This window comes from Stygiolobus sp. RP850M (assembly GCF_037389295.1).
In the GTDB taxonomy this organism is placed as follows: domain Archaea; phylum Thermoproteota; class Thermoprotei_A; order Sulfolobales; family Sulfolobaceae; genus Stygiolobus.
Genome location: NZ_JBBHKU010000023.1, coordinates 1 through 41,591 on the forward strand (window position 1 = coordinate 1; position 41,591 = coordinate 41,591).

A 41,591-nucleotide genomic window follows, 5' to 3' on the forward strand; every position below is an offset into this window, starting at 1 on the left:
TAAGACATCATATACGAACCGGGGCATAAGAACTGTTTGCCAACTACTATTGCATCTGGCTCAAGGCTTAGAATAGCGTCCATCGTCATCTCCTTGCTTCCAACACCAGGGTTCTCGTACTGTTCAACTTCCTTCTTTTCCTCGTTTATAATTCCTATTATTTCAGCTTCATCTAAGGGTTTTAAATTATAGTCTTTATCATATGTTACAGCTATTTTCATTTCACTTACTATCCAATTACGGGGATAATAAATTCGCATTAAATAAAGGTTTGCAATTATTCGTTATCAAATTATTTTAAGCAAGAAATAAGATAGTTCTCATGGAAGGCAAGACCCACGTTAAGATAGTGTATTGTAGACCATGTGGCTATCTGGATAGAGCATTAGATCTAGCAAGAGACGTTCTAAGCTATTTTGAAAATACAATCATTGAGCTAGAGCAAGGTAGTAACGGTATATTTGATATTTATTTGAACGGAAATTTGATCTTCTCCCGCTATAAGGAAAGGAGGTTCCCACAAAACGAGGAAATCCTTAAGGAGATAGGAAAGCTTAAGATGTCGATATGAATTAAGATAAAAAGTACAGATGAAGAGAAGAAATAGGGAGAAAAATTAAAAAAAGAGAAAAATTTAAAAAAAAAAATTAAAATTTTCTAGGAGGCTTGTCTCGATACTCTATGGGCAATACCTATCTTCTCTAGTTCGGTCTTAACTAGGTTAAATCCTTTAATTACGCCGTTAGATACTGGCTCTACAATTGCTGACATAGCAACTACTGTGTGGTTAGTAAATGTGGTGTTAACTTTAGTGAAAGGTAGGGTAAGTTATGGTGAGAGTGTAAGTTTGGGTGAGGTTACTAATTCGTTAGTCATGACGTTTAGTGGAGATTATGATATAGTCGTAGCTAATATCTGCCCGTCTATGAACGCTGGGGAAAGAGGATAAACTTCTTCTTTCCTTATTAGCCCTGATAATCCGAGTTCAGAGAATCCAACTATAAGCATTATTGTACCTATTAAGTAGCCCCAGAAGTGTGCCCACGCCATCTTGGCTGAATACCAAGACCTCTGTGTCATCATCGGTAACATTAAGTATAGAGCAGCAAATCCAGCAGGAACTATTGAGAACAATATCATCGCATGGAAATGAGATACTACGTAATAGCCCTCATGAGATATTGCGTCAAATGAAATAACTGAATTGGATATTCCCATAACACCTCCATATATTGAACCAGCGAAAGACAACACTGTCCAAGCTGCTAGCAGGTTCCACTTAATATTAGCTCCTTTTACAGTAGCAAACAAGTTAAAGAATGTCATCATTGAAGGCACTACAATACCCTCTGTCAACACCTCTACCAACACTTTTACTTCGGGAGGTAAATTAACCATGTATAGGTGGTGTATCCCTAGCGGACCGGTGGAGAATATTAAGTATAGTACTGCAGATACCCTTGCCAACTTTTCACTGTATAGTGGTTTACCCGCAAGGGTCGGTATCAGTAAGTACAAGGAAGCTACAGCTGGGAACCATGCAATATAGACTATTCCGTGCCATAATGTCACAAAGGATATCTGGTCAGCAATTACGTTGTAACCTACTAACTTGTAAAATGCTAGTAAGTCCCATAGTGTAGTCACTACTTCACCAGAATAGCTCTCTAACATTAATATTGCTACTACTAAACCGAACACCAGAAATATAGGTAATTTTTCATTCCTACCCTTTGAAGCAAGGTAGAAGTGATATACATACCAACCCGTCATTAAATATATTCCAGCGTCCATTAAAAGCCATGCTATGTACCAGAAGGGAGATACTACGTATAGGGAGTATCCAGGGATTCCTATTGGTGCAAGGTAGTACCAACCAGTAGCACTAAAATAGTTGTCAAAACCTTGTTGTTGAGTTATAATAATAGGGCCTTCGAAGAACATGAAAGAGATGTTGAATAATACGAAGCCTAGGTTAAACACCCACTTAGCTCTCGGCTGGATTAGCAACATCCTAAATGTGAAGTAAATGAATACTGCAAGAATTAGTTGTTGAGCAAACCCGAACAAGTCCCTGATTGCGTGAAGTGTTACAGACGCGTACCATTCCTGAGGAGTTAGAGGTAAGAACTGAGCTACCCCCCAAGCAAACTCTTGAACTCTAACCATAAAGGCGTCTATAATCCCTAGAATACCCCATATGACGCTTAGTACTATCATTCCCATTGTAACTCTCGTAACCCACTCCTTATCTAATTGGAATAATGCCTTTACTAAATCAGCCAGTTTTCCCATAACGAAGTTAAATCCCAAATATCCTCCAATTACAGCTCCTCTAATAAGCCCCCTCAAAAAGTCTCCTGCGCTCATTTTAATCTACCTCACATTTTTTATTTAATCTGATATAAACGTAGTTTTATAAAAGATATATATGTATTTCAAATCTTTTTAAAATAATACTTAAATATGGTGAAAAAATATCGATAAAATAAAGTAATTTTTCTAACAAAATAGATCAGAGAAAGTATTTATTTCTCTAGCATAGGTATAATCAGGGATGAATACCTTAACAACTGAGGTATTAAAAGATTATGCTAAAATAACCTTCAACACTGGCGGAAAATACAACGTAGTGAATAAGGAATTTATGTACGACGTGATCGATACATTAAGGAAGTTAGACAGTGATAAGGACGTAAGGTTTATAGTGCTAACTGGAGCAAACAAGAACTTTGGAGCTGGAGCTGATATAAAGGAGCTAAAGTTGGCAAATGAGAACAGAGAATATGCAACGAATTTTTTCTCTACAATGTTCGAAATGTATAGAACCATTATAAATCTCAACAAACCAGTAATCTCGATCGTAGAAGGAATAGCTTACGGTGCGTCAATGGAAATACTTCTCGTTTCGGACATCGTGATTGCCTCTTCTTATGCTAGATTTGCGGCACCTGGGGCTAAGATAGGAGTATTCCCACCAGTCCTTGTGACTATAGGTAAAGATGTTATAGGAATTAATAATGTGATCAGGATTGCCCTTTTGGGAGAAGAACTAAGTGCTGAGGAAGCAAAACAGATAGGGCTAGTCCACTTCGTAAGTGATAACTTGGAAGGTGAAATACAGAAAGTTATGGATAAACTCAGACTTATGGCTCCTTCGTCTCTAATGAGTATGAGAAGACTTATTTTCAAAAAGTATGAAAGTGAGTTAGAGTCAGCTTTCAAACTTCTCATAGATCAAGTTTTAACTAAAGACGCAACTAACGGGATCTTAGCGTTTTTGACAAAGACGAAGGCTCCTTGGGTTCCACAATAAGATTATAAAGTGTTTTTACTTTTTCCCCGTCAGTTTATCTTATACCTCTCTGAGCCTTAACAACCTAGAACCAATTCCCAAGAATACTACGGTAAGGATGAATATCACTCCTAAATACACCGGGTTAGGAAGTTCACCGAGGACTAATGTTGCTCTGACCACATCGTTTAGCAATGATACTGGCTGGTACTCGGCAAACACCTTCAGAAATGACGGAAATATAGAGGGAGAGAAGAAAGCGTTACTGATGAACATTAAAGGTAAAACTAGGAAATTGGCAACTATGTTAGACAAGAACACTTTCTCCTTGGGTGTTAAACCAAGAATCGCTGCACCTAAACCTGAAAACATAAGAGTCCCTAATACTAGACCTGCTAAAAACGGAAGTCCTAGATCTGGCAAAAAACCCATTAACGCACCTACTACTAAGGTAGCGATAGAAGAGAGAATTGTGATTACTACCTCGTAGATCATCAAAGCCAAGACCCATTCATAATCCTTTATTGGCGATGAGGCTAACCTCTCTACAAGCCTATCTCTATAATATCCACTACCAACACCGGTTACCCCAAACAGACCATTAGATAGGGTTATTACTCCGACTACACCTGAAATCTCATAAGCTACTGGAGTAGCTCTCGTAATAGTTTCTTGAGCTGTAAATGGTGTTTGCTCATGTAAGTAATACAAAGACAGATATGACTTCAATAAGGGAATATAGTTACTTGTCAGTTGGCTGTAATATATTACTTTAGAAGTAGAGTTAACAAAAATTGCGTTATACAACGTGACGTAATTGGGATTACCTCCAACATAAGCAATAAATAGTTTACTCTGATTGAGGTATGAAGCTATTTCCCCACTATTATTTCCGGCAACATAAACCATTATATGGAGTTGAAAAGCTTGACCGAGTAATGAGAAAATGAAGGCGAGTATTAATGGAAATACTATTACAAAGCCCAGGGTAACTCTACTTCTCAAATTGTCTTTAATGATCGCAACTGCAGTAGGGATAACGTTCCTCATTGATCAACACCCTCTAGTTGTCTCATAAGCTCTAAGTAAGCTTCCTCTAAACTTTCCTTTTTGAACTCATTTACGAGTTCGCTTGGAGTTGACAACTTAACGATCTCACCCTTATAGATTACAGCTACACGGTCTGAGAGCTTTTCCGCCTCGTCTAAGTAATGAGTTGCCAAAAAAACTGTGATCCCCTTGTCCTTCAAAGACTTCACAACCTCCCAAATGTTCCTCCTAGACTTGGGATCTAGACCAACTGTAGGTTCGTCTAAATAGACTATCTTTGGATTACCGACTATTCCACAAGCTATCGCTACCCTTCTCTTGAGTCCTCCAGATAACTCCCTAAACTTTTTATCCTGATGTTCTTTTAACCCCAACTCCTCAATCACGTCGTCCACAGTGTCAACTTTGTAAAGCTTTGCGAAATACTGGATATTCTCTCTTACAGTCAATTCGGAGAAACCCTGAAACTCCTGAGGTACTACACTTACGATCTCTCTTATCTTCTTACAGTCCTTCGGAACTTCATAACCTGCTACAGTAACTTTTCCCTTAGTTGGTTTAAGGATGCAGGACAAGATCTTTATGGTTGTTGTCTTCCCTGCACCGTTGGGTCCTAAAAAGGAGAAGACCTCGCCTTCTTTCACTCGTAGCGATATCCCTCTTAATGCCTCTACTCTGTTCTTGTAAACCTTCCATAAGTCCTCGATGACTATGATGTCCATAAATATCATTGTCGTTTATTTACTATTATGCGTTTCGGAAAAATTCCAATTAACTCATTTTTAAACAAAATTCCTCATGAGGACTGCGTAGTTTGTCCAAGTATAGGTGAAGACGACGCTTACGTAGATGTAGAAGGCAAATATTTGGTAATCCATTCGGACCCTATAACCGAGGCAGGAAAGAATGCCGGTTTTTTATCAGTAGTTGTTGCGTGTAACGATGTTAATATGAAGGGAGTACGTTGTAGGTGGGTAACCACGGTTCTATTGTTGAAAAGTGAGGACTCACTTGACAACGTAATTGAGGGGATAAACGAAGCTTGTAAACTACTCGGATGTAATGTAGTAGGCGGTCATACGGAAGTAACTCAAGGGGTGAAGAGAGATATTGTTGTAACTACTGCCTTCTCCTTCTCAGATAAGATAATGAAGTTATCCGACGCTAAAGAGGGAGATTACGTATTGGTTTTCGGAACGGCGGGAATAGAGGGGACTTGGATTCTCGCTAATGAATTCGAAGAGGAGCTTTTGAAAAAGGGGGTAAGAGCGGAGGTCATAAAAAGATCTAAAGGATACAAGTACAAGATCCCAGTACAAGACATTGCATTAAAGGTAAAGGACTACGCTATAGCGATGCATGATGCTACGGAAGGCGGTGTTTACCAAGCCTTGCTTGAGGTAGCCAAAGCCTCAAACCTAACTCTCGAGGTAAAGTCTGAAATTCCGGTGTCGGAAGAAACGGCAGAAATAGCGAGAGCGTTGAATATTAACCCGTATCAACTCATTTCTTCAGGTTGCTTCATTACGGTTGCTAAGAGTCCCGATGTTAAAAAACTGGAGAGTATTGGAGGTAAGGTAGTAGGTGTACTTAAAAAAGGAGAGCCGAAGCTAATTATTAACGGTAAAAGTTATACCGAAGACTTCGAAGAGGAGTTGGTTAGAATTGAAAGCTATTATAATGGCGGGAGGTAAAGGAACTAGGTTCACCCCTTTAAAACCACTAGTGGAGGTTTGTGGCTTACCCTCTTATTATCGCGTTTATCAAGTAGCTAGGATGTTTGCAGAAGAAGTCTTCTTAGCAATTACTAATTCTTCTCCTTTAATTTTCTCTGCATTGTCTAAAATAATAACAGAGGGACGAGGTTATGAAATGGATGTATATGAAGCTGTTAAGACGGTAGGTGTCCCGACTTTAGTCTTTCCAGCTGATACCCCTATTATACCTATTGACGCTGTTGAGATCCTCATCAGTTCATGCGAAGCGGATATTTGCTCCTTGAAGAACCACGGGGATTACGTAGGGATAAGCTTGTGGAGGGGGTTTAACACGAGTAATTATCAAGACGTAGAGTACTCCTCTTCAAAGATTTATAATGTGAACACGTATGAGGATTACGTTAGAGTGAATTATTTATGCAGGATAGGAGTATAATGTTCAATGAGTTACGAGAAACCACCTAGAATTTTAATTATATATCATGTAAGGGGGATACTCGCAATCGTCTACATTTTTTTCGCCTTTTTAATGCTGATAGTCACTATTGGTTATTTCACATTCCTCTTTAAGAGTATTGGTTTAAACGACGTGTATAGCTTTCTCTTAGCTTTCAGTTTCTCATTTCTCAGTTTTGCCTTCAGCCCGGTTAATATAGTCTTAAAGGAGATAGATAGGGAGGCATTGATGCCCAGTGTTGACGTAATTTATGTTTTCGGCATTCCTTTGTACGTACCAAGACTTTCATACGAAATAAGGAAAACTTTAGTTGCGATAAACGTTGGGGGAGCAATCGTACCCGTAATAATATCCTCTATCTTATTGATTTTCACTGCTGAACTTTCCTATTTTATCCCTCTTCTGATTATGGTTAACACGTTGATAGTAGTTCTAGTTTCTCATCACTTTTCGAAAGTAATGCCCGGTGTAGGAGTCGCAATGAACCCTTTGATTGCGCCAGTCACTTCATCATTCGTGAGCTTGATCTTCTTCTTTAGTACACCACTTTTCGTTCCTATTTCCGCCTACATAAGTAGTGTTTTAGGAACACTCATCGGAGCCGACTTACTTAACATGAATAAGATCATTAAGGCAAGTCCACAGATAGTGAGCATTGGAGGTATGGGGACGTTCGACGGCATTTTTTTGTCCGGTGTATTTTCGATAATGATCGGGGAATTTCTTCTGGCACTAGTCAGGTGACATTTTTTCCTTTCACGACTTTAATTTTATAAGGTGTTGTCACGTAAATATATCTCGATTAGGGATGAGTCTTTGACAAGTACTTGATAAGTAGACAAGAATTAAAGGTTCTAATTAGAGAATTAAAGAAATGGAGTGCACCAGCAACAGTCCTACTCTCCTTATACATACCTCCGGGCAGACCTGTACCAGATGTTCTTAACCTATTGAGACAAGAAGCGTCTATAGCACAGAACATTAAGTTAAAGCGAACGAGAGACGCTGTAACTTCAGCTATACAGTCCGCTATTGATAGGTTAACCCAAATCAATAAAGTCCCAGATAACGGTTTAGTATTGTTCTGCGGTGAAAACTTCGACACAAATGATTTCAAATGTTTCATGTTCTCGCCACCCGAAAAAGTACCCATATTCTTCTATCGTACTGATAAGTCTTTCCATACGGAATTCTTGGAGGACATGGTAGAGGAGTCAGACGTATATGGGTTAATAATAGTTGAGAGGGACTATGCGACGATAGGTATACTGAAAGGTACCAGAATTCAAGTCTTAGAGGAGTTTGAGGGTTTCGTTCCAGGGAAACACATGATGGGTGGTCAGTCACAGCGAAGAATTGACAGAATCATTGAGGAAATGTACGCTAACTTCCTTAAAGAGGTAGGAGAGAAAGTAAATGCGTTCTTCATACCGTTCGTCGAAAACAAAAAGATGAAAGGGATATTAATAGGAGGTCCCGGGTACGCTAAAAAGGACTTTTACGAAGGGGACTATATGGATTACAGGCTGAAGAAGCTAGTATTACAACCATTGTTTGATGTACCAGATCAAGGTGATGCAGGACTTAAGGAGTTAGTAATGAAAGCTCAGGATTTACTGAAGAACCAGAAGTACATTCAAGTGGAGAACTTACTTGAAGAGATAAAATACCACCTTGCTAAGGATGACGGACTTGTGATTTACGGAATTAGTGATATAAGAAAAGCGTTACAGATGGGTGCGATAGACTCACTAGTTGTGTATGATGAGCCTGGCTCGGAGCTGGAGAAACTGGCACAAGAAGCGGAGAACTACGGTGCGAAAGTGTACGTGATAGGAGATGAACTTCCTGACGGGGAATGGGTAAAGAAGACTTTCGGAGGAGCTATAGGTAAGCTAAGGTATAAGGTATACTAGGATAATAATTAACTCACTTTTTAGCAAATCACATTTTTATCGCATGCTAAGATAAGAGATCTCTTCTTTTCATTTCTTGAAGTATTTTCTGTAATGGAATAGGTGGTTTTACACCATAACTTTCTAAAAACTTCTTCTCTAGCTCCTCAGTTTTAACCCCCTCATTCATTAGTTTTCTTACAAGGTTTATTTCGTCCTCCCAGTAGTTCCAAGGATACATAAACCATGTCCAGTCCTCCACTATTGAAGCTACATAATCTGGCTTAACCTTAGCTACTGGCTTAATGTATTGCATTGTAGCTGTCTTGATCACTGCAGGAGAGAAATTCTCAGATACGTATTTCTTCGCTAACTCAACACTGTCACCGGTATCAGTTATATCGTCCACAATCAAAGTCTTCTTACCACTTAAGTCCAGCCTATACGCGTACTTAACCTTAGCCTGAGGAGTGTGTGAAGCGGTTTCCACCCAATGTTCTACCTTTATGGACAACACATCCATAACTCCTAATACATCGGCAACTATTCTTGCTGGTACCAAACCTCCCCTTGCTATTGCTATTATTACGTCGGGTTGATATTTATCCTCTTTAATTATTTCCGCGAGTCTTGTTGACCACTCTACAACTTCATCCCATGTTACTACCTTAACGGGTATCTTAGGCAATTCAACACTCCCATGACATCTATATCTAAACCTTTATCAAGTTTATGGTTTATACTTTTTATATCTGAACGTAAAAAACTCTTTGATGATTGAACTAAAAGATAAGACAACAATCGGGATAATAGGGGGTTCTGGAGTATACGATCCGAAAATACTCACAAACGTGAAGGAGATAAAGGTCTATACACCTTACGGTCAACCCAGCGACAACATAATTCTCGGTGAGTTAGAGGGGAAGAAAGTGGCCTTTTTACCCAGACACGGAAGAGGACATAAAATCCCTCCTCATAGGATAAATTACAGAGCTAACATATGGGCGTTAAAAGAGTTGGGGGTTAAGTGGGTAATTTCTGTCTCAGCTGTTGGGAGCTTAAGGCTCGATTATAAGCCTGGCGACTTCGTAATCCCTGACCAGTTCATAGACATGACAAGAGGTAGAGAATATACATTCTTTGACGGTCCCGTAGTCGCTCACGTATCGATGGCAGACCCATTTTGTAACCACCTCAGAAGGATAATAATAGAGTCAGCGAGGGATTTGGGAATAACTACTCACCCTTCCGGCACCTACATATGTATAGAGGGTCCTAGGTTCTCGACAAGAGCCGAAGGTAAGGTCTGGAAGGAAGTCTTCAAGGCTGATATAATAGGGATGACTTTGGTTCCAGAAGTTAACTTAGCTTGCGAGGCACAGATGTGTTACGCGACTATAGCAATGGTTACGGACTACGACGTTTTCGCGGATATACCAGTTACGGCTGAGGAGGTTACTAAAGTCATGTCCGAGAACACTGAAAAGGCCAGAAAGCTCCTATACGAAGTTATCAGGAGGTTACCAGAGAAACCTAATGACGGAGAGTGTAGTTGTTGCAATTCCCTAAAGACCGCTTTAGTCTGAACCTCTTCTCGATTCCTTTTTTATCCTCAATCGGCTCGGATTTCACTATAGTGTACAACAGAAAGAGTGAATTGGAAGCGTTCACTCTTTACAGAGCCCTTTCACAACTGTCGGAGAAAGTTGTGAGGCTCGTTAATTTATACGACTTCTTATTCTCGGAGAAGCCTTACGCGGACGTTAATAACGTAATTGCGTTTCTACACGACAAAAACGACGTCATCCCTTTTTTGGACTCCATGTGGTCTCTAGGAGGAAAAGGATATCTGATAACGTGTAACGTAGACATGAAGAAGGAGAAAAGTAAGGGTGATGTGGAAATCTTGAGTAAAGAAGGAGAGTTATGTGAAATGGAGACGTCTTTATCTCTCCTCAAGGAAATCTCGTCCATAAACAAAAACAAGAGGAGTGAGGAAATATTAAAGGAGCTTAACTCCCTTAACACATTAGAGGAATGGTTGAAAGAAAAAGTTAAGGAAGTAGATTTCAACGGTTTAATTGTTCTCTCCCCGCTTCTTTTACCCGCACGCAATTTAATGCAGAAATACCTTAATACTGAAATAAAGAGCCACGAGGATTTTCTTGATTCTAGCAATACATATACATTTATAACTACTGGAGCCGATGTTTTAACGGTCAGGCGTATGGAATTCGAACTTAGGGCTAAAGGAAAGAACGTGAGGGAGATTATCTTCGACGTTGACCCTTTACTTGCACCAGTTTATTTATCAATTTTAACATATTTATTTAAGCAACCCGCGAGAGTGTTATGAAGTGGATTTTCTAACTTATTGGCGACGTACTAAAGAGATCGTTGATAAGCTCATTGAAGATTACTTATCAGATATAAAGGACTGGGAGTTATTGGAAGTGAGTAAATACATTCTGAAGGACGGTAAGAGGTTCAGGGCAACGCTTACCATGTTCTTCACTGAAGCTTTAGGAGGGGAACAGTCGAATTCATATAAAGCTGCTTTAGCCTCTGAAATCCTTCACTCATCTTCCCTAGCCTTAGATGACATTGTTGATTACGACCTTACAAGGAGAGGAGTGGAGGCGGCTTGGGCAGTTTACACAAACAGAAGGGTAATATTCATTACCAACTTTCTTATTCCCTCCGCATTGAACATTATCTCGAGTTACGGGGAGAGGGCATTAAAGTTAAGTATTGACCTCTGGAGGGACACTGCTATAGGTGCATTAAAGGACATTTTCGGTACCCCTGTAGATTATATGAAGACTATAGAGTATAAGACTGCGAGTCTCTTTAAACTGTCTACAATGCTGTCTGCTTTTGCAGCGAAAAGAGAAGAGGTGGTGGATATTATGATAGAATTGGGAAAAGAACTGGGAATAGCTTACCAGCTCATAGACGATTACATAGACGTGTATAAATACGAAAAAGGAGAGTTGAAGGTATTGGTAGGGAGTGCAAAACAGCTTTATGACTTGAAAGGTGCAGATTACAAGGAATATGTTAAGGCCGAATATACTAGTGCTGTATCTAACTATTTATCGTTGGTGAGAAAAATAGACGTAAGACAAGAGTTTAGGGAAGCTGTAATATCTATTCCCGACTTCCTTACAGCGGGTTTACTTAACGAGGCGGGTATTAATAAACTATAAAAACGACTCATATGAGGAAAAGATTGGTGATAACTTATTAAAATTGCAGTAATCCACGAGTCTCAAAAGGTCACTGAGGCTTCTAAGCAACTACTTCTAGAAATAAAGAATAATGGTCATATTGCAATATATTTAAGGATTTCACAGATAAATCCGGTCATTACGACTAATGGTGTAGAATTTACATATGGAGGAAAGACATTAATGATAGACGGAGGAGTCGTAAGGAACTTAGGTTTCATATCCTCCACTGAACAACTTATCAAAAGATTCGACACTCTGAAAGCTATGGAAAACAACGGTGTAACGTTAATTAATAGGCCTGAATCCATGTTCATCGCTAGAGATAAGTTTAGCAGCTTAGTAAAGCTAAAAAGTGCAGGGATCCCCATACCTGAGACCGCATTAGTGGAGAGTCCCTTTGAAGCTATGAGACTTGCAGAGCGATGGAAAGAGGTGGTAATAAAACCCTTGGTGGGAAGCCTTGGTCTCGGAGCAGTAAGAGTTACAGACCCAGATATAGCGTTCAGGATAGCTAAATCAATTTTGTCTGTAAATCAACCCATGTACATACAGAAATACGTGAGAAAGCCGGAAAGAGACATAAGAGTCTTCGTGGTTGGAGATAGAATAATAGGCAGTATATACAGGATAAACAAAACCTCTTGGAAGACCAATGTTGCTCAAGGGGCTTTAACACAAGTTATCCTACCGGACAAATACCTTGAGGAGATAGCATTGAAGTCCACAACCGTCTTGGGACTTGATTACGCTGGTCTCGACATAGTCGAGGATTTAGATGGTGGTTATAAAGTGCTTGAGGTAAACGCGGCTCCGCTCTGGAAGGGATTTTATCAAGCGACTAACGTAAACCCTGCAAAATATATTATCCAGCACCTGATTCAGAAAATTAAGAAATGAGGACTAAAAAACCGGCTGAAAATGTGATGACGAGCTCTCGCACCGATCAGTCTAAAATTACACTTCTCAATTCCTTAATAGTCCGTAAGACGAACATTGTATATGTTGAAGTTACTCCGTCCATATTTCCTATCATATCGAGAACCTTTGCTAACTCCTCCCTTGTTTTAACTCTCACCTTTAATAACGCGTAAAATTCACCGGTTACATCATAAACCTCCAAAACCTCTTTGAACTCGGAGATCTTCTTCAAGATTCCCTCATATTTTTTGGGATCAGCTTTAATCATAACGAAAGCTACCACGTTATAACCTATCACTTCAGGGTCTATATCTACGTAAAACCCCTTTATGACACCGTTCTCTCTCAGTCTCTTCATCCTCATGTGTATTGTAGATTCACTTAAATTCAGCATTTTAGCTATCTTAGAAAACGGAGTCCTCGCATCTTCCTGAAGTATCTTTATTATCTTTTTATCTATATCATCGAGAATATAGGTCATAATAGTGACCTCCCAAACAACTTAATTAAATCGGACATGCCAAAGTCTCCTATAGCTATTCTATATACAAGGTCTGGGTCACTTTTAGTTATTAGCTTAGAAAGTAGACCAATACTTATGATTTTCTTCTTGACACTATCTATTATTTTAGCTTGGGCTTGAATCGTGAAGTATAGTTTTGAGGCTTTGAACTCCTTAACGAAATCCTTATCCCCTAAAAGCGTATCAGCGTAAATTTTGGAGCTCAGTATGGAAGGTCTTATACCCTCTCCAGTGAGAGGATATACAGTACCTAAAGCTTCTCCGACATAAGTCTTCTCGTTAAGCCTCAACTCATCTATACCATAATCCGAGACCCTAGCCCCGTGAAAAGTGAATACTCTACCCTTCACTAATTTAGATAATCTTTCCTTTAGAAAACTAACATCGGCATAACCTCCTATCCCTATCTTACTACCTTTATCATCGGGGAATATCCACGCATATCCTAACAAATCGCTGTAGAAGTAAAACTCAACTATCTCTGGGTCTATCTTGTAGTCCGTAATATATTGAATTGCCGGTACCGTATGATCCTTAGGTAGTTCATAATGACCGTTAGAAATTACTACCTTATCCGCGTTAATCTTCTCACCGTTAACCAAATAGTACTCCTCTTTACCCCCTTCTCTCTTCCTGATGACTTTTGAATTAAACTTAACGTTGAGCCTTTCGGCAAGATGTTTCAGAAACAAGGGTTTATTTATAATATAACCGAGAGTTTGTTTTCCCCTTATGTCGTGTATAAGCTTATCGTTCAAATAAATCCTGAAGCCTTTGATCTCGCTAATTATACTATCTTTCGTGATCGGGAGTAAGGACTCAACCCCGCTCATAAGACCCCAAGCACAAGGTTTTTTTCCGACATCGTCTAACGCTTCATAAACAGTAGCGTTATATTTTGTACCTTTCAAAAACCAGGCTAAAGATAGTCCAGCAGGCCCTGCACCTACTATCGCTACCTCCATTTCACCCACTTCTCCTAAAGTATAAAAATACCAGAATAGCTACCACTAAAGTTCCTGAATATAAAATTATTAGTGGGTAAAATGAACTCAAAAACCTTCCGATCACAGAACCTATTATCAGTACCAGAAGAAAAGGTACGTAACCGTTGCTGAAGTAAAGTAAGTCCTTACTAATCATAGAGGGTAATATGTCTTTCAGCAAAAGGAGGAATTGGACTATGAATGGTATTATGAATATTAGACCAGTCTCCGCAAAAAGTTTCGGTTTTGAATAGGCTGAGAAGAATATCCCTAACGTTACACCTACGGCGAATACACCGGAGAAGTACGTCCCTACTACCTTTCCCTTAAGTGTTTCCCAAGTACGGTTAGAGTACATAATATAAAGAACTATAATGAGACCTATTGCTGAAGCTACTAAGAACGCTGGATAATTTAAAGCATATGCTGGCACTGTGGGAAGTATAAGCAATATTACCGAAAGTAACACCGTAGTCCTCGTCTCCAATTTGGTTCAAAAAGAATAATGAATACGAGTTATAAAATTCTAATGCTAACCCTTTCTGAGAAAATAAAAAATAGTTAAAATACATAATAGTAATAACGGGTTTAGGATTGAAGATCCTAGTAATGGGTAACATAAGGTTTCCAGAACCGCACGTCGAAAGTACATTATCTTCGATAATCAAAAAAGAAGAACCAGAGACTATTGTGCTTGACGGGGATACTACTCAGTGTTACTGGGACTACGAGTGTCCAAGAGTTATTGACGTCCTATATGTTATAAGGAGTATAGCCCCTTGGGCTCAGATAGTCTATATTCAAGGAGATATGGATCCTCATGCATTGAAATGTATAATGGCAGAACCTAGATATAGGGAGGAAATTATAGGTACTACAATGTACATAGCGGAGGTCTCCTCGGTTAAATACTACATACTACACGGGCATCAAGGTGACGTAGATCAGCTCAGGAGGAACGTAGGAGCAGGTCCTTGGGATTGGATAATAATTGCACAACAGAAAAGGCTTGAGATAGATAAGCTGGCAAGAGTTATATACGTAGGTGGTATCACTAGGGAGTACCCGCCGGAAGCTAGAGGATACTTAGTCATTACTGATTCTTCTCACTTCCTACGCCAAATTAAGAGCTGACCCCGAACCTTGCTCTTCTTATCATTTCGTAAATCTTGACGTCGTAATAACCTTCCTCCACGTCATATTCATCTCCCTCACTCCAAACGTTGTAGGAATTAATCCAGACAGCGTCTTTTTCACCCTTAGTGAATACTATTTCAGCCCCTAACTTCCTTAATTTCCTAGTAATCTCCTCAATTTTCTCGTCGAATTTTCGGTATATTATTTGTGCTATCACAATATAATATTGTAGTGTTTACAATAAATGAGATATTAGAAAATACTCAGTATTTCCTCAAACCAGCGAAAAACACTAATACTTTACAACAAGAGCAAAAATAGATGAAAGCATTACTAGTCCTTGTAGCAATGAAAGATGAAAACTTAGAGAAAACCTTTAGAAAGATCTTTGCAGACGTGAGGTCAAGCGGGGCTAAAAAAGTGCTTATTAACGTAATATCACAACAACCTTTCCATAAGGTCGTGGATTACATAAGGGAGCCAATGTTAGACAATATAGACATAGGATACGAACTTTTCTTATGGAAAAGGGAAGATATGGCTAAAGTCGTAGAGGAAAATAGCAAAAAAGAGTTTGATGGAGTCCTCTTATACTGTGATAACGAAAACAGGAGTTTGATAGAGAAATTATTCTCTCAATTACCTAACAATATTCGCGCAAACTTACTTAAGGATAACTGCAGAAACCCTAGTGTATAGATAAGTAGAAAATAGTTTTAAAGCCTACTAATTGAGTAAGAGAAATAGCGTGAATAGTTTGAAGGAATTAAAATATGATGTGTTAATCATCGGAGGCGGTTTTGCAGGTGCAAGTACTGCTTACCACCTAGCAGGACACGGACTGAAAGTCCTTCTAATAGACAGTAAAACTTGGAACAGAATTGGAGATAAGCCCTGCGGAGATGCTGTAAGTAAAGCCCACTTCGATAGGCTCGGTATGCCTTATCCGAGAGGGGATGAGTTGGAGAACAAAATAAGCGGTATAAAATTGTACAGCCCCGATATGGAGACTGTTTGGACTGTTAAAGGGGAAGGATTCGAGCTTAACGCACCGGCTTATAACCAAAGGATACTCAGAGAAGCAGAAGCTAAAGGAGTAGAGATATGGGATCAGACGACCGCAGTAAAACCCATAATTGATCATGATACTGTCGTAGGTGCTGTATTGAACAATAGAAGAACTAATGAAGAAGTTACGGTTTACACTAAAGTGGTAGTTGAAGCTACCGGTTACTCCAGAAGTTTCAGAAGCAAACTACCTCCAGTCCTTCCAGTAGCTGAGGACTTAGACGAAAGGGATACAGATATCGCGTACAGAGAGGTCTTATTAACTAAAGACGATGTAGAAGATAGTGACTATTTGAGGATCTATGTGACTCAAAAAGCCTCCCCCGGAGGTTATTGGTGGTACTTCCCCAAGGGTAAGGACAAAGTAAATGTGGGACTGGGAATTCAAGGAGGTATGGGATACGGAAGTATCCACGAGTATTATAAGAAGTACTTGGACACTTACGCACCTGATGTGGACAAAAATAAGTTGTTAGTAAAAGGAGGAGCACTTGTTCCGACGAGAAGACCCCTCTATTCAATGGTCTGGAATGGAATTATAGTAGTCGGCGATTCAGCTTATACAGTTAACCCAGTTCACGGCGGTGGTAAGGGCTCAGCAATGATCTCAGGGTACTGTGCAGCAAGGACTATCTTATCAGCATATGAGACTGGTGACTTTACTACAAACGGTCTATGGAACATGAACTTATGCTACATAAACGAATACGGAGCTAAACAAGCCAGCTTAGATATATTCAGAAGGTTCCTACAAAAACTCACCGATGAGGACATAGATTACGGGATGAAGAGGAAAGTCATAAAGGAGGAAGACCTACTTGAGGCAAGCGAGAAAGGGGACTTGCACTTATCAGCTGCCGATAAAGCTATGAGAGTTATATCAGCTTTAGGTAGACCCTCTCTACTGTTCAAGTTAAAGACCGTTGCTGACTACATGAAGAGGATAAAACAACTATACCTCAACTATCCTCAATCTCCTACAATGTTAAACCAGTGGAAAGAAAGTGTAGATAGGACGATACTAGAGTTTAATAACGCCATTAGTAATTAGTATAAGCAACAAAGACAACATCAACGGGGAAACTAGTGGTATCCAAAAAGTCCTTATTGTGTAGTTTCCCACCTCTTCCAAAGCAGTTACAAAGTTCGAAAGCATTTTTCCTAAAACTTTTACACCTTTTACATCTATCTCCTTAACACTAACCTTTACCTCCTTCAATTCTGAGATTGCATCCCTCGTTAGGTTTTCGGCAAGATCTAATAATTCTTTGCAATATTGTGCTGGTAAATAAAGATCTCTTATTGAAGACGCAGTACACGTGTGATCATCGGGTGTAACTAAAAGAGGGAAGTCCACAAGCTTACCTATTCTTTCTCTAATCGCTTTAGTGAGAGAAGGATCGGAGTTATTGGCATATAGGTAAATTATCCCTACTTTCTTTTCCCCATCTGAAATTACTATCACCCTCACCACATTCTTACATAGTCCTTCACAATTCTTCACCATACCTTCCTTTATAGCTACAAGTAGTGGTTTTAACGTAGCTGATCTCCTGAACTTTTTCACGTTCTCTACGTTTTCTATTATACATTTATCCGAGTGACTTGGTAATTCCTCACTTAAATACTCGTTATGACAGTCAACAATATAGTCTGCACCCTTTGTCACATAATCCCACAGTTTCAAGGGCAGGTCATCTATCCCCTTGCCAGGTCTCTCAACGAATGTGAGGGATGAGTTTGAAAACAATAATGTAACACCCCTGAAATTACAACGAGAGCTCCAAGGGTATATCCCATAAAAGGTTTGATCCTTCCAGTTTGTCTCGTTAATCTCTTCGGAAAAGACTAACTTAGCTACCTCCTTTGTTTGCTTATTGCTTGTAATATCTATCTCATGACTACCAGGACCGTGAAAAACTATGTTGTTTGGATTCAACTCTTCTAAGTGGTAAAGGAACTTAGAACTACCTATTTCACCGCTTAGCCCGAAATGTATTTTCGGCAGGACAAAGAAGTGATCTGTAAACCTAAACATACCGATCCTTAAGTTAGTTTTAATCCCTAGCCCGTCAAGGAATTTCTCTAATGCCTCGTAGTCCTTTTTAACTATCCCTTCTATGAAAGGTCTTACAATCTGTAACGACTTGAGACCCGTAAGCTTTTCTCCCTTTCTGTTCAATAAATAAACGTAAATGTAGAAAATACCCGTAATTGTAATGGAATAAATTAATATGTCTAACCTAAAGCCAAAAGCTATAGACGGTACAAAAGTGGACAAAAACATAATTAAAGTAGCTTTTGCTTCCGACTTACTAGCTAAGCTTCCATATCCGACTAGAGGGGCAATAATGCCGAAGGACAAGAGGAAGTCTCTCGAAAAAAAGGGAAAAATAAGGTAAATAAATGCAGTTAAGTCTAAGAAAAACAATGTAACTTTTAGCTCTCTCAGGAGAATTAACATTACTGATAAGTATAAGATTAATGAGATGAAATATTCTATTCCTAGCGTTAAGCTTCGTAAGTAGACTAAAGCGCTCTCAAGAACCGATATGCCGGAAATCACCTTAATATTAGGTAAACTTTTAATCTTCGAGTAATATTTTCTCGTAATAGCTTCAGAATTCACATTTTTAACAGTGATATGGGGGTTAAAATGTTGTTGTCTAAGGACGACTTAGGAGTGGATAAATTGCTTAGGAAAAGTAGCGACGAATGTGAAATTTACATAGCCGAGAAGGGAGGAAAAGTGTTTCTAATAGGGGTTTACAGCGGACAATATAGCAAATACTACTTTAAAATCACCCCAGCTTTTACCGGAAAATGGAATTGTGAAAGATTATTATACTACCCCTTCGGGTATTTCGGCTTTAGTGATAATGAAAGTGAATTAAAAATTAAGGTCAGCGAAAAAGTTAGAGAGTTTGAGACAAATGTCCTTAAATGACTACGAGTTAATAATTAGTGACGTTGACGGAGTGTTGATGAGAGAAGAAGAACCAATATGGCCTAACATATATGCGATAAGAAATTTGATCGATTCCGGCCATAAAGTATTACTCCTAACGAATAATTCAGGTTTTAGTAGAGTTCTCCTTTCTAGACAACTCAATTCCTTAGGTCTGAAAATTTCTACCGACCATATTATAACTAGCGGTACTGCTGCTGCGATCTACATGAAAGAGAAAACCGACATAAAGACCGTATTTGTAGTAGGAGAGGAAGGGCTTGTAGAGGAACTTAAAAACCACGGCTTTAGGCTCCTAAACATGAGAGACTTAGAAGAGGAGACACCTGACGCTGTAGTTATAGGCTTAGACAGGCTTTGCACATACGAAAAACTCTCCGCCGCAATGAGGGCAGTATATAACGGAGCTAAATTCATTGTTACTAACATGGATAGACTATGGCCTTCTAGGGACGGTCTTAAACTGGGTGCTGGAGCGTTGGCCAATGCCATCTCCTATGCGTTGAAAAGAACACCAGACTTTGTCGCTGGTAAACCTAACCCTTGGATGATCGAGGTAGCTTTCATGATAACAAAATTAGACAGAGGGTTTAACAAGGCCGTCATGATAGGAGATCAACTCGAGACTGACATAAAAATGGGGATCAACGCTGGTATAGACACTGTTCTAGTTTTGACAGGTATTTCTACCGCTAAGGACGTGGAGAATAGTGATGTTAAACCTAAATTTGTTGTACGTACCTTGCAAGAATTGATATGAACAAGGTTTTTAAATGAATTTACGTCAATCATCTTATGGAGAAAGTTAATTATGACGTAGTGGTTATCGGGGCTGGTTTAGCTGGATTGATGGCTTCTCATGAAATAGCTTCTTCCGGATATAGTGTTGCCGTCATTTCAAAAGTTTTCCCCACACGATCCCACTCTTCATCTGCTGAAGGAGGAATAGCCGCGTACATAGATGGAAATTCTGACCCTAATGACAACCCCGATTACATGGCTTACGACACGATTAAAGGAGGAGACTATCTTGTAGACCAAGATGCGGCAGAACTTTTAGCTTACAAATCAGGTGAGATCGTCAAGATCCTAGAAAGTTGGGGTACATTATTCAATAGACAACCCGATGGTAGAATTGCCGTAAGGTATTTCGGAGGGCAGACGTATCCTAGAACCAGGTTTGTTGGTGATAAAACTGGAATGGCACTTCTCCATACTGTTTATGAGAGGACATCAGGTCTTGGAAAAGTTGACTTTTACTTCGAGTGGTTTGCGTGGGAGCTAGTTAGGGACGAGAGCAGGGTCAGGGGAGTAGTTGCCTTCGACATGAGGAACATGATTCCGGTATTCTTCAAAGCTAGGGCTGTAGTAATTGCTTCAGGAGGCATGGGGATGCTGTATAAACACACCACTAATAGTTACATCAACACTGGCGACGGATATGCAATGGCTCTGAGAGCCGGTGTAGCGTTAAAAGACCCTGAATTCGTTCAGTTTCATCCCACAGCTCTCTATCCGTCAGATATTCTCATAAGCGAGGCAGCGAGGGGCGAGGGAGGAATCCTCAGAAACAACAAAGGAGAGAGGTTCATGGCTAGATACGCCCCTAAGAAACTCGATCTAGCACCTAGGGATATAGCCTCTAGGGCTATCCTTACCGAAGTTAAGGAAGGTAGAGGGTTCCCTGGTGGATATGTAGGTCTTGACTTAACACACTTAGGTGAAGAGTACATTAAGGAAAGACTTGCCTTGGCTTATGAAGCTGCAAAAGCCTTCGCTGGAATTGACGCTACCAAAGAGATGATACCGGTAAGACCGGCTCAGCACTACTATATGGGAGGTATAGATGTAAACATTGAAGGCAGAAACCCCGACATAATAGGTCTATTTGCTGCTGGCGAAGCCGCATGTGTTTCTGTGCACGGTGCTAATAGGCTAGGTTCCAACTCCCTGCTGGAGACTTTGGTTTTCGGTAGGGAAACTGGAAGAGCCGTAGTTGAGTTCCTTAAGTCCTATACTGAGCCATCATCAGATATAGATAAAGAGGCTGAAAAAGCGGAACAGTCAGCTTACGACGTTGTCAAGAGAGAGAGTGGAGTTCACTTCGGAGAAGTAGTCAATAAATTAAGGGAGGTCATGTGGGAGGACGTAGGTGTGTTCAGGAATGAGGACGGGATGAAAAACGCGGTATCTGAAATACTAAAGCTGAGAGAAATGGCAAAAGACACTTACGTATTGGATAAGTCGAACATTTACAACACTGAGTTCTACAACGCGTTAGAGATGAAGAACATGCTGGACTTAGCGTTAGTTATAGCTTCAACCGCACTTAACAGAAAGGAATCTAGAGGTGCCCATTACAGATTAGATTATCCGAAGAGGGATGATGAGAACTGGCTAAAACACACAATTGCATATTTGAGGGGGAACACAGTAGAGATAACCTATAAGCCCGTTAAAATTACCAAGTGGAAACCTGAGGAAAGAGTATACTAAATAAAAGGTGATGGTCATGTCCTTACAGAACGAAGAAGCGGAAGTAATAATAAAAGTAAAGAGGTTTTCCCCAGAAAAAGGTAACTGGTGGCAGGAGTATAAGTTGAAAGTAGATAGGTTTACACAGTTTACTGAAGCCTTGAGAAGGATAAAAACTGAACAAGACCCGACCCTAGCTTACAGAGCGGCATGCCACATGGCTGTATGCGGTAGCTGCGGGATGAAAATAAACGGGGAGCCGAGGCTAGCGTGTAAGACCCTAGTCTTAGATATGGTAAAGAAGTATGAAAGTAACGTAATCACTATAGAGCCAATGGACTACTTCAGACCGATCAAGGATCTGATAGTAGATTTAGATGACTTTTACCAGAGAATGTATAAAGTAAAGCCGAGACTTTATCCAAACGAGCAAGTTTTAAAAGGAGAAGCTGAGCACAGGTTGAAGCCCGAAGACCAGAGGATGTTGTGGAAGTTTGCACAGTGCATATGGTGTGGGCTATGCGTATCTTCTTGCCCGAGTGTTAGAAACGACCCAGAATTCTTGGGCCCTGCAGCTCACGCAAAGGGATTCAGATTTTTGGCAGATCCGAGGGATACAATTACTGAAGAAAGGGAGAAAATATTACTAGATAGTGCATGGAGATGCACTTATTGTTACATGTGTTATAACGTGTGTCCGAGAGATGTTGAGCCTGTTACTGCGATAAAGAAGACTAGGGCTTATACGAAGATAGCTAAGGTGAAAACACCGATTATAGAGACCGGAGAAAAACACACAGAAGCAGTGTTCAATTCAATTTTCGAAAGCGGAAAAATTGAGGAAGCAAAAGTTTACCTAAGTACTTATGGCCTCATCGGATCCTTAAGGGATATGATATTCTTACTACAGAGCGGTAAACTAAAGTATGCTCTTATTAAAGAGAAACCCGTAGAGAATATAACTGAAGTGAGAAAGATATTAAGAGGTGAGTAAAATGTCCTACGCCTATTACCCTGGCTGTGCATCTCACGGACTTTCGAAAGATGTGGATATAGCTACTAGGAAGGTCTTTGAGACTCTTGGTCTCAAGTTAGAGGAAGTCAAAGACTGGAACTGCTGCGGGGGAGGCTTCTTAGACGAATATGACGAAATAGGTCACATTGCCTTAAATCTCAGGAACTTATCCATAGTCGAGAAGATGGGCCATACTAAAATGGTCACACCGTGTAGTGTATGCTTACACAGTCACAGATTAGCTACGTTCAAGTATAAAGAGAATAAGGAATTGAGAAAAGAAGCAGAAAAGAGAATGAAGGGAACCTCGATTAGTTATCAGGGTAAAGCAACTGCAGAACACATAGTGTGGGTATTAGTAAGAGACGTAGGAATTGAGAAAATCAAGGAAAGGGTAAAGAGACCTTTAACTGGATTGAAGGTAGCATCTTACTATGGTTGCCAAATGCTAAGACCAGAGGAAATCATGGGTTTTGAACCCGCATTTAAACCTCATAGTATGGAAGACCTGATAGCTGCTACTGGTGCTACCCCAGTTCCATTCCCTATGAACAAGGCTTGTTGTGGATTTCCTCTAATGGGTAGCAATCCTAAAGTTGGGATTAAGCTCGCTTTTAATGTACTCAAAAGTGCCAAGGATCAACAAGCGGACATATTGGTTCATCCTTGTAGCCTCTGCCACTTACAATTAGACTCGCTACAAACTAGAATAATGAGTGAATTTAACGTGAATTGGACAATGCCTGCGATTTATATCACGCAATTGCTGGGACTAGCTTTCGGATTTTCACCCGAAGAGTTAGGGATAGGTAAATACGCTACCGAAATATTAAAGAGTAAGGGTGTTATTTAATGGATGAGGAAGCTATTATTAACGTTTTCACTAAACTAGGAGGAAAGATTACGAAAGGCTGGTATACAGTAAGTGAGAGGCCTGGTAAACCACCGTTTGCTAAGGAATTTGAGTACTCTTTCGGTAATTTCTGGGGGAAAGTTCACTTAAGAAATGAAGGAGACTTATACGTTTATATTATTTCTAAGGATGTATTTAATTGGAAGGACAGAGTTAAAGATCTAAAGTTAAGAGGAGAAATCGTAGACGCTGCAGGCGGTCTGATGTGGATAAAAGAAGAAAATGAGAAAAACTTAGAAGAAGACTTGAAATATTTACAGTCATACCTTTCTTCAGTAAAAACTTCCTCATCACATTAGTCAGAGTTCGGGTCTCTCAACATTTTTATACTTTTTCTTAATTTATAATATAGGCGACGCCATGCTCAGTTGACGCCGCATTAGCGGTGAATGATACTGAGACCTCCGTCTTCATGCTTCTACAACTCTAAGTAAGTCATCATGATCTAACTTATACACGACCAAATACTGATCTGCTACCCTTCTCAAATCCGCGTTGTCTCCTCTGATCATTACGCTTATCAGCGTGGAATTAGCCTCTTTTAATGACCTCCTAACCGTCGTCTCCGCAATCTTATCCTCTCCGTCAGTTAACAATATTATCTCACTAACACCCTTAACATGGCCTTCTTTAATGTCCTCACACGCGGAAATTATAGAACGGCTTATGTCAGTCCCTCCGCCTCCTCTTATTTTACCTATATATTCTATCATCTTTATTATGTCCTTACTTTTAGCGTTCCTTATGACCTTTATTAAGGGATAAGGTATATTGTCGAAGAACCTTATGTAAAAGTCTCTGTTCTCTCTCCTTGCCCTGCTGTATAGTGCTAGTGCTACTGCTTTAGCCCAAATTATCTTTTCCCCATCCATACTGCCTGATTTGTCAAGCAACAAGTAAATTGGTCCTAAAACTTCCTTTATCCTCTTCTGATACAGTAGTAACTGGGATTCTGCCAACTTTATGTAAAATAGCTCTTCAGGGTAAGCTAGTTCGGATGGAACGAGCCTCTCTAGATCTGAACCCTCCTCGTAACCATAAAGCTCACCTCTTGAAAATCTAGTAGTCTTTTTCTTAGTGTAACTGCCGAGCCTCGGCATACCACTTAAGAATTCTAGAATCTTCTTAATCTCAGTATTCCTAGCAAGCCTGAGAACTTCATGTATTTCCCCTTCAAAGTTAAGAATTGAACCAGTACCAGCTCCATTTCCTCCTACGATTCTCTGCATACTCCTTACAGATTCAGCGTCTTCCATAGCCTTATTTAGCGCTTTCTCATGAACTTGCTTCATCAGCTTCTCCATCTGTTGATTCTGCTGTGTCTCACTGTTCTTTTTACCTTCTCTCATTCCGCTACCTTTCATAAGACCGTTTAGTATTTGCTCCGCCATTTGCCTCTCTTCCTGGGACTGGGAAGTTCTCTTAATCCTCTCCAGCTCCTCGATCAAATTCTGAACGTAACTCACAGATAGTGCCATGCTTACTGCGGAATTAGCTATCGAATACTCTCTGTTTCTTAAGACAAGGTCTGAGTTAAGCATCATATCTATAAAATTGAACATAATCTCCTTTTCCTTTGATACTTCACCCTTGGTCTTAGGGATCGGCATCGGTAAATAGTGGAGATAAAACGTATCTATGAGGAAGTTTTCATCTAATTGAATTTCTCTACCTAAAAGTTTTTTCAGAGTATAACTAATCCTCTCCCCCCTATATCTAACTAGAGGGTCATCATAATCTACTCCTCTTAAAAACCCATCGCTCAAGGATATATCCCCAACTTTCTAGCTACTTTCTCTAATAATTTGTCAATCTCATTTATAACCTCTTTCGAAAACTCCTCTACTTTGTCATCTCCGCTTTCCTTACCTAGAGCTAATACTCTATCTCTGGTAGCCCTTAAGCTTCTTATTAACTCAACCAACCTAGGGTCCGACTCGTTAGCAGCTTCCACATATTTACTTGCCTCTTTGACGTTAGAATATATCTCGTTCAATTCCTTCATATACTTAATAGGAGTCTTTAGCTCTTCAGAGAGAAGGGCTGATACCTTCTCGAAATCGTCCAACTCCTTCGGTGCTATATACTTTAACACTATTAGGTCTTCTTCCAGTGCTTTCATCCTTCCATTTAATATTGAGTGAGCCGATACAATTTTCAATACCTTACCCTTTCTTCTGTCGCTTAAGTGTATACCTTTCTCCTCAAGGATTGCATAAAGTTTCAGCAACTTACCTTTTACCGCTGACAAGTCGACTTGAGGGATCAGAGTATAAAGTTCGTCCAACTGTTGAATACTCATCAGTGGCTCGGAAACATTCCACTTCCCCGAAAACTCGTAGTCCCAAGCGGAGTTTATCAAATCTTTCCATAGGTCCTCGCTTACTGGTCTTGCGTAGTGTCTCAACAAGAGTCTGTCGTATAGTGCGTCTAACTCTGGTTCGTCAGGCACTCTGTTGCTGGCAGATATTAGAGTTCTCAAGGGAACTTTAATTACATTGTAACCGTCATAAATTACCCTCTCGTTTAGCAACGAGAGTAAGGCGTTGAGGATTGCGGAATTCGCGTTGAATATTTCATCTAAGAACGCGATTTCGCTCTCTGGAAGTCTATCTTTTGTTATTCTTTTATAAATCCCCTGCTTTAATGCGTTTATATCAAGTGCACCGAATAACTCTGCAGGTTCAGTATACTTAGTTAGGAGATACATGAAGAACTTAGCATTAAGCAGATCAGCAGCTCTTCTAGCTAATGCGGATTTAGCGGTTCCGGGCTCACCTATGAGTATTACGTGCTCTTTTGAGAGCAAAGCCAAAGTTATTACTTTTGCCTCCTCTTCTCTACCTACGAAAGGAGCAGATAGCGCTTCTATGAATTTTTTAGGATATTCTAATAGCTGATTGACGTTACTATTACTCACAGTAGTATCCCATGAATATTATAGATACTCAGCTTAAAAGTTGACATTAGTATGAATTACATTTCTTGTTTTAAATATATGATTTAGTTGCTCTTGGTTTTTAACACAAGTAACCGTGTTTTTCCTCTTAATTAACGATTCACATAAATTTTTATACTACGACGAGAAAATCACTATTAACAAATTTCGAGAGTCGAACCGTATGGGAGAAGAAAAAGTAGGTAACTTAAAACCCGGAATGGAAAACGTAAACCTAACCGTAAGAGTAATAGAAGCAGGAGAACCAAGACAAATACAAACAAAGAACGGAACAAGAACTATAAGCGAAGCGATAGTCGGAGACGAAACAGGTAGGATAAAGTTAACGTTATGGGGAAACTTAGCTGGTTCTGTTAAGGCTGGCTCGGTAGTAAAGATAGATAATGCATGGACCACCGCTTTTAAAGGACAAGTTCAGTTAAACGCTGGAAGTAAATCTCAGATAACAGAAACACAAGAAGACGGAGTTCCAGAGGCAGACCAAATACCAGAAAACATACCATCAGCTGGAGACTACAGAAGACCTCCTCAGAGGGGAGGAAGAAGGTTTGGAGGAAGGAGACCGAGACCTAGGAGAGAAGACGAAGGGGAGGAAGAAGAGTGAGTAGTGATTTAGGTCCTGAAAAAGAAGGAATTAGCTTCGACCAAGTAAAGGACTTAAAACCCCAAAAGATTGGCGAGTTTATAGATAAGAGTGAAGACGAAGAAGGCTATATAATCAAAGTCTCTGAGGATAAAGTTTACGAGCTAGCTCCCATAGCTTATTACGTATGGGAGATGTGTGATGGTAACAGAACCGTAACTCAAATCGTAAATCAGATAAGTCAAGAGGCAAACTTATCTCCTGAACAAGTAAGAGAACCTATCGTAATGGTTCTGAACGAACTGAAAAAAGCCTCCCTCATAAGCATGTAAAGATATAAATGGTTTTTCATATTTCTTTTTACATGCGTGCGATCTTAAAGGAAGAAAATCTTTTAACAGTAGATGAAGCGTTAAAGAAGTTTATTTCGTCCTTACCTCCTTCTCTTCCCGATACTGAAGAAGTAGACTTATTGTCCTCTTTAGGGAGAATATCTGCTGAGGACGTTTTCTCACCTCTCGACATACCTCCTTTCTCACGTTCCACTGTAGATGGCTATGCTGTAATATCCGATGAAACTCCAGGGGAATTCAGAGTCATAGATAAAGTCAGTATAGGTGAAGGCAAGCAAGTCAAGTTAAATCGCGGGGAGGCTATTGAAATCGACACGGGAGCAATTATTCCCAGCGGGGCCACTGCTGTAGTTAAAGTAGAGGAAACTGTTAGGGACGGTAACAAGGTGAAAGTTGCTAAGAGACTGAGGTTCGGTGAGAACATAGGCTGGGTAGGTAGTGACATACCTAAGGGCATGTTAATTCTAAGAAAAGGTGAAAGAATTACCCCAGAGAAAATCGCGTTACTTTCTTCAGTAGGCATAAATAAAGTGAGGGTTTACCGTAAACTAAAGATATACATAATTGCAACCGGTGACGAGTTGGTAAAACCTGGGGAGAAGCTGACCACTGGAAAGATCTACGAGTCCAATACATATTATTTAGCCTCTAGGCTGACAATGCTTGGATACGAGGTGATAGGAAACGTGCTAGTCCCTGATAACAAGGAGAAAATAAGTGAAGAACTCTCACGCGGGTTGGAAAAAGCTGACGCTGTGATCCTGACTGGGGGAACTAGTGCTGGAGAGAAGGACTACGTTCACGAGGTAATTAAGGAGCAAGGTACGATAATTGTTCACGGGATAAAGTTCAAACCCGGAAAACCTACAATCCTAGCTAAGGTAAAAGAAAAACCTGTATTCGGTCTACCGGGGAACATAGTATCAACTATTATGATCAGCGAACAAATAGTCGAGAAATACTTAGCACTTATGAGCGGAAGCGAGGCTGAAGTACAGATTACCATTGAAGCAGTAGCCATGAGTAGAATAACCGCCGATAAGAAAAGGTTCACTTATGTCCCGGTTTTTCTATTTAAAAAAGGCAATGATTTCTATGCTCTCTCAGTTCCTTTCGATAGCTACATGATCGGCACGTTTGCCCTTGCGGACGGTTACGTTGGGTTAAACCCCGGTGAGGAGGTAGAAGAAGGTGGGAAGGTTAAAGTTTACGTGAGAAGGATTGATCCCGGCCCTATTTATATAGGCGAAGAAGAACCTACATTGATGGCTAAATTACCTTCCGCTTTTAGACGTTTACCTTTGGGCACATTCGCTGCACTTAAGGCATTGAAGTACGGTGTTGGAGATATAATTGTGGTAAGCGACCTTCTAGACAACAATAATAGTGAGGGTGATAGGACATTAGAGAGGAATATTATGGAGATCGGTGAGGGAGATGTGATAGGATATTGGGATTGGGTCGGGATGTCCAAGTTGGTAGAGAATCCTGCCGTAAAACTAAGGTATCCCTCTTCGGCCCTCAACTTCTTAGGGAAGGCTAAAATATTCGTACCCCACACGATATTAAATCAAGGGAAAGTCGTTGCTAAAGAGAAATTGAAAATTTTCTTAAGAAATACTGAAGTTAGAAAGTACTTAATAACATAATTCTTTATTAGTAATGTGTCAGCATTACGCCTATGCAAGAGAAAATTGTAATTGCTAAAGCCTATTCTTCCTCAGCAAATTTGGGTGCTGGTTTTGACATTTTGGCTATGGCCCATGACGCTTTTCACGATATAGTTGAGATAAGCTCACAACCCTCGTCCTCCCTTCAAGTTCAAGTAGAAGCCAACGGGGTACCTAAAGAACCGGAACGTAACTCCGCGAGTTTTGCTCTCATGAAGATGCTGGAAGAGTTCGGTATTAAGGCTAAAGTGAAGGTAAAGGTAAACAAGGGTGTACCACCAGGTTTAGGGATGGGGAGTAGCGGGGCTTCCGCGGCAGCAGCTGTGGTTGGCGGAAACGAACTTTTTAACCTAGGCTTAAGCAAAGACGATCTAGTAAGGTTCTCGATGCAAGGTGAGATCGCTTCTTCGGGCTCGCCTCACCCAGATAACGTAGCTGCTAGCGTGGTAGGCGGAGTAGTAGCCGTTATATCTGGCGAGCCCGTGAGAGTGTCTGAAATACCCATAAACTTGGACTTCAGTCTAATACTTTTCATCCCTAAGGTGACGATAGAGGCAAAGACTAAGAGAGCAAGGGAAATGGTACCTAAACAGATCGAACTCCAAAAACTTGTTAAGAACTCTAGGTATCTCTCTTCTTTAATCTTGGGACTCATAAAAGGGGATAGGGATTTAGTTAGATTAGGTCTTAACGACGATATTGTAGAAAGGTCTAGGGAATCCCTCTTCCCGTATTACTGGAAGTTAAAAGAAGAAGCGGTAAAGTATAATGCAATAGGTGCATGTGTTAGCGGAGCTGGACCGACTATAGCTGTATTCGTTGATGAAAAATCTGAAAGGGATGAAATTATAAAGAGAGGACTTAAAATTTGTGAGTCGTATGGTTATGAATGTAACTTTAAAGATGCAAAAATAGCAAGAGGTGCTTGGGTTGAGAGACGGAACTAAGGTCACTAAAGAGGGAATAGATCAAGAGACCGGAGCTATAACTACGCCCATCTATCAGACTTCGTCTTATGCCTATCCAATCGGTGAAAAGTATAGGTACAGTAGGGAAGTAAACCCGACCGTCCTTAGGTTAGCCGAGATGATCGCGGATTTAGAAGAGGCGGAAATGGGGGTAGCTTTTTCTTCAGGCATGGGAGCTATTTCCTCGACATTACTTACCCTCGTTAAACCGGGTAGCAAAGTCCTGATTCATAGAGATATGTTCGGTAGGACTTACAGATTTTTCAATGATTTCCTAAAGAGCTGGGGAGTTAAAGTAGATGTAGCAAACCCAGGGAAAATCATTGAAGCCGCATCTATCGATAAGTACGATATTGTTTTCGTAGAAAACATATCCAACCCAATTTTGCGTGTAGTAGACGTAGTAACGTTGTCTAAGGTTTGTAGAGAAAACAATAGTTTATTAATAATCGACTCCACATTTGCTACTCCGATAAACCAAAAACCTATTGTTCAGGGAGCTGATATAGTCCTTCACAGTGCCTCTAAGTTTATTGCCGGTCATAATGATGTGATAGCAGGCTTAGCCGCTGGTAAGAAAGATTATATGACTAAAATAGACTTAATAAGGAGAACTTTAGGCACGTCTTTAGACCCACATGCAGCATACCTAGTAATAAGAGGGATGAAGACTTTGAAGATAAGAATGGACGTAATTAACTCAAATTCACTTAAGATAGCGGAGTTCCTGATGGAGCATCCTAAGGTGAGGACGGTATACTATCCGGGTTTAAAAACACATCCAGATTATGAGATAGCAAGAAAGGTATTAAAGGGATTTGGTGGTGTTGTAAGCTTTGACGTCAAGGGTACTATGGAAGACTCTATCAGGTTAATGAATAAGTTTAACGTGATTTTGGCTGCCCAGACACTAGGTGGAGTAAATTCTACTATTTCCCACCCAGCTACGATGTCACATCGTACGTTGTCACCAGAAGAGAGAAAACTAGTAGGCATAACTGACACAATGTTAAGACTTTCGGTAGGAATAGAAGACGTAGATGACTTAATAGAAGACCTTGACAAAGCTTTGTCTTCTATATAAGAGTTCTAATTTCATTTTTTAGTTCTTCCATTAGCATTCCTTTTATCTCTTCTTTGTGAAGCCTGGTGAGGTGCAAGTATAACCCCTTCTTAGTGAAGGGACCTTTACCGCACAGTTTACAGTATAACAAAGTCTCTTTCTGGTCTACAAGCCAAAAGGCTACTTTCTGTGATACTTTCTTTGCTATGACTCTTGAAGAAAGACCTACAAGCTTTTCTATCTCCTCATCTTTAACGTTTATTTTACTAGCATATCTTGCCGTAACCTCAACTAGTTTTTCAGCCGTTATTGATAGTCCGCTATCCATTTAGAATCCCACACACTAGCTATTGCGATAGCTATTGCGAATATTGATATCAACCTGAGCTGCTGCTTAATTATATCTCCTTCCAAGAATTTTTTAATTTCACTGAGGTCAATACCCAAGACCCTTAATACCCTTTCAATCCTTACTTCTACTTCCTTGTAAAATACTGGGAGGTTTCCGTTACTCAACTCCCTCTTAGCTTCGATCACCATGTCCAAGGTCTCTCCTAACTCATCCTCCGTTATTTCAGGGAAGATTTTAGTTAGTTTCTTATTTATTTTACTCCCAACTATTTCCGCCATTCCAGGGGAATAGTCTATTGGGACTAAAAAGGACACCCAAGCGTCTACATACCTTCTTACAGTCTCTTTTACTTCTTCACTTTCACCTTCTAGTTCTTCCACAATAGATGCAGCTGCAAGTATATGAGATAATGCTTCTCCTATTCTTAAGTTCACGTCGACTGTTTGTGAATATTCATTATTAGTTATATACGAGCTTAAGTTATCAATTACATCGCTCATTTACGAACACTAATGACATTCTTACCCGTGATATTGTTTAAAGTATCAGATCAGATAATACGCGTTAACCTAACCTATTACTTTGAGTACTTCTTATTACTTAACCTCAAGTATAAAATGACATAATGGTTAAATATGATTCGATGAGAGCATTCGTTTTTGGACTGGGCGGAGGAGGGGACGTAGTATCAGCATATGTTGCTGCTCTTTACTTGAGATCAAAAGGATATGACACTATTATAGGAGCAGTGACTTGGGAAAGATATGTGGAAGACCCCGTACCGGGGCCTATATGTGACTTCGAAAACACTGTAAAGATAAATGATATAATAAGGGAACTAAACCAAAACTCTTATGCAATCAGGTTGGGTAAATTAGTAACACCACAAATCGTCAGGCTAATGAGAGCTGTTAATATACAGAAAGGCTATGCGATATGTATTAAGGAAGGGCTCAGGGAAATAGTATCAGGTATTAACGATTTCCTTCAATCTATGAAAATCGACTTTGTTTTAGGAGTTGACGCTGGGGGAGATGTCTTAGCTAAGGGGTGTGAAGAGACATTAGGTAGTCCGTTAATAGACTTCATGATGTTAAACGTGTTAGGGAAATTGAGAACAAGGTCTCTGTTAGCAACAATCGGTACAGGTAGTGACGGTGAGCTAGAGCATGACTATATTCTCAAGAGGATCGCTGAAATAGCGTCTCTAGGTGGATTAAAGGATAGTAAAGGTATTGACGAGGAGACGGCGAAAGAACTTGAAAAAGTGCTTAAGGAGGTTCGAACAGAGGCGTCTAGAATTCCTTATCAGGCGTTTAAGGGACTCTTTGGTGAAGTTAAGATCAGAGACGGGGCTCGAAGAGTATATGTAACTCCCGTTTCCTCGATTATGTTCTTCTTAGACCCTAAAGTCGTGATAGAAACTTCACCTATCGCTAAGGTCTTGAGCGAATTCACGTCACTTGAAGATGCTGACAGAAGGTTGAACGAAGTTGGAATCTTTACTGAATACGATCTAGAAAAAGACCTATTTTCAACTTACGGGACTAGGAGTAGTGAGGTCAGCGGAGAGGATGTTATTAAAATTAGAACTGACGGTAAAAAGAGGTTGGGTGGGATAAAATTAAAGTGTTAATCATAGAAAAAATCTAAAAACGTTCTTTGAAGTCTTTTATTTAATGAAATTCACTATATATACTGTGAAGACCATTGAAGAGTTAAAGGAAAAATACGGCTTAACTGATGAAGAAATAGACTACGCTTTGGATAAGGCGAAGGGTATAATTCTAGGTTTCGCTATGGAGTTAAGGGCGATAAAAGTCCTAGAAGATATGAGCTTCACCAACGTCAGATACGTGGATTTGCCTACTCATGATATTGAGGCTGAGAAATCAGGTAACAAATACTATATCGAGGTGAAGGCTTCAAAAAAGTCTCCCACTAGAGAGTATTCTGCTTATAAGTTGGCTATGATAGCAATGCTCGAGGGAACTCACCTCACTTTAGTAATGAAACCTACTCCCCAATTGTTTAACACGGAGGAGATACTCAGTGAACCTAAAAAAATACTTTTACACTTCTTTCAGTACGCATACAGAGGGGATGTGGAAGGGCTGAAGAACTTAATGAGTAGTGAGAAGACGAAACTTATTCTCTCAAACTATAATAAAGTAATAAAAAGTTACTCCAGTAAATACAGCATAGATAGTTTAGAATTTATCAAGTCTTTATTTTAATCCTTTCGATGACGAGAAGGACAGAGCCCTTTCGGCTTCATCTAGAAATTTATAAACTGTACTATGCTCCTTACCTTCAAGTAACATTTCAATAGCCCTCTTAGCAACAGACATTTGTTCCACATTCCCCAAAAGGGCCACTATATGATCTCCAACTAGGATTTGAACACCCGTATACTCCTGAATTATCTTTTTAGCCTTTCCCTTTTCTCCTATAATCCTCCCTTTAATCCTTCTTAGGGAGTCCCGACCGTTAGAGAAGTCTTTAAGTTCTATAATTTCTAACGCGTAATCATCTGACAAAAGTTTCATAGCATCGTCAACAGAAAACCCAAAACCTATCGCGTTTATCACTGACCTAACCTTCATAGCGTCATATGCATTTCCCTGCTTGGGCGTGACTTTTATCGATTTAGTCTTTTCGTCAAGTTCTATGGTCGAGTTACTTATTTCCTCCAACTTTGGTATTAACTGTTTGATCAAAGGTAACTTATCATCCGGAACTGTCGTATACATCATTGCCTTTCACATTACTTATCTCTAGTCTACCTAATATATCCTCCACTGGCTCCACGTTAACACCGTGGTCTTCAAAAAATCTGTTTATATTTTCTAGATCCCTTTGTAATAATTCAAGAGCATTCGGATGCTCAATGTCAACGGATTGGCTAACATCTATTATATAAGGTCTGTTATCCCGTACCATAATATTATACTCACTAAGGTCTCCGTGAACTAGGTGAGCAAGATTCACCATTTTCTCTACCTCTGCAATAATCGCATTATATAATTCTTCAGTTATGCCTTCCTCGGGAATCTCTTTTAGGAGGGGGGCCCTTACTCCTTCCTCACCTATGAATTCCATAACCAAGATATTTCGGAAAACAAAGATTGGCTTAGGAGCTGACACTCCAGCTTCGCTTAGCCTTGCTAAGTTCTTGTATTCCTTCCTAGCCCAGATTTCAATAAGCTGAAACGTGGTCTTTATGTTAACGTCCTTAAAGCGGGGGTCTCCTAAGGTGTACTTCTCCAAAGCCCTCTTACTTGCAGCGGTGCTAACGTAATATATCTTTACTGCATACCACTTACCGTCTCTTGTTAAAGCTGGGTAAACCTTTGCCTCTTTTCCTGATGATATAGCCCCGTAATACTCCTTTATGTCTAATCTCCTTGCGATCTGAATAAGGGAGAGATAAGTACGAGAATCAATCGTTGAATCTACGACTTTAAAAAGATCCTCATCCTTTATCCTCTTTTCTTCCTTCCTCTTCTTTCCATCAATCAAACTGTTATCCTCTCAATTGCTCGATTATCTCAGCATTGACTACTTTTTCCTCAATCAACTTCCTCACTTCGCTCTCCTCATAGCGGTAAACTATATCGCACTTACTAGGTTGGAAGTCCCAAGGAGCTGCTAAAACTACATCACCTTCTCTTATCCACATTTTTTTCTTCATCTTTCCAGGGATCCTTGCTAACCTTTCCTTCCCGTCCAAGCATACCACTTGAATGTGTTCCGCTCCTAACATTTTCTTAACTACACATAAGACCTCTCCTTCTTCAGGCTTTGGAACTTCTCTTGTAGGCTGTGGCGATGCTGACTTCTTTTTAGTCAATCAGTTAATCACCACCATATCATTTACGGCATAAGCTTTAAAGTTATAGAGGTCTTAAAAGCTCGATTGCAATTGCTGTGGAACCACCAGTCCCGTGGCATATACTCGCTATACCTCTTTTACCACCCATCTTGGATAACACGTTAATTAGCGTAGTAATAATCCTTGCACCGCTGGCCCCTATAGGATGACCTAACGCTATAGCCCCACCGAATACGTTCAACCTATCATAAGGAACGCCTAGGTATCTATTGTATAAAGCATTATTTACGGCAAAAGCCTCGTTATTCTCGAAATAATCGAATTGAGAGATATCCATATTAAGTTTCTGTAAAAGCTTCTTCACGGCAAACACTGGTGCCTCAGTAAACCTCCAGCTCTCTATACCTACCCAACTGTATCCTATAATCTTAGCTAACGGCTCTACCTTATATTCCTTTACTGCTTTCTCACTCATAAGAACGAGTGCAGCTGCACCATCGCTTATTTGAGAGGAATTTCCTGCCGTGTGAACACCGTCAGGAGTAAATGCCGGTTTCAATTGGGATAACTTTTCTATAGACGTATCTCTCCTTATACCTTCGTCTTGGGTAATTTCCTTACCGTCAATTGTCACCTTTACTATCTCGTCCTTGAAATAACCTTTGTCTGTAGCCATTGCAGCCCTTTTGTGACTCTCGTAAGCTATTTCGTCTAATTCCCTCCTTGTGAAATTATGAGACTTAGCTACCATATCCGCTTCTTGACCCATCAATTTCATGTTAAAGGGGTCTGTTAACCCGTCCATTAACATAGTGTCGATGAATGACAACTGCTTGCCCAGAAGCATTTTTACGCCCCACCTCGCATCACTCTTAACTGCTAGCATTGCTTGACTCATGCTCTCCATTCCTCCTGCCACAACAATATCAGCATCTCCGCTCTTGATCATCTGTGAAGCGTTAATAGTGCTTATCATTCCCGAAGAGCATACCATATCTACACAATACCCTTCTATTTCCATAGGAACACCAGCCTTTACCGCAGCCTGTCTTGCTAGGTCTTGACCATGACCTGCTCTCAGTATATTGCCCATTATTGTTATGTCTACTTTATTTGGTTCTACTCCAGCTCTTTTTAACGCTTCTTTTATTACTACGGCTCCTAAGTCAACCGGAGGAACGTCCTTATAAGCTCCTCCGAACTTACCTATAGGAGTCCTTACAGCCGAGACAATGTAAACGTCTGGCATATACAAACATTATGTTTAAAGTAGTTTAAATTTTTTAAAACTTAACTTATTGTGAAGTTTAGAATAATTAGCCAACATCGTTTAATGAGTTGCCTGAATAGGGAGACCCACTAGCCTTCCTCGTAAGTCAAAGAAGGACGCTTCCGTAATTTCTACGTCTACCCATTTACCCAATTCAACTTTATCACTTATCACCACGGGAATATAGTTTAAAGTCCTACCTATAACAGACCCTTTCCTGCCTAGTTCCGTAGTGATAACTTTAGATACTGAACCCACATACTCACTGTGTACCTCGTGAGCTAATTCTTCATAAAGTTTATTTGCAATTTGCATTCTGATCTTCTTAATTGGATCCGGAACTTGTTTCATTGAAGCACTTCTGGTATTAGGTCTTATTGAGTACATTGCTAAATGAATTCTCTCAAACTTTAACTCTTTCATGAGTTCTAACGTGTTCTTAAATGCCTCTTCGTCTTCCCCAGGGTGACCAATTATAATGTCTGTAGTTATATTAACTATAGGTATTTTCTTCCTAATCTCATTCACCATCTCTTTGTATTCTTCTACTGTGTACTTCCTATTCATTAACTTCAATACGTTATTGTCACCGCTTTGCACTGGTAAGTGAACGAACTTAAAAACCTTCTTGTTCTTCAAGACCTCTATTAAACCGTCTAAGTCCCTCATTGCTAGCTCTGGAGTCATCATACCTATCCTTATCATAAAGTCACCTTCTACGTCTACTACTTTGTTCACTAAATCCGAGAGCTTAATTCCTCCTAAATCTAAACCGTAAGCAGCGGAATCTTGGGCTGTCAGTTCTATCTCTACTGCTCCTTTCCTTACAGCCTCTTCTACTGCACCAACTACGAGATGTGGAGGATAACTCCTCAATTTTCTTCTAGCCAACTTAGTTATACAGAAGTTACAGTCTCCAGCACATCCGTCAGCTATAGGAATTATAGCGATTTTACCCTCGAAAACCTTGGGTGTAAATAACGGTTTTTCTCCCTCCAAAATTATCTTCTTCTCGTCAGACTCTACTACCTCTACTACCTTCTCGACAGATTGAGGACCTATTAATGATGCCTCTGGAGCTAATGAAATCACCGCTGCTGGTTCTGCTCCCGCAAAACACCCGGCTACTATAAGCTTCTTGTTCAGCTTTTTAAGTTCCTTAATCCTCTGCTTCATTCTCTCCTCAGTCTCAAGCCTAACAGCACAAGTGTTTAGGATAATTGTGTCTGCCTCATCAAGTTCTTTCACTATCTCGTGTCCTTTCTCTCTTAGTAAAGTCATCATTATGTAACTATCTCCTTTATTCAACGCACACCCGTAGGTTTCAATATAAACCCTCACTGTAAATCACAAGTAATATAAACCTTCGAATTCTTAAGATTACTTGTGGACTCACAACAAACGGATAGACAATATGAGGCTTTACTAGACAGATTGTATAAGAAGCTACCCGAAAAAGATATGAAAGTGGGAGGGCAGACTCTACCTAGTTTAGTGATCCTTCACATCGGAGCTACTACTATTATTAAAAACTTTGCGGAGTACTGCGATAGGATCAGGAGGGATAATAAGATATGTATGAGGTACTTACTCAAGGAGTTAGGTGCTCCAGGTTCAGTCAATGAAAACGGACAACTTGTAATTCAGGGTAAGTTCACTTCATCGGTGATAAACGCATTGATGGACAGGTTTTTGAGGAGTTATGTGCAATGTAGTACTTGTAAGAGCTTAGACACCGTGTTGAAGACGGATAAGAAAATATGGTATATCTCTTGTCTCGCATGTGGAGCTCAAACACCGGTGAAACCCATATGAGAAAAGTTCTTTTAAACGTGATAAGGGAACAAGGTTATGTTTTTGTTAACGTATGTGAACCTGAACTATTGGGAAAAATATTCAAGAAAGGAGATATATCGCTAGAGATAAATAAGGAGTTTTATGCGGGGGAAGAAGTCAGCTTAGACTACGTTTTTACATTGTTCGATGAAGCTAACGTGGTAAGTTTGGTAGGTAAGGAGATCGTAGATGAAGCTATAAAGAGAGGGTATGTTGCCAAGGAAGGAGTATTGGAAATAGAAGGAGTTAAATTCGCTCAAGTTTATAACATGTAAGATGGCAAGGTTCTGCGTTAAATGCGGTAGGGAAAATGTTGAACTGATCGGTCCCCTCTGCATTGACTGTTATCTAGAAACCAAAGAACTCGTAGATACGCCGAGAGAGATTAAGGGAAAAATCTGCAAGATCTGCGGTTCAGAATGGGCTGAGGGTAGGTGGATTAAACACCGAGACTTAACAGTTTCACCAGTGGAGTCAGTGATATACAGAGAGATGAGCAAAAGAACAAAGCTCGATCCTAACATCGAGGAGTTTAACTACAGTATTGCTAATCAGTATTCAGACCCTAACGGTCACTCCTTTATAGACATAGAATTTAAGGGAAGAATAAAGGGAAAAGAATTCAGAGTCATAAAGACTGTAAGCCTTAAAGTAGATAAGATAGTTTGTCCTGATTGTATAAAGAAGAAGTCAAAATATTATGAAGCAATTATTCAATTGAGAAGTAAAACTGAGGGAAGTTTATCACCTGAGAAGAAGAACGTTTTTGAGTCATTCTTTGATCGTGAGGCAATTGAAAACCTATCGGATATAGCTGAAGGTAAAGAAGGCGTAGACTATTATTTTATTAAGAAAAGCGTAGCGAGGAGAGTCGTCTCAGCTTTTACTTCAAGTGTTAAAGACGTAAAAGTGATCGAGACTTATCAGGACGAGACAATAAAAAACGGTAAAAAGTTTGCTAAGCTTGTGATTTCAGTAAGAATATGATCCTTCTAGGAGTAGACGAGGCTGGTAGGGGCTCACTAATAGGACCGATGATAGTAGCCGGTGTTGTGATAGAAGAAGATAAGGCAGAGCTCTTAGCAAAATTAGGAGTTAAAGATAGTAAAAAGCTGAAGAGGGAGAAGAGAGAAGAACTATTTAAGTTAATTCTATATTATAGCTTAAGCATAACAATAGTCAAGGTCTTTCCCGAGGATATAGATGCGAAGAACCTAAACGAATTAACATATGACAGCGTCATAAAAATAATTCAATCCGCCCTCCCTTTCAAGCCTGGCAGAATTACGGTTGATAAAGTAGGAAAAGAGGAAAGAGTTATTAGGTTCATTAAAGAGATAGGAGCTGAGCCTAATGTTATACATAATGCTGACGTATTATACCCGGAATGTAGCGCAGCAAGTATTGTAGCCAAAGTGATACGAGATAAATACGTAGATGTACTCAAACAAAAATACGGTGATTTTGGTAGCGGTTACCCGGGAGATGATAAAACGGTAGATTGGATTAAACAAGTTTACTCTGTTTCCTCAACTCCACCTCCGATCATAAGAAGGTCGTGGAAAATTTTACAAGAGATAGCACCTAATTATTATATTAGTAAATATGGTTACTAACTTACCGGCTGAGGCTAAAGCTAAGTGGATTAAATACATGGATGCTAAGACTACAGAGGAGAAAATTAAAGCTTTACAAGATTTCCTAAGTGCAGTCCCAAAACACAAAGGTACTGAAAACCTAGTTTATTGGGCTAAAAGACGACTCGCCGAGCTTAAGGAGGAAGCCCAGCTCGAAAGGAGGAAGTCCTCCTCTGTCGGAAGAGGCCTACAATTTTTTATCGAGAAAGAGGGAGCCGGACAAGTTGTAATGATAGGCGATAACCAATTAAAGAACGAACTAATGAGAAAACTGACTAATGTGAAGAACGATCCAGAAGAGTTACCCGTTCCGGGTATGATGAAGTATTTAGATGTTCAGATCCAGTTGGTTAACACGCCTCCCTTAATATTCGAGGCAAGAAGCTTGATAGGACGAATACTCGGTTTAGCTAAGAACGCCGATGAATTACTGATAGTTGTCAGAGATAAGACAATGTTCGATAACATAAAAGCGTATCTCGATTCTAACGGTGTGACATTACGTAAACCTAAAGGCAAGATAGTAATAGATAGGGCGAGGCAAAGTAATACTGGAATAAGGATTGTCCTAATGGGCAAACTTGTTAATACCACAGAGGATGAAATTAGAAGGTACTTAGAGAGTTTCGGCATAAAGAATGCTCTAGTAAAAATCTTCGGTGAAGTAACACTTGATGATGTAGAAAGAGAAGTATTTCAGACTACAATCTATAAACCGTCAGTGACAGTGACTTTAGAGGAATTTTCAGACCCAGATACTATAGTGGTGAAATGGAAAGACTTAGAGAAGTTAAAAGAAAGCGTATTTAGAGCCTTAGACGTTATAAGAGTTTACACTAAAGAGCCTGGATCTAAGCCATCCGGTGAACCCCTAGTAGTGAAGAGAGGGTCTACTGTTATCGATGTTGCAAGAAAGCTTCATAATGAATTTGCTGAACAGTTCAAATATGCGAAGATTTGGGGGAAATCTGCAAAATTCCCTGGACAAAAAGTAGGTGCAGATCACATATTGGATGACGGAGATATAGTGGAGATACACACTTGACAGAGAGACACTGAATCCCAAGGAAGTATGACTAAGATGTATCTCGCAAAATATAATGGATAAACTTCTATAACATCACTTATCACTTCGCCGTTGACAAAAGTTCCAGATAAACCATGAATTTTATGTCATTTGATATTATTTAACATTCCTAACTCTTCTCTGAAAGTTTATAAATTTTATACAGCAGTTATGGGAATCTTAGGGAGGTAATACCAAGAAGTCGGTATTAGCGAGAAGTTTCTAATTTTACAGCAGTTATGGGACTTTAACGTAACTTAAAGATTTTCATCAGCCCCGGCGGTCCACCTAAATAACGTTCAACGAACCTGAGGAACGCCTCCACGCTCCTCAGGTTCAGCTCCCCTA

At 39.9% G+C, this 41,591-nt stretch carries 49 protein-coding genes and 2 pseudogenes; 31 read left to right on the plus strand and 20 right to left on the minus strand.

Annotated features, from left to right (window positions below):
* Positions 1 to 221: pseudogene (locus tag WIW52_RS01570) on the minus strand (hypothetical protein); the annotation flags it as partial.
* Between the two features lie 101 nt (positions 222 to 322).
* On the opposite strand from WIW52_RS01570, the gene WIW52_RS01575 reads away from it, so the two are divergent.
* A complete protein-coding gene (locus tag WIW52_RS01575) occupies positions 323 to 571 on the plus strand; it encodes a SelT/SelW/SelH family protein (protein ID WP_337708169.1) in 249 nt (82 codons plus the stop codon).
* A 320-nt stretch (positions 572 to 891) separates the two neighbouring features.
* On the opposite strand, the gene WIW52_RS01580 is transcribed toward WIW52_RS01575, so the two are convergent.
* Positions 892 to 2,370 (minus strand): cbb3-type cytochrome c oxidase subunit I, encoded by a 1,479-nt coding sequence (locus WIW52_RS01580; RefSeq protein ID WP_337708171.1) that lies wholly within the window; start codon positions 2,368 to 2,370, stop codon positions 892 to 894.
* Positions 2,371 to 2,557: 187 nt separating this feature from the next.
* On the opposite strand from WIW52_RS01580, the gene WIW52_RS01585 reads away from it, so the two are divergent.
* On the plus strand, positions 2,558 to 3,316 hold the full coding sequence (locus WIW52_RS01585; protein WP_337708172.1) for an enoyl-CoA hydratase/isomerase family protein: 759 nt from the start codon (positions 2,558 to 2,560) through the stop codon (positions 3,314 to 3,316).
* Between the two features lie 39 nt (positions 3,317 to 3,355).
* Here WIW52_RS01585 and WIW52_RS01590 read toward each other — a convergent pair whose 3' ends face one another.
* Together WIW52_RS01590 and WIW52_RS01595 are read right to left on the minus strand one after the other, a co-directional pair.
* On the minus strand, positions 3,356 to 4,345 hold the full coding sequence (locus WIW52_RS01590) for an ABC transporter permease (RefSeq protein WP_337701960.1): 990 nt from the start codon (positions 4,343 to 4,345) through the stop codon (positions 3,356 to 3,358).
* Positions 4,342 to 5,067, minus strand: a complete 726-nt coding sequence (locus WIW52_RS01595; protein WP_337708173.1) for an ABC transporter ATP-binding protein — start codon at positions 5,065 to 5,067, stop codon at positions 4,342 to 4,344. The genes WIW52_RS01590 and WIW52_RS01595 overlap by 4 nt, the downstream gene beginning before the upstream one ends.
* A 27-nt stretch (positions 5,068 to 5,094) precedes the next feature.
* Here WIW52_RS01595 and WIW52_RS01600 point away from each other — a divergent pair, with 27 nt between their 5' ends.
* From WIW52_RS01600 to prf1, 4 genes are all read left to right on the plus strand, one after another.
* Positions 5,095 to 6,039: an AIR synthase family protein gene (locus tag WIW52_RS01600; protein WP_337708174.1), complete on the plus strand. Its 945-nt coding sequence runs from the start codon at positions 5,095 to 5,097 to the stop codon at positions 6,037 to 6,039.
* Entirely contained in the window at positions 6,011 to 6,499 is a 489-nt protein-coding gene (locus WIW52_RS01605) for an NTP transferase domain-containing protein (protein ID WP_337708175.1), read from the plus strand. Before WIW52_RS01600 ends, WIW52_RS01605 begins: the two co-directional genes overlap by 29 nt.
* A gap of 6 nt (positions 6,500 to 6,505) precedes the next feature.
* Complete coding sequence (locus WIW52_RS01610) at positions 6,506 to 7,264, plus strand: DUF1614 domain-containing protein (RefSeq protein ID WP_337708176.1); 759 nt, start codon at positions 6,506 to 6,508, stop codon at positions 7,262 to 7,264.
* A gap of 83 nt (positions 7,265 to 7,347) precedes the next feature.
* Positions 7,348 to 8,436 carry a peptide chain release factor aRF-1 gene (prf1, locus tag WIW52_RS01615; RefSeq protein WP_337708177.1) on the plus strand — a complete coding sequence of 363 codons (1,089 nt, stop codon included), beginning with the start codon at positions 7,348 to 7,350 and terminating at the stop codon, positions 8,434 to 8,436.
* Between the two features lie 46 nt (positions 8,437 to 8,482).
* On the opposite strand, the gene WIW52_RS01620 is transcribed toward prf1, so the two are convergent.
* Positions 8,483 to 9,103, minus strand: a complete 621-nt coding sequence (locus WIW52_RS01620) for a phosphoribosyltransferase (RefSeq protein ID WP_337708178.1) — start codon at positions 9,101 to 9,103, stop codon at positions 8,483 to 8,485.
* 85 nt (positions 9,104 to 9,188) lie between these two features.
* Here WIW52_RS01620 and WIW52_RS01625 point away from each other — a divergent pair, with 85 nt between their 5' ends.
* The 4 genes from WIW52_RS01625 (at position 9,189) to WIW52_RS01640 (ending at position 12,545) form a co-directional block, all read left to right on the plus strand.
* On the plus strand, positions 9,189 to 10,001 hold the full coding sequence (locus WIW52_RS01625) for an S-methyl-5'-thioadenosine phosphorylase (RefSeq protein ID WP_337708179.1): 813 nt from the start codon (positions 9,189 to 9,191) through the stop codon (positions 9,999 to 10,001).
* Positions 9,971 to 10,771, plus strand: a complete 801-nt coding sequence (locus WIW52_RS01630) for a hypothetical protein (RefSeq protein WP_337708182.1) — start codon at positions 9,971 to 9,973, stop codon at positions 10,769 to 10,771. Before WIW52_RS01625 ends, WIW52_RS01630 begins: the two co-directional genes overlap by 31 nt.
* 1 nt (position 10,772) lies before the next feature.
* Entirely contained in the window at positions 10,773 to 11,624 is an 852-nt protein-coding gene (gene gdS-2 / locus WIW52_RS01635; RefSeq protein ID WP_337708183.1) for a hexaprenyl pyrophosphate synthase, read from the plus strand.
* 204 nt (positions 11,625 to 11,828) lie between these two features.
* Positions 11,829 to 12,545 (plus strand): RimK family alpha-L-glutamate ligase, encoded by a 717-nt coding sequence (locus tag WIW52_RS01640; RefSeq protein ID WP_337708186.1) that lies wholly within the window; start codon positions 11,829 to 11,831, stop codon positions 12,543 to 12,545.
* A gap of 46 nt (positions 12,546 to 12,591) precedes the next feature.
* Here WIW52_RS01640 and WIW52_RS01645 read toward each other — a convergent pair whose 3' ends face one another.
* The 3 genes from WIW52_RS01645 to WIW52_RS01655 are packed head-to-tail and all read right to left on the minus strand — an operon-like array spanning position 12,592 to position 14,562.
* Positions 12,592 to 13,047: an Lrp/AsnC family transcriptional regulator gene (locus WIW52_RS01645; RefSeq protein WP_337708187.1), complete on the minus strand. Its 456-nt coding sequence runs from the start codon at positions 13,045 to 13,047 to the stop codon at positions 12,592 to 12,594.
* Positions 13,044 to 14,054, minus strand: coding sequence for an NAD(P)/FAD-dependent oxidoreductase (locus tag WIW52_RS01650; protein WP_337708189.1), 1,011 nt, complete (start codon positions 14,052 to 14,054; stop codon positions 13,044 to 13,046). Before WIW52_RS01650 ends, WIW52_RS01645 begins: the two co-directional genes overlap by 4 nt.
* 1 nt (position 14,055) lies before the next feature.
* Entirely contained in the window at positions 14,056 to 14,562 is a 507-nt protein-coding gene (locus tag WIW52_RS01655; RefSeq protein ID WP_337708191.1) for a hypothetical protein, read from the minus strand.
* Positions 14,563 to 14,669: 107 nt separating this feature from the next.
* Here WIW52_RS01655 and WIW52_RS01660 point away from each other — a divergent pair, with 107 nt between their 5' ends.
* Positions 14,670 to 15,209, plus strand: a complete 540-nt coding sequence (locus tag WIW52_RS01660; RefSeq protein ID WP_156007811.1) for a phosphoesterase — start codon at positions 14,670 to 14,672, stop codon at positions 15,207 to 15,209.
* On the opposite strand, the gene WIW52_RS01665 is transcribed toward WIW52_RS01660, so the two are convergent.
* Positions 15,199 to 15,429: a hypothetical protein gene (locus WIW52_RS01665; RefSeq protein WP_337708193.1), complete on the minus strand. Its 231-nt coding sequence runs from the start codon at positions 15,427 to 15,429 to the stop codon at positions 15,199 to 15,201. The two genes, WIW52_RS01660 and WIW52_RS01665, sit on opposite strands and share 11 nt — an antisense overlap.
* 104 nt (positions 15,430 to 15,533) lie before the next feature.
* Here WIW52_RS01665 and WIW52_RS01670 point away from each other — a divergent pair, with 104 nt between their 5' ends.
* Both WIW52_RS01670 and WIW52_RS01675 read left to right on the plus strand, forming a co-directional pair.
* The gene (locus WIW52_RS01670; protein WP_337708194.1) at positions 15,534 to 15,911 is read left to right on the plus strand and encodes a DUF5751 family protein; all 378 of its coding nucleotides are present in this window, start codon (positions 15,534 to 15,536) and stop codon (positions 15,909 to 15,911) included.
* A gap of 58 nt (positions 15,912 to 15,969) precedes the next feature.
* Entirely contained in the window at positions 15,970 to 17,331 is a 1,362-nt protein-coding gene (locus WIW52_RS01675; protein WP_337708196.1) for a digeranylgeranylglycerophospholipid reductase, read from the plus strand.
* Here the strand turns inward: WIW52_RS01675 and WIW52_RS01680 are convergent.
* Positions 17,302 to 18,909, minus strand: a complete 1,608-nt coding sequence (locus WIW52_RS01680) for a DUF2070 family protein (protein ID WP_337708197.1) — start codon at positions 18,907 to 18,909, stop codon at positions 17,302 to 17,304. The genes WIW52_RS01675 and WIW52_RS01680 overlap by 30 nt on opposite strands.
* A 27-nt stretch (positions 18,910 to 18,936) precedes the next feature.
* Between WIW52_RS01680 and WIW52_RS01685 the strand changes: the two genes are divergently transcribed.
* Genes WIW52_RS01685 through WIW52_RS01710 form a run of 6 tightly spaced genes read left to right on the plus strand, consistent with a single transcriptional unit; the run spans position 18,937 to position 23,950 of the window.
* Positions 18,937 to 19,227, plus strand: coding sequence for a hypothetical protein (locus WIW52_RS01685; protein ID WP_337708199.1), 291 nt, complete (start codon positions 18,937 to 18,939; stop codon positions 19,225 to 19,227).
* Positions 19,214 to 20,008 (plus strand): HAD-IIA family hydrolase, encoded by a 795-nt coding sequence (locus tag WIW52_RS01690; protein WP_337708201.1) that lies wholly within the window; start codon positions 19,214 to 19,216, stop codon positions 20,006 to 20,008. Before WIW52_RS01685 ends, WIW52_RS01690 begins: the two co-directional genes overlap by 14 nt.
* Before the next feature lie 35 nt (positions 20,009 to 20,043).
* Complete coding sequence (locus WIW52_RS01695) at positions 20,044 to 21,744, plus strand: succinate dehydrogenase flavoprotein subunit (RefSeq protein ID WP_337708203.1); 1,701 nt, start codon at positions 20,044 to 20,046, stop codon at positions 21,742 to 21,744.
* 16 nt (positions 21,745 to 21,760) lie between these two features.
* Entirely contained in the window at positions 21,761 to 22,717 is a 957-nt protein-coding gene (locus WIW52_RS01700) for a succinate dehydrogenase/fumarate reductase iron-sulfur subunit (RefSeq protein WP_337708204.1), read from the plus strand.
* A 1-nt stretch (position 22,718) separates the two neighbouring features.
* Positions 22,719 to 23,591, plus strand: coding sequence for a CoB--CoM heterodisulfide reductase iron-sulfur subunit B family protein (locus tag WIW52_RS01705; protein WP_337708206.1), 873 nt, complete (start codon positions 22,719 to 22,721; stop codon positions 23,589 to 23,591).
* Positions 23,591 to 23,950 (plus strand): succinate dehydrogenase, encoded by a 360-nt coding sequence (locus WIW52_RS01710; protein WP_337708209.1) that lies wholly within the window; start codon positions 23,591 to 23,593, stop codon positions 23,948 to 23,950. Before WIW52_RS01705 ends, WIW52_RS01710 begins: the two co-directional genes overlap by 1 nt.
* A 111-nt stretch (positions 23,951 to 24,061) precedes the next feature.
* Here the strand turns inward: WIW52_RS01710 and WIW52_RS01715 are convergent, their stop codons facing one another.
* Together WIW52_RS01715 and WIW52_RS01720 are read right to left on the minus strand one after the other, a co-directional pair.
* Positions 24,062 to 25,423, minus strand: coding sequence for a vWA domain-containing protein (locus WIW52_RS01715; protein WP_337701992.1), 1,362 nt, complete (start codon positions 25,421 to 25,423; stop codon positions 24,062 to 24,064).
* A complete protein-coding gene (locus WIW52_RS01720; RefSeq protein WP_337708211.1) occupies positions 25,414 to 26,571 on the minus strand; it encodes an AAA family ATPase in 1,158 nt (385 codons plus the stop codon). The genes WIW52_RS01715 and WIW52_RS01720 overlap by 10 nt, the downstream gene beginning before the upstream one ends.
* A 202-nt stretch (positions 26,572 to 26,773) precedes the next feature.
* On the opposite strand from WIW52_RS01720, the gene WIW52_RS01725 reads away from it, so the two are divergent.
* Genes WIW52_RS01725 through WIW52_RS01745 form a run of 5 tightly spaced genes read left to right on the plus strand, consistent with a single transcriptional unit; the run spans position 26,774 to position 31,268 of the window.
* Entirely contained in the window at positions 26,774 to 27,214 is a 441-nt protein-coding gene (locus WIW52_RS01725; RefSeq protein WP_337708213.1) for a single-stranded DNA-binding protein, read from the plus strand.
* Between the two features lie 29 nt (positions 27,215 to 27,243).
* Positions 27,244 to 27,525, plus strand: coding sequence for a PqqD family protein (locus tag WIW52_RS01730; protein WP_337708238.1), 282 nt, complete (start codon positions 27,244 to 27,246; stop codon positions 27,523 to 27,525).
* A gap of 32 nt (positions 27,526 to 27,557) precedes the next feature.
* Complete coding sequence (locus WIW52_RS01735; RefSeq protein ID WP_337708215.1) at positions 27,558 to 29,195, plus strand: molybdopterin-binding protein; 1,638 nt, start codon at positions 27,558 to 27,560, stop codon at positions 29,193 to 29,195.
* A 32-nt stretch (positions 29,196 to 29,227) separates the two neighbouring features.
* Positions 29,228 to 30,163 carry a homoserine kinase gene (locus WIW52_RS01740; protein WP_337708216.1) on the plus strand — a complete coding sequence of 312 codons (936 nt, stop codon included), beginning with the start codon at positions 29,228 to 29,230 and terminating at the stop codon, positions 30,161 to 30,163.
* Positions 30,147 to 31,268, plus strand: coding sequence for an aminotransferase class I/II-fold pyridoxal phosphate-dependent enzyme (locus WIW52_RS01745; protein WP_337708218.1), 1,122 nt, complete (start codon positions 30,147 to 30,149; stop codon positions 31,266 to 31,268). The genes WIW52_RS01740 and WIW52_RS01745 overlap by 17 nt, the downstream gene beginning before the upstream one ends.
* Here WIW52_RS01745 and WIW52_RS01750 read toward each other — a convergent pair.
* Positions 31,261 to 31,575 (minus strand): hypothetical protein, encoded by a 315-nt coding sequence (locus WIW52_RS01750; protein WP_337708220.1) that lies wholly within the window; start codon positions 31,573 to 31,575, stop codon positions 31,261 to 31,263. The two genes, WIW52_RS01745 and WIW52_RS01750, sit on opposite strands and share 8 nt — an antisense overlap.
* Positions 31,554 to 32,099: a hypothetical protein gene (locus tag WIW52_RS01755; protein WP_337708222.1), complete on the minus strand. Its 546-nt coding sequence runs from the start codon at positions 32,097 to 32,099 to the stop codon at positions 31,554 to 31,556. The genes WIW52_RS01750 and WIW52_RS01755 overlap by 22 nt, the downstream gene beginning before the upstream one ends.
* 143 nt (positions 32,100 to 32,242) lie before the next feature.
* On the opposite strand from WIW52_RS01755, the gene WIW52_RS01760 reads away from it, so the two are divergent.
* Together WIW52_RS01760 and WIW52_RS01765 are read left to right on the plus strand one after the other, a co-directional pair.
* Positions 32,243 to 33,235, plus strand: a complete 993-nt coding sequence (locus tag WIW52_RS01760) for a DUF1152 domain-containing protein (protein WP_337708224.1) — start codon at positions 32,243 to 32,245, stop codon at positions 33,233 to 33,235.
* A 64-nt stretch (positions 33,236 to 33,299) separates the two neighbouring features.
* A complete protein-coding gene (locus WIW52_RS01765) occupies positions 33,300 to 33,836 on the plus strand; it encodes a hypothetical protein (RefSeq protein ID WP_337708240.1) in 537 nt (178 codons plus the stop codon).
* Here WIW52_RS01765 and WIW52_RS01770 read toward each other — a convergent pair.
* The 5 genes from WIW52_RS01770 to WIW52_RS01790 form a co-directional block, all read right to left on the minus strand.
* Positions 33,828 to 34,355 carry an RNA-processing protein gene (locus WIW52_RS01770; protein ID WP_337708226.1) on the minus strand — a complete coding sequence of 176 codons (528 nt, stop codon included), beginning with the start codon at positions 34,353 to 34,355 and terminating at the stop codon, positions 33,828 to 33,830. The genes WIW52_RS01765 and WIW52_RS01770 overlap by 9 nt on opposite strands.
* Positions 34,330 to 35,121, minus strand: a complete 792-nt coding sequence (locus WIW52_RS01775; RefSeq protein ID WP_337708227.1) for a serine protein kinase RIO — start codon at positions 35,119 to 35,121, stop codon at positions 34,330 to 34,332. The genes WIW52_RS01770 and WIW52_RS01775 overlap by 26 nt, the downstream gene beginning before the upstream one ends.
* 4 nt (positions 35,122 to 35,125) lie before the next feature.
* Positions 35,126 to 35,452 (minus strand): translation initiation factor aIF-1A, encoded by a 327-nt coding sequence (locus WIW52_RS01780; protein ID WP_337708229.1) that lies wholly within the window; start codon positions 35,450 to 35,452, stop codon positions 35,126 to 35,128.
* Between the two features lie 43 nt (positions 35,453 to 35,495).
* On the minus strand, positions 35,496 to 36,683 hold the full coding sequence (locus tag WIW52_RS01785) for a thiolase family protein (protein WP_337701895.1): 1,188 nt from the start codon (positions 36,681 to 36,683) through the stop codon (positions 35,496 to 35,498).
* Positions 36,684 to 36,764: 81 nt separating this feature from the next.
* Positions 36,765 to 37,988 carry a tRNA (N(6)-L-threonylcarbamoyladenosine(37)-C(2))-methylthiotransferase gene (locus WIW52_RS01790; protein ID WP_337708231.1) on the minus strand — a complete coding sequence of 408 codons (1,224 nt, stop codon included), beginning with the start codon at positions 37,986 to 37,988 and terminating at the stop codon, positions 36,765 to 36,767.
* 177 nt (positions 37,989 to 38,165) lie between these two features.
* Between WIW52_RS01790 and WIW52_RS01795 the strand changes: the two genes are divergently transcribed.
* Genes WIW52_RS01795 through WIW52_RS01815 form a run of 5 tightly spaced genes read left to right on the plus strand, consistent with a single transcriptional unit; the run spans position 38,166 to position 41,222 of the window.
* Positions 38,166 to 38,519: a translation initiation factor IF-2 subunit beta gene (locus WIW52_RS01795; protein ID WP_337701986.1), complete on the plus strand. Its 354-nt coding sequence runs from the start codon at positions 38,166 to 38,168 to the stop codon at positions 38,517 to 38,519.
* Positions 38,516 to 38,815, plus strand: coding sequence for a DUF424 domain-containing protein (locus tag WIW52_RS01800; protein ID WP_337701891.1), 300 nt, complete (start codon positions 38,516 to 38,518; stop codon positions 38,813 to 38,815). Before WIW52_RS01795 ends, WIW52_RS01800 begins: the two co-directional genes overlap by 4 nt.
* A 1-nt stretch (position 38,816) precedes the next feature.
* Positions 38,817 to 39,527, plus strand: coding sequence for a 60S ribosomal export protein NMD3 (locus tag WIW52_RS01805; RefSeq protein ID WP_337708233.1), 711 nt, complete (start codon positions 38,817 to 38,819; stop codon positions 39,525 to 39,527).
* On the plus strand, positions 39,524 to 40,156 hold the full coding sequence (rnhB, locus tag WIW52_RS01810; protein WP_337708235.1) for a ribonuclease HII: 633 nt from the start codon (positions 39,524 to 39,526) through the stop codon (positions 40,154 to 40,156). Before WIW52_RS01805 ends, rnhB begins: the two co-directional genes overlap by 4 nt.
* Positions 40,146 to 41,222 (plus strand): TGS domain-containing protein, encoded by a 1,077-nt coding sequence (locus WIW52_RS01815; RefSeq protein ID WP_337708237.1) that lies wholly within the window; start codon positions 40,146 to 40,148, stop codon positions 41,220 to 41,222. The genes rnhB and WIW52_RS01815 overlap by 11 nt, the downstream gene beginning before the upstream one ends.
* Before the next feature lie 268 nt (positions 41,223 to 41,490).
* Here WIW52_RS01815 and WIW52_RS01820 read toward each other — a convergent pair.
* Positions 41,491 to 41,591 (minus strand): annotated as a pseudogene (locus tag WIW52_RS01820) (transposase); the annotation flags it as partial.

Coding starts and splice junctions, on each gene's coding strand:
- WIW52_RS01805 (WP_337708233.1), top strand. CDS start 38,817: ATGGCAAGGTTCTGCGTTAAATGCGGTAGGGAAAATGTTGAACTGATC.
- WIW52_RS01770 (WP_337708226.1), bottom strand. CDS start 34,355: ATGATGTATACGACAGTTCCGGATGATAAGTTACCTTTGATCAAACAG.
- WIW52_RS01740 (WP_337708216.1), top strand. CDS start 29,228: ATGCAAGAGAAAATTGTAATTGCTAAAGCCTATTCTTCCTCAGCAAAT.
- WIW52_RS01575 (WP_337708169.1), top strand. CDS start 323: ATGGAAGGCAAGACCCACGTTAAGATAGTGTATTGTAGACCATGTGGC.
- rnhB (WP_337708235.1), top strand. CDS start 39,524: ATGATCCTTCTAGGAGTAGACGAGGCTGGTAGGGGCTCACTAATAGGA.
- WIW52_RS01725 (WP_337708213.1), top strand. CDS start 26,774: ATGGGAGAAGAAAAAGTAGGTAACTTAAAACCCGGAATGGAAAACGTA.
- WIW52_RS01785 (WP_337701895.1), bottom strand. CDS start 36,683: ATGCCAGACGTTTACATTGTCTCGGCTGTAAGGACTCCTATAGGTAAG.
- WIW52_RS01645 (WP_337708187.1), bottom strand. CDS start 13,047: ATGACCTATATTCTCGATGATATAGATAAAAAGATAATAAAGATACTT.
- WIW52_RS01705 (WP_337708206.1), top strand. CDS start 22,719: ATGTCCTACGCCTATTACCCTGGCTGTGCATCTCACGGACTTTCGAAA.
- WIW52_RS01755 (WP_337708222.1), bottom strand. CDS start 32,099: ATGAGCGATGTAATTGATAACTTAAGCTCGTATATAACTAATAATGAA.
- WIW52_RS01800 (WP_337701891.1), top strand. CDS start 38,516: ATGAGAAAAGTTCTTTTAAACGTGATAAGGGAACAAGGTTATGTTTTT.
- WIW52_RS01595 (WP_337708173.1), bottom strand. CDS start 5,067: ATGGACATCATAGTCATCGAGGACTTATGGAAGGTTTACAAGAACAGA.
- WIW52_RS01625 (WP_337708179.1), top strand. CDS start 9,189: ATGATTGAACTAAAAGATAAGACAACAATCGGGATAATAGGGGGTTCT.
- WIW52_RS01750 (WP_337708220.1), bottom strand. CDS start 31,575: ATGGATAGCGGACTATCAATAACGGCTGAAAAACTAGTTGAGGTTACG.
- WIW52_RS01815 (WP_337708237.1), top strand. CDS start 40,146: ATGGTTACTAACTTACCGGCTGAGGCTAAAGCTAAGTGGATTAAATAC.
- WIW52_RS01695 (WP_337708203.1), top strand. CDS start 20,044: ATGGAGAAAGTTAATTATGACGTAGTGGTTATCGGGGCTGGTTTAGCT.
- WIW52_RS01590 (WP_337701960.1), bottom strand. CDS start 4,345: ATGAGGAACGTTATCCCTACTGCAGTTGCGATCATTAAAGACAATTTG.
- WIW52_RS01580 (WP_337708171.1), bottom strand. CDS start 2,370: ATGAGCGCAGGAGACTTTTTGAGGGGGCTTATTAGAGGAGCTGTAATT.
- WIW52_RS01610 (WP_337708176.1), top strand. CDS start 6,506: ATGAGTTACGAGAAACCACCTAGAATTTTAATTATATATCATGTAAGG.
- WIW52_RS01685 (WP_337708199.1), top strand. CDS start 18,937: ATGTTGTTGTCTAAGGACGACTTAGGAGTGGATAAATTGCTTAGGAAA.
- WIW52_RS01700 (WP_337708204.1), top strand. CDS start 21,761: ATGTCCTTACAGAACGAAGAAGCGGAAGTAATAATAAAAGTAAAGAGG.
- WIW52_RS01760 (WP_337708224.1), top strand. CDS start 32,243: ATGAGAGCATTCGTTTTTGGACTGGGCGGAGGAGGGGACGTAGTATCA.
- WIW52_RS01790 (WP_337708231.1), bottom strand. CDS start 37,988: ATGATGACTTTACTAAGAGAGAAAGGACACGAGATAGTGAAAGAACTT.
- WIW52_RS01585 (WP_337708172.1), top strand. CDS start 2,558: ATGAATACCTTAACAACTGAGGTATTAAAAGATTATGCTAAAATAACC.
- WIW52_RS01690 (WP_337708201.1), top strand. CDS start 19,214: ATGTCCTTAAATGACTACGAGTTAATAATTAGTGACGTTGACGGAGTG.
- WIW52_RS01795 (WP_337701986.1), top strand. CDS start 38,166: ATGAAAGTGGGAGGGCAGACTCTACCTAGTTTAGTGATCCTTCACATC.
- WIW52_RS01640 (WP_337708186.1), top strand. CDS start 11,829: ATGATAGACGGAGGAGTCGTAAGGAACTTAGGTTTCATATCCTCCACT.
- WIW52_RS01710 (WP_337708209.1), top strand. CDS start 23,591: ATGGATGAGGAAGCTATTATTAACGTTTTCACTAAACTAGGAGGAAAG.
- WIW52_RS01735 (WP_337708215.1), top strand. CDS start 27,558: ATGCGTGCGATCTTAAAGGAAGAAAATCTTTTAACAGTAGATGAAGCG.
- WIW52_RS01670 (WP_337708194.1), top strand. CDS start 15,534: ATGAAAGCATTACTAGTCCTTGTAGCAATGAAAGATGAAAACTTAGAG.
- WIW52_RS01650 (WP_337708189.1), bottom strand. CDS start 14,054: ATGGAGGTAGCGATAGTAGGTGCAGGGCCTGCTGGACTATCTTTAGCC.
- WIW52_RS01600 (WP_337708174.1), top strand. CDS start 5,095: ATGCGTTTCGGAAAAATTCCAATTAACTCATTTTTAAACAAAATTCCT.